This window comes from Lysinibacillus sp. NPDC056232, from assembly GCF_042267565.1.
Lineage (GTDB): Bacteria > Bacillota > Bacilli > Bacillales_A > Planococcaceae > Lysinibacillus.
The window spans coordinates 55,526-113,196 of sequence record NZ_JBHJTF010000003.1; the positions used below are offsets into that span (position 1 = coordinate 55,526).

The window sequence follows — 57,671 nt, forward strand, 5'->3', positions numbered from 1 at the left end:
CCCCTTCGCGACGGAGGAATACCCGCGCTTTGAGGAGAAATACCCGCGGAACGGAGCAAAATACCCGCGGAACGAGGCAGAATACCCGCGCTTTGAAGTGAAATACCCGCGGAACGAGTAGGAACACCCGCGAAGCAAGCAGCCCCCCTTCGCGACGGAGGAATACCCGCGCTTTGAGGAGAAATACCCGCGGAACGGAGCAAAATACCCGCGGAACGAGGCAGAATACCCGCGCTTTGGAGTGAAATACCAGCGGAACGAAGCAGAATACCCGCGCTTTGAGGGGAAAAACCCGCGGAACGAGTAGGAACACCCGCGAAGTAAATTCTGCCCCCGCGCTTCAACTATACATAAGGGAGGGAAAAGACTATGCCAGCAAAATCTATCATGATTCAAGGAACGGCTTCTGATGTAGGGAAAAGTATGATTTGTACTGCGCTGTGCCGTATTTTTTCTGATGATGGGATAAAGGTTGTACCGTTTAAATCACAAAATATGGCCCTTAACTCGTTTGTAACTCAAGATGGCGGAGAAATTGGCCGTGCACAGGGTGTACAAGCAGAGGCGGCACGTGTTGTCGCAACTACGGATATGAATCCGATATTGCTAAAACCAAAGCAGGATATGGTTTCGGAAGTGATTGTTCATGGTAAGCATTTTTTAAATATGGACGCCAAAAGTTATCGTAATCAATTCGTCCAAGAAGCGATGCCAATCGTTGAAAAGTCAGTGCGAACTTTACAAAATACATATGATGTCATTGTCCTTGAAGGGGCGGGAAGTCCGGCAGAAATTAATTTGAAAGACCGTGATATAGCCAATATGCGTATGGCTCATCTAGCAGATGCAGCGGTTGTGCTAGTCGCTGATATTGATCGAGGTGGAGTATTTGCATCGATTGTTGGAACGCTCGCATTACTTGACGATGCAGAACGCGCACGTGTAAAAGGGTTGGTAATTAATAAATTCAGAGGAATGCGTGAGTTACTTGATGATGGCATTGAATGGGTAGAGCGTGAAACGGGGATTCCTGTCCTTGGAGTTGTACCGTATGTAGAGGTCAATATTGAGGCTGAAGACTCACTAGCATTATCTTCATTACGCTTTAAAAAGCCAAAGCCTGGAGAGTTTGCTGTGGATGTGGCCATGATTCGCTTGCCGCGCATTTCAAACTTTACAGATGTTGATCCATTTTTTGATGAGCCAGAGGTTGGTGTCCGTTTAATTGGCAATGTCAATGAGCTTGGGACGCCCGATTTACTTATATTACCTGGAACAAAAAGTACTATAGATGATTTAGCTTGGTTAAAGGCGCAGGGCTTCGATCAAGCGATAGCTAATTTACGCGCACGAGGGACAAAAATTATTGGCATTTGCGGTGGCTTCCAAATGCTTGGCGAAACGTTATTAGACCCAGATGCTGTAGAAGGAAATGGCGATTCAGCGCAAGGTCTAGCATTATTGCCAATGGAAACTGTATTTGTTGGCGATAAAAAGACTGTTCAAATGACTGGAACAAGAGGGCAGGACACGTTTACTGGTTATGAAATTCATCTAGGACGTACAAAAATTTTACGTGATGAAGTATCACCATTTTTACAGCTTGCAGATGGGCGCGTAGATGGGGCAGTAAGTGCCGATGAACTAGTGATCGGAACATATTTCCATGGTTTATTCCATAATCGTACCTTTACACGACAGCTCATCAACGACATTCGCGTGAAAAAGGGCCTCGCTACTTTACCAAGTGATGTAAAAAGTGACGCAGAACGTAGAGAGGACGCTTACAATATGCTTGCAAAGCATGTGCGTGCGAATCTTGATATGAAAAAAGTATACGAAATTATGAATTTAGAGGTACAAGTATGACAAGAAAAGGACCGTTAGCCATTGATTATGAGGCGTTATGGCAGGAAGGTATGAAAGACTGGCATGGCCAAATGCCTGAAAGAATGGTCAATGATCAACTAGAGGAGCAGTTTTGGGCGCAGTCCATCGCCCGTAAAAGGACAGGACAAACAGATCCTTATGCAGCAAAAATTTTTCAAGAAATTAAAAAAAGTATCCAAACCGAGCACTCGGTATTGGAAATTGGTCCAGGCTGGGGCAATTATACATTTCCACTAGCTGATCATGTGCGAAAGCTAACTTGTGTAGATAGCTCAGAAAGTATTCTTAGCTATTTAGAAAATTGCATGGAAGACAAGCAACATGTTTCTTATCTTCATGCAAAATGGGAAAGCCTTGCTGAAGATGAGGTAAAAACGCACGATATAGTCATTGGTGTCAATTGTTTTTATCGTATGTATGACATCAAATCCGCCCTTTGCCATATGAATCGTCTAGCTAAAAAGCGTGCAATTATTGGTATGACGACAGGGCCGATACAACCCCATTATGAAATTTTATATGAAAAGTATGGCTACGATATTAAATTTCCACGAAGAGATTATATAGAATTTTTAAATTTACTCTATGAAATGGATATTTATGCAGAGTGCAAAATCATCCCTTTAGAGCGAGTGTATGAATATGACAGCTTTGAGCAACTTGTAACAACACAAAGTAAAAAAATATTAAACGATACTTTTAATAGAGCACATGTTGAGGAGTCGCTTTTGCCATTTATTGAGGAAAAGAACGGGCGTTATTATTATCGTCATGATTTCCATGCGGCACTTGTATCATGGGAGCCGAAATAATTATTAAACCTTTGGACAAAACTAGTGACCAAAGGTTTTTTTTATTGGGAGCGATAGGGTACAATAAAGCGATATAGATATAGAAGTGAGGTGGCATATGTGCAACTACATTTTTTAGGAACAGGCGCAGGAATGCCTTCAAAGGAAAGAAATACAAGTGCCCTAATGGTAAAGCTTTTAGATGAAGTGGGGGAAATGTGGCTTTTTGATTGTGGCGAGGCGACCCAACATCAAATTTTGCACACATCGTTAAAGCCACGTAAAGTAACGAAAATATTCATTACACATTTACATGGTGATCATATTTTCGGTTTACCTGGTTTTTTAAGCTCTCGTTCATTTCAAGGTGGAGATGAGCCATTAACGATATTTGGTCCACAAGGTTTACAGCAATGGATTGAGCAAACCTTAGCCTTGTCAAAAACGCATTTAACCTATCCATTACAATTTGTTGAAGTCAATGAAGGTATTATTTATGAGGATGAACATTTTACAGTGAGCGCAAGTGAATTGCGACATGTAGTTCCATGCTTCGGCTACCGTATTGAGCAAAAAGATTTGCCTGGTGAACTGTTAATAGAAAAAGCACAGGCTCTAGGTGTTCCTAAAGGCCCTAGCTTAGGACAATTAAAAGCTGGGAAAGATATTGAGCTTGCAGACGGCACTATAGTTTATGCAAAAGATGTCGTTGCTCCTCCGAAAAAAGGCTTTACGCTCACGATATTAGGCGATACAAAATACTGTCCGGAGGCTGTTTCCTTAGCTTATGGGGCAGATATCGTTATTCATGAAGCGACCTTTGATGGCACGACGACAGATTTAGCAGCCAGCTATGGACACTCTACAAATGTCGAAGCGGCAAAAGTGGCACAACAAGCAGGCGCGAACTATTTACTTCTGAACCATTTAAGTGCTCGCTTTTTACCACATGATTTACCGAAATTTTTAGCAGATGCACAGGAGATATTCCCACAAACTTTCCTGACATCCGATCAATCAGTATTTACATGGAATAACAATATACTAAATTAATCAAAAACGTAAAGTACCTTATAAATGAAGCATCATTTATAAGGTACTTTTATCTTAATTCAGCAAATGTTTTCTGTGCGAAAGCGAAGCGGCAGCAACAAATGTTTTCTGTGCGAAAGCGAAGCGGCAGCAACAAATGTTTTCTGTGCGAAAGCGAAGCGGTAGCCACGAATGTTAATGAGTTTATAAAGCTTGTTACAGCCAAAAAGTAACAAGCTTTTTTGCTCTTCATCAAAAGTTGGGGTTGAAAATTATTGGAGATACAGCCATCAGAAGAAATCACCCGTTTATCGATATAATTCAAGAATTTGATTTGCGATATATTCGGAGCTAAAATGAACCCCGTTTCTGAGCCACCACATGAGTATCCCAAGTATTGAAGAGGCGAGAATATCCATTGATAGAGTACTGTCAGCGCCTTCATTTTTACGTTGTATGACAATCAAGTCCTTTAATGTCATATGCATTTTTTTAATGAAACCAGGATGTTCAAATAGCACAGCTAAAATTTTTCTATGCTTATAAAAGTAATCTAAAAACGTAATTAATTGTTCTTGATTATTTAAATTATCAATTTGTAAAGTTGGAGACATTTCCGACAACAAGTCGTCGAACATATCGTAAACTACTTGCTTTAATAAATCATTAATATCTATAAAATGTAAATAAAAAGTTGCTCGATTTAGCTCTGCACGTTGGGCTATTTTTTGTACTGTAAGTTTCGAAATATCTGGGTTTTCGATTAATATATCTACGACAGCTTCTTTAAATACCCGTTTCGAGCGAATAGCTCGTGGGTCTTGTTTTTTGTGTGTAGTCAATTTAATTCTCCTTTATCTATTAAATGCAAATTTAATTAATACTATTTTTAATTTTGTTGTTTAATTGACACTTCTTGAAAAATTGTAAATAGGAATCAAAAAACAAACGTGTTATTATCTATTTTATTGACATAGTGTTAATAAAACAAGTGGAAAGAGGAAGAATGTAATGTCGGAATCGATAAATAAAAAAGTACTATTAACAGTTTTAATTTTCGGATGTTTTTTATCTACACTAAATCAAACGCTGTTAAACGTTGCATTAAGTAATTTAATGGACGTATTTTCCGTTTCTGCTACAACCGTTCAGTGGTTAGCTACTGGTTTTATGTTAGTTAACGGGGTGCTAGTCCCTATTACAGCATACTTAATGAAACGTTTTTCAACACGCCAATTATTTATAAGTTCAATGCTGTTTTTATTAGTAGGCTCTATTTTTTGTGCAGTAGCTCCGAACTTCACCACTTTACTAATTGGTCGTATGATTCAAGCAATAGGTGCAGGAATTATTATGCCGTTGCTAATGAGCATCGTAATGTTTATTTTCCCTCCTGAAAAAAGAGGCAGTATGATGGGGTTAATTGGGCTAGCTATGATTTTCGCTCCAGCCATTGCACCAACATTAGCAGGTTTTGTAATAGATTATTATTCATGGCGTTGGTTATTTATCGGTATCATTCCATTTGTCGTGATCGTTATATTCATGGCTATGAAATATTTAATTAATGTCTCAGAAACAGCAAAAGCAAAGTTAGATGTCGTGAGTGTTATTTTATCAACAATTGGCTTTGGTCTTATTTTGTATGGTTTTAGTAATGCAGGAAGCCATGGCTGGGATGATAAAGTTGTGATAAGTACTATACTTGTAGGGATACTGACTACGGCAATATTCTGTCTTCGTCAAATGAAATCTTCTGATCCACTTCTCAACTTATCTGTTTTTAAAAATAAATTATTTACACTAACGTCCATCATCAACATTATTGTCACAATGATGATGTATGCAGATATGATTTTATTACCAATGTACTTGCAAAATGGAAGAGGGTTTACGGCATTAGACGCTGGTTTATTATTATTACCGGGTGCTCTTGTAAATGCCTTTATGTCTCCAGTGACAGGAAAAATGTATGACCGCTTTGGTGCAAAACCGTTATTTATTATCGGTTTGATTTTTGTCATTCCTTCTATGTGGGTTGTAACAGATTTAACAGAAACAACAACCTATAGCTTTTTAATGATACGTACCATTTTTCTACGTATAGGGTTGAGTTTTATCACAATGCCATTGAACACAGCTGGTTTGAATGCCTTACCTAAGACACTTGTAACGCATGGTACAGCAGTGAATAATACATTACGTCAAATTGCAGGTGCAATAGGATCTGCTGTCGTTATTACAATTTTCACATCACAGACTACAAACCATGCGAAAACATTGCTAGCAGAATCACCAAATGCTACGGCTGAAGGTATTCGTACACTTGCTTCCATTTTAGGTTCAAGTGATGCTTATTATTTCATGACAATCTTAGCGATACTTGCATTTGTTTTAACTCTATTTGTTCCATCTAAAAAAAGATTAAACAATAGTTTGTGAATGTATAGACTTCAATAAACAACTTTGGATAGCCTTGCTACATTAATGTAGCAAGGCTATTATTTAACTTCTTTCAGCAAATGTCTTTTGTACCGAAAGCGAAGCGACAGCAACACGGTTTTATCTGTGGGAAAGCGAAGCGACAGCAACAACACATGACTGAGTGACCACATCACGCTGCTGACGCTACGCTTTCGCGCGAAAAACATCCGTTGGCCCAAAGCCTCCGGAGGATGTCACGGAATTATGCCGAGGCATGATTGATTTAAATTGTCCAAACTTATCAATTGAAAAATGACTATATACAATGTAGAAATTAATGTAATATGAAGATTTAGAATATTGGAGAAAAATAATGCACTAAATAGTAGATTTTCGTATAATTGACTAAAGGGGAGTGGTTTAATATGAATCAGCAAAAGATGCCACCAGCACTATTGCGATTAATTGTTATTTTTCCAAATGTGCTGAGCTATTTATTACTATTTGGACTTATCTTTTTTGTTATCTCAAATTATGACACGTTAAAAGCTACGGATAACTTAACGGTTTGGCTTATTTTTATTTTTGTGCTTGCGCCGGCTGCTGCCTACACGACATTTAGCATTATTAAGAAAATTCGTGCTGGACAAATGTAAGCTAAACAAAACACGTGTATTCTAATGGATACACGTGTTTTTGAATTCCATTTTGCCTCTTTTTTGTGTTTGTAAGATACCTCTTTTCATTAATACTACATTTTTGGAAACAATTTTTTAGAAAGATTGACATAATGAAATCCAAAACGAATAAAATAATTCCATCTAGAGAAACTAAAAAATAAATACATAATAAATTGGAAAAGCGGGGTGTTTTTTTGGATCCAACAAATTGCGATTTTTCACCAATGAAACAAACATTAAAGGAAGAGCTTTTGCAGGTCATTCATTCATTACAGCAAAGTGTAGAAGCTATGGATACTGATGCAAACTGTCTTCTTGGAAATTTCGAAAAAATTAAAGAGAAATTTGTAACGATTGAAATGAAAGCTGCAACATTTTATTTAAATTGCTATCTTTCCCCGTTTACTGAAAAATATCCTGAGCTTTCGCATTGCGTACAAAATATGTCTAAAAGAAGACACGGTGGACTAATTGTGATTGAACGGGAGGATTCGCTGACACCTCATATACAGCCTGGTATTCATATTGGCGCAGAAGTGACGCATTCCTTATTAGAATCTATTTTTTTTCCTGGAAATCCGCTGCATGATGGCGCAGTTTTAATAAGCCAAAATCTAATTAAATCAGCAGCAAATGTACTGCCACTTTCAGAGAGATATACGGGGGAAAAGAAATTAGGTACAAGACATCGAGCAGCATTAGGGTTAAGTGAAGTAAGTGATGCGCTTGTCATGGTAGTGTCAGAAGAAACAGGGAGAATTTCCTTTGCCTTTAAAGGAAACTTATATCCAATTACGACGCATGGCATTATATAAGTGTGAGCTTCACACTGGAAAATATCTCGAATTCAAGATATTTTCCTTGCTTATTTATCACTTGCGTTGTAAAGTGATGAATGAGAGGAGGAGGAAGCGATGCGAAAACACACGCTCGGATCACTGACATGGATTCGGATGATGCGCTTTACAAATCAAAGTAACCAGCTATCCAATGAGTTTTTAAAGCGCTTTGACTTAACGACTGCACAATTTGATGTCCTAATACAAATAAAGACATATGCACCGTTAACGCAATCACAGTTAGCAGAGAAAGTGACAGTGACGCAAGGTGGTATGTCTCGGATGCTTGCTCGTCTTGAAAAAGAGGAACTTATTGAACGTAAGCAAAATTGGAAGACCAAAACAATCTCGCTGACAGCTAAAGGCGAGCAGATGATTGATGAGGCAACACCAAGTCAGCTACAGTTTCAATCTTCATTTTTTGAAGAAATATTAACAGAAGAAGAAATGAAAACTTTAAATATACTCATGTCAAAATTAGAGAAGCATAGTCGTGAAAAAAAATTACCACCAGCGTGATTTTTTTTACAACATCACTTGCTTAGTCAAGTGAAAATGAGGAGGAAACATTCATGGACAAATTAAGTGGACATCATCATATATCAATGCTAACAAAAAACGGCAAACGTAATAATGATTTTTATACAAAAATTCTCGGCTTACGTCGTGTTAAGAAATCAGTAAACCAAGATTCGCCTTCCATGTATCACTTGTTTTATGGAGACTTAACAGGTGCTGCAGGTACAGAATTAACATTTTTTGAAATGCCTGTAGCAGGACGGACAGTTCGAGGAACAAATGCCATTACACGTATTGGACTACTAGTGCCAAGCTATGACAGTCTGCAATATTGGGAAAATCGTTTTCAAGAATTAAAGGTTGAACATAGTGAAATTACAACTTTTGCAGGAAAAGATGCATTGTTTTTTGAGGATCATGAAGGGTTACGAATGGTGCTTCTAAACAACCATGGTCACGAAACACCAGCTCATTGGCAACCGTGGGACGGCTCTGATATCCCGGCGGAACATCGCATTTTAGGGATGGGTACAATTGAAATTACAGTTCGTTACTTGCAACGGACAGTTAGCTTATTGAAAGAGCTATTTAATTACACAGCTGTAGCAGAAAGTGAAAAAGAAGCAGTCTTGCAATCCATTCCTGGTGAAGTGCTTGGAGAAATCGTCGTTCAAGAATTAGAAGGACCAAGTGAGAAACCTGGTCGTGGTAGTATTCATCATCTTGCACTACGCGTCGGAACAGTGGAGGAATTACAACAGTGGGATATCAAAATTAAGGAGCTAGGCTTTGATAGTACTGGCATTGTGGATCGTTATTATTTCCAAAGTCTTTACTTCAGAGATCGTAATGGAATTTTATTTGAAATGGCGACAGATGGACCAGGGTTTACCGTTGATTCGGCAGTAGAGGATCTTGGAAAAGAACTTGATCTTCCACCATTTTTAGAAGAAAGACGTGCAGAAATCGAAGCTATTTTAGAACCACTAGATTAAGGAGAGGTTTAATCATGGAAAAATACCGCATTGATCAATCGAAAGGCATCGAATTTGGCCTCTATTCATTAGGGGATCATATTCCAAATCCATTAACAGGTGGACGAATTTCAGCTCAGCAACGAATCCAAGAGCTAGTTGAAGCAAGTCAGCTTGCAGAACAAGCAGGTATTGATGTGTTTGGTGTGGGAGAAAGTCACCAATCGTACTTTACTACACAGGCACACACGGTTGTTTTAGGAGCGATCGCACAAGCTACATCAAAAATTAAATTAACAAGCTCCGCGACAGTACTAAGTGTTTCTGATCCGGTACGTGTATATGAAGATTTTGCAACGATTGATTTAATTTCAGATGGACGTGCAGAAATAGTCGCAGGGCGTGGCTCTCGAGTTGGTGCATATCAATTACTAGGCGTTGATTTAAAGGATTACGAAGACATTTTTGAAGAAAAATTAGAGTTACTGAAAAAAATAAATGACAACGAACTGGTCACTTGGGAAGGACAATTCCGTGCACCACTTCATAATGCGCAAATTTTGCCACAACCTAAAAATGGCTCGTTACCAATTTGGCGAGCTGTCGGCGGACCACCTGCAAGTGCCATTAAAGCAGGTTATATGGGCATTCCGATGATGCTAACGACATTAGGTGGTCCTGCAGTTAACTTTAAGCCATCAGTAGATGCCTACAGAGAAGCAGCAGAGAGAAGTGGCTTTGATCCGCAAGAGTTACCGATTGCTACAGCAAGCCTATTTTATGTTGCTGATACGACACAAGAGGCACTAGAAGGGATGTACCCACATTTAAATGGTGGATTCCAAGCAATTCGTGGCGCCGGTTATCCAAAGCAACAATTGGCGCAAGCGCCGGATACACGAGACGCCTTAATGGTCGGAAGTAAGGAGCAAATTATTGAAAAATTACTATATCAATACGAGCTCTATGGCATGCAACGATTTATGGCACAAATTGATTTTGGTGGTGTGCCGTTCGATAAATTAATGAAGAACATAGAAATTATAGGGAACGATATTCTACCTGCGATCAAAAAATATACCGCGAAATAAGGAGAGTAACAGATAGAAGATAGCCCGACGCCCCCAATAAAGCGCCCAGCCGGAACGGAGATCAACCCCTCGTTTTGTCGGAGGGTCATACTTTATGACGCTGCATGAGATTAAATCTTATGCAGCGTTTTTGTTAATGTTTAGTTTTGGTTGGACCACTTGAACCATCGAGCATGACCATCAGGGCGTTCCATTATTCGTATAGATTCTATTTCCCCTTGATCAATAAAATCTTGATGTAGTTGCATATCAAATAAATTGTTATAACAATGGTAAAGAGATCGTTCCATACTGATCTCTTTTAATTGCTCCATTAATTCAAGGCGTAACTCCATTGGGATTTGATTGGCCACATGTGTATGGTAAACAACTAATATCGCATCTTCATTAATATCTCTACTAATCTCTTTTATAAGTTTAATGGCATCTCCTTTTATCAGTTGTAAATCGAGCTCTTTTAAAATAGGGAGCGCTTGATTTAACAAAAGTCTTCGTTCTTGATGCTCTGGCCAAATTAATGCTTGGAGCCATTGGAGCTCTTCCTCATTATGAATATCAATAGGATTTAAATCGATGCCCACTCGCTGACAAACAACGGGAGCATTTGTAATGGAAGCTGGGAGCGGTTGTCCTTGATTTTCTGAGGACAAAACAAAATCGCTATTAGAATTGTTTATATGAAGCTGTTGATTATAACAGTAATTGTATTGATCCATTCCAAGTTGAAGCCCTGCACTTGCTCCGATTTCAATGAAGGCTAATGGTTTTTGGTGGCGTTTATAAATTTCTGTCATCATCGGATAAAGGTAAGAACAACGGCGAATTTCATTAGTCTGAACAAGTTTTTCTTGAAATAAAGTCTTCAATTCTTCTAAATGGGATAAGACGAATGCTTTAAAAACTGGGTACACTTCATTTAATGCTTTGGGTGTTGACGTTAAAGATGGATAAAAATGAACTAAATCGTCCTTTGATGATGACAGCAAATACTGAACACCAGCTAATAATAAATTAGGTGCAGGTTGTCCTTGAGGTATAAATGTCGCAACTTTTAATAGTTCATCATCATTGGCAATCTTATTCGCTAAATGTTCATACAGTGGACTTGAGTTTGCACATTCATCTTTTGCAAAAGTACGAAATTGCTTACTTAATTTAGCTAACATACGATTCTCCCCTTTGTATAAAAGTAATCGATCTACTTTTAAGTTTATTATTATTGGATAATTTAGTAAATTAAATATAGTTAATGAAGTTGATTAAGAACATTAATGAAAGAGGTGACATTTTGGATTATAAATGGATACAGTCTTTTGTAGTAGCCGCAAAATCTTGTAATTTTCGAGTAGCCGCAGAAGAATTACATTTATCGCAGCCAAGTATTACAGTTCATATTCATCAGTTAGAACAATTTTTAAATGTCAAATTATTCAAACGTGAAAAGAATCGTGTGCAATTAACGGAGGCAGGGCACCTTTTTCTCATAGAAGCTCAGCAAATCATCCATCAATGGGATAAAAGTATTGAACGTTTCCAGTTAGCAACAAAGGGAATTGAAGAAAAGCTAATTATTGCAATGACCCCGTTAATGGTGGAAACAATATTGCCCCATGTTATCTATCAGTTTATCAATGAAAATCCTACCATTGAAATATCGATTCTAGTGGAGGAGTCAGCAAAAATTGAAGATTTAATAAATAGTGATAAGGCTCATATTGGTATTTCCTTATTGCCAACCCGTTATCGACATTGGCATCAAGAGCTTCTTGTAGAGAGTCCTTTAGAATTGGTTATTCCACTGGATGCTTTCGATGATGAGACAGGGGCTTATATTGATTATGAGGAATTATTTCAAACCTACACTTTATTTACACACCATCATCCAACTATTTGGGAGGATTTATTACATAAACTACAGGAAAAATATGTAGTGACCAAGCAAGTGTCCATATCCCAATCCTATGTGGTAAAGCGCTTGATAAAAGATGGATTAGGGATGTCATTTTTGCCACGGATGATTGTGAGAAGAGAGCGGATGGAAGGGCGGTTTAACATTGTTCCCTTCGAAGAAATAGCATTACCAAGTGTTCCTGTATATCTTTTTTATAAGGATTCAGTAGAAATTCCAGAAGAGTTACTATGTTTATTTCAGACGAGGGATTATTTGTAAAATTATTGTCATCTATTTCAACACAATTACTTATCGATCTCATAACTTTATTAATGTGGTCATATCAAAAGTAGGGAAGTCGTTAGTAAAACTTATGCTATGTAAGTTGATTGGAGTGAAGACTGAACGCCCCCTTGGGGATTAGCAATAGAGGAACGAAGGCTAAAAGCATCACGTCCTGTGATAACGCCTTCGTGACCAACATCGATGCGGCTCATCGGACGCCCCCAGGAAAGCGCCCAGTCGGAGTGGAAATCAACCCATGTTATGATGATAGCTATTAAAATTAATTAATGTTGAACGACATAAAGTTTTATATAATATTAATAGGAATATTTTAACAAAGGTGTGATTGTATTGAGAATTTTAATGGCTGAGGATCATGAAGATGTAAATGCAATGTTAACAGAATTGTTTGAGCAAGCAGATTATCAGGTGACAAGTGTGATGGATGGTATAGAAGGTCACCGGGCATTTCTGCAAAATGAGTTTGATATAGTGCTTCTTGATATTATGCTTCCCTATAAAAGTGGGGATGAATTACTAAAAGAAATTCGCGCTATTTCGGATGTACCTGTTGTTATGATTTCAGCAAAAGATTTAGTGTCGACAAAAATTGATTTGCTTCGTTTAGGAGCGGACGATTATATTACGAAACCTTTTGACCTTGGTGAGGTTCTTGCCCGTATTGAATCCATATTACGTCGTGTTAAAAAACAAGCTACACCAATGAAGCAGCTACAATACAAGGATATAGTACTGGATGATGTCGCTAAGCGAGTTACAGTGAGTGGTGAAGAGGTCTTGCTAACTGCAAAGGAATATTTACTGTTTGAACTGTTTATGACAAACCAAGAGAAAGTATTCACGAAAGCAAATTTATATGAATCCATTTGGCAGGAAGAATATTTAGGGGATGAACATATTATTAAAATCCATATTAGTAATCTTCGACATAAATTAAAGACAAAAAATCCACAAGCGGATTATATCGAGACGCTTCGAGGACTTGGATATCGTTTACGTCCATAAATTATCCGTAATCTATACGCCATCTTTACTTTATCTATACCTTTCATGAGTAATCTATGAATATGAAAGGGAGGTGCTTACTATGGGTGAAACCATATTAAAAACGAATCAATTAACAAAAACATATAAAAAGCAAACAGTGCTTCACGACGTATCAATCGAATTAAAAGAAGGACGTATTTATGGGCTTATTGGTGAAAATGGTGCGGGAAAATCAACCTTAATGAAGATTATTTCAGGGATTAGTTTTCAAACAGAAGGTTCATTTGAGTTATTTGGAAAATCATCTGGAAAGGAAATACAGCAGCAACGAAAACGTATTGCCAGCATGATTGAACAACCAGCGATTAGTCCTGATATGACTGCAAAAGGTAACCTTAAATATCATCGTTTAATGCGAGGGATTCCGAATGAGGAGCTTGAGGATGAGATATTGCAATTGGTTGGATTGACGAGTACAAACCATAAGAAAGCTAAGCATTTTTCACTAGGGATGAAACAACGTTTAGGCATTGCCATTGCGTTATTAACTAACCCAGAGCTATTGATTTTAGATGAGCCAGTGAATGGGTTAGATCCTATAGGTGTTGTAGAAATTCGTGAGCTTTTAACACGTCTTTGTGAAGAGCGACAGATGACGATTTTAATTTCGAGTCATAATTTACCAGAACTTTATCAAACAACAACTGATTATATCATTATTCATAAAGGGAAAATTATGAAACAAATGACTCAACAACAGCTCGACGAAGAATGTAGACATTATATTCGCATTGGTTGTACAGCTCCCGAACAATGTGCACATGTATTAGAGACAATTCTTAAAACACAAAACTTTCAAGTCATGCCAAATAAAACGATTAAATTGTACGATTTCTTAGAAGATCTTGGAGATGTATCAACCGCATTATTTGAAAATGGGGTAACACTTACGGAATTTAGTATACAAGGAGATACATTAGAGAACTACTTCCTTACGTTAATTGGAGGTGAGCGACTTGTTTAATTTAGTACGTGCTTACCTCTATAAAACAACTAAATCCAAAATATTTTGGGTCTTACTGGCTCTTACAACATGTTCTGCAATAGCAATGTTTAGTATTGCCTATGGGATCGGCAATAACTCACTAAATGAAAGCATCAGTAACGTTGGATTTTTATTATCTGATATGAATACGATGTCAATAGTAGGCGCAGTACTTGCCACTACACTTATTTGTTCAGACTTTGACACAAAAAATATCCATCATCCTATTATAAGCGGGTTTGCAAGAATCCAAATTGTCATAAGTAAAGCGATTGTTTTCTGGATATTACTTATTGTTCTTGTAAGTCCGTATATCATCGTGACTATAATTGGTTTATCAACGGGCAGCACGTTTAGCATGGGTGGGAAAGCAGCAGGTTTTTTAAGCATTCTAACTTTGCCTACTAGTGGTACCTTTGGCGAATATTTAACAATAATGAGCGCAATGACAATGGTCTATCTTGCCCAGTTAACGACCTGTATTTTACTTGCTTTTGCCTTAAGAAAATCGGTGCTTGTAGTAGCTGCGTATTACATGATGTCCATGTTCTTTGGGCAGGTAGCGAGTTTCCAAGATTCATTTGAGATTATAGATAAAGTATTATCCTTCACACCATATTCAGCGGAGTATATTACGCTTAATTTAAGCATGAGTAAAGGTGATATAATTTCGGCCGTTTCCATTTGTGTCATCTTTATAGTAGTAATTATATATTTAACATTCATGATATTTAGAAAAGCAGAAATCAGGTAAGGGGATGTAGGGAATGTGGGTTGTGGCAATTGTAGTCATTGTAGGATTACTGTTTTATATTTTTTATATACAAAGGCAACTACGATTGATGAACGTACAATTGTCACAACGTCTACATGAGCAATATACGCAACCAATTAGCGTAGAGCTATTAAACAAAGAAATAAATCAACTAGTGGCAAATATAAATCGCATATTAATAGAATCACAAAAATCAAAGTCGTATATTAAACGGGAAGAAAAATACTACAAGGAAATGATTTCAAACATTTCTCATGATTTTCGTACGCCGCTAACTGCGATAAAGGGCTATCAACAAATGCTTTTAAAAGAATCCTTAACAGAAAAGCAGCTTGCAAAGCTTGAAGTCGCACAACAACATGTTGGAAGACTAGAGCAATTATTAGAAACATTTTTTGAATATTCCTATTTGCATAGTAATGAAGATCAACCCAAAAAAGATCGTATTAATATATCAAATATAGTATTTGAAGAGATTGCTGGTGCCTTTGCACAATTTGAACAAAAAGGAATAGCCGTCAACTTGCCTAATTTTGAGCCGCTCATTATTAACTCTGACGAAGAAATGCTTTTACGCATTGTGCAAAACTTAGTACGAAATAGTATCATGCATGCGCAAGGTGATGTAACTATAAAGATGTGGCTAGAAGAGGAACATGCATATATCTATTTTCAAAATCCGATTGACGAAAATATTCAACTAAATCCTAACCAGCTTTTTGATCGATTTTATACAACAGACAATTCCAGGCGTAATAACACAGGTCTAGGGCTAGCTATCGTCAAGCTGTTAGCTGAAAAATTAGGTGGAAGTGCAACGGCCAAAATAGAAGATGGAATGATTGAGTTTTTAGTGTGTTTAAAAAAGAATTTGTAATATTAGTAGCCAAGAAGGTTATTGTATCTTGGCTATAACAATACATAAAACGTTTACATCGAACATCTAAAATATTTATGCTTTAGGGAACTTGGATATGGCCTAAACTTAGTGAAAAAAAACAAGGTGACTACAATTTAGTCACCCTTGTTTTTAACATATTAGTAGATTAAATTGTAAGCTTTCTCAAAGAAACAATCGAATTCTCGTAAATTATCGTTAATACCAATGTCTGCGTAATCGGTATGACTAGCAACTTCTCTTGAAGCAGCTAAAGCAATTTTTCCAGCAAGTGTAGTACCAATAATTATTTGAACGACTTTGTTATTAATCACTGTATCTAATACTTCAGGTGTTTATTTTTAGTTAATTCCCTTGACTATAACGCTACGTCATAGTGCATAATTTTAACTATATTAAATAAGGGAGTGAAAGAAATGAATATAAAATCCTTGCGGTCAGATAAAATATATCGAAAAATTTTACAAGCTCCAAAAGCGGAAAGGGTTGAGTTATACAGACAAGAAATGTTGGCCCCGTTTATGGGGAAATGGGAAATTCAACATGTTCCTTTTAAAGCTGAGGAGCCAAATGGTTTTGATGTTATTACATTGAATAATATAATGAGCATTTCTCCTAATCAGATTTCAAATGAGATTACACCTGAATTAGAATTGATTTCTTCTGATTCTTTTTGGTCTGAGTGTAAAGAAGCTGTTAGGAAAAGCCTTCATTTATTTAGAGAGCATGATGTGAACCCTCGTGTAGCCGATTACTTATTTACGATTCTATTAGGGGATCCAAATAGCCCTTCATTAATGTTAAATGAAGGATATAGTGGTGATGGAGGTATCCCTGGCTATATATTGTGTACACTTGTGCCAAATGAGTACACAATACCTCGAATGAAAGCTGCTTTAGCACATGAATGTAATCATAATGTTCGATATCAATTTATTCAGTGGGACCATACTGTTACTTTGGGTGAATTAATTGTTAGTGAAGGGTTAGCAGAAAACTTTGCTACTTCTATTTTTGGGGAAGATCTACTTGGTCCTTGGGTATCGAAAACAACTATGGAAATGCTTAATAGACATATTAAACCTGTGCTAAAGGAACTATTACAATTAACAGGATTTGATAAAATTGCACCGTATCTTTATGGTGACGAATTAGCAAAACTTCAAAACTATATGCCAGTCAATATGTCTTATGCTGCTGGTTATGCCTGTGGATACTATTTAATTAAATACTATTTAGAAAAAACAGGTAAAAATATCTTTGAAGCTACAATAACTCCTGCCAATCTAATATTAGATGAAATAAAAGGATTTTGGGATGAAGAAACAATTATTAACGGTTAAAGATATTGTCCAAATTACAGGCATAACAAAAAGAACCTTACAATATTATGATAAAATAAATTTATTAAAGCCAATTTACTTAACAGATAATGGTTATCGACTATATGATAGTAACAGTTTAGCAAAGCTTCAAACCATTCTATTTTTTAAGGAAATGGAATTTTCTCTAAAGGAAATTGCGGATGTTTTGAAACTTACGAGAGAAGAAAAGCAACAATTATTAAAGAAGCATAACCAAACTTTATTGTTAAAAAAACAACGTTTAGAAACAGTTATTATTGCGGTGGATGAGTATGTATCAGGAAAGGATATCTACAATTTAAATATTTTTAATAATTCATCCATTTTACCATTACAAGAACAATATGCTCATGAAGCGAAATTCATCTATGGAGAAACAGAAAAATACAAAAAATTTGAGGGGAAACTGAAAAAACTCTCTCCTAGTGAAAAAGCAAACTTATCTCATGAATTCGAACAAAAAATGGAAAGAGTATTTAGAAAAATTGCTTCCTATATTAATCAATCACCTACTTCCGATGAAGTACAGCAATTAATTGTAGAGTGGAAAAGTTATCTCGAACAATCTATTGTATGTGACTCTGAAATGTTGACATGTATTGCAAATACGTATAAATTTGATAATCGATTCAAAAATTATATAAATCAATTTAGTAATGAAGACTTAGCTGAATTTTTATATAACGCTATTATTCATTATATCAATCAACATAAGCATTAATTTCATACTTTTTAATACAACATATAAATAAAAGATGGTGTTAATTGAAATTTCACACCATCTTTTTAAATAACTTTATTTGCTTTTAAACAACTTTATTGTGGATGAGCTTAGAGTCGCTTCCTCTGCTAATGTTATTGCTGTCGCTCGTTTTCGCACAGATAAAACGTTGTTGCTGAAGTCATTTAATATGACACTGACACTTTAATATCATTGACTTAATAGAACAATATGAAAACAGCTTGTTAAAATAAATCAACAAGCTGTTTTTACATGTTGGTGAATAGCCACTATCCCGTTATTTTTACCAGCCTCGTACGTATTGCACTGGTGGTTGAACTTCTTCTCCTAACTCCTTGGCCGCATGAAGTGGCCAATAGGGTTCGCGAAGAAGAACACGTGCTAGCAAAATTAAGTCAGCACGGTTATTTTGTAAAATTTCCTCTGCTTGAATGGCTGTCGTAATAAGGCCGACCGCTCCAGTTGGAATATCAGCACCATGCTTAATCTCTTCAGCATGAGGCACTTGGTAGCCTGGAAAAACATTTATATGAGCTTGCACGACACCACCTGTAGAAACATCCACTAAATCGACACTCTGTGATTTCATCCAGCGACTGAAGACGATAAAGTCATCCATTGTTGTACCATCTTCTGCATAGTCTTCAGCGGAAACACGCACAAGCAAAGGACCTTCCCAAACACTACGAATAGCATCGATGACCTGGCGTAATAATCGATAACGATTTTCTTGAGAGCCACCGTATTGGTCATTGCGTTTATTCGTTGCTGGTGATAAAAATTCACTAATTAAATAGCCGTGTGCTCCATGGATTTCTAGAACGTCAAAGCCTGCTTTAGTTGCTCGAATAGCTGCTTGCTTAAATGCTTCTACAACATATTCAATGTCTTCTAATGTCATCTCTGTTGGTGTTTTATAAGCATCGCTAAATGCAATGGCTGATGGAGCAAATATTTCTCCATCTACAGTTGCTTTACGCCCAGCGTGTGCAAGCTGTATGCCGGTTTTTGCTCCGTATGCCTTCATTCCTTGAACTAATTGGCTTAAACCTTCTATATGAGCGTCATCCCAAATTCCGAGATCGTTACTAGATATACGACCTTCTGGTACAACACCAGTAGCTTCGACGATGATTAAACCAACTTGACCAGCAGCCCGTGTTGCATAATGTACTTGGTGGAAAGGTGTGACAAGTCCATCATCCTGCGCCGAGTACATACACATCGGTGCCATCACAACACGATTTTTTAAAGAGATAGTTTGTAATTGATAAGGTTCAAATAATTTAGTCAACAGAAAGCCCCCTAATCCCTAGTGATATACTCTATCCCGCATTAACGGGCAGTAATACTCCCACCTCAAAATTTTGGCAAAAGCAAAGAAGTTAGATGGGAGATAAACTGCCCGTAAAAGCCCGATTCGTTCAACTAATAATCAGTGGGGGATGAAGAAAACCCCCACTGATTAAAGTTTCACTTTATTTTGCACCCATTATTTACTATTTGCAAGTGAACGGGATCGAGCTTCTGCTTCTTTAATACATGCTTCTATAGCTTCATTAAATTGATATTGTTCAAGGGCCTTTATTCCAGCTTCTGTTGTACCGCCAGGGCTTGTTACTTTACGGCGTAATACATCAGGCTCTTCGACGGTTTGCTTTAGCATTTCCGCAGTACCAGCTAGTGTTTGCGTCATTAATAGTCGTACTGTTTCCTTTGAGAGACCGACCTTTGTACCTACCCGTTCAAATGCCTCCATTAAATAATAAATATAAGCTGGGCCACTCCCTGAAAGTGCAGTTACAGCATGTAATTGATCCTCATCCACCTCAATTACTGAACCAACCGCCTCTAATAGCTGTAAGAAAATGGAGCGCTGTTCTGCAGTCACTTTGTCATTAAAGGCAATTCCACTTGCAGACATCCCAATAGTAGCAGAAGTGTTAGGCATAACGCGTGCGACTGGGCGAGCACCTAAATGTTCTATAATAGTAGTAATAGCGATACCGGCTAAAATAGAAAGAACGGCTGAGTGCTCTGCAATTTTAGGCTTTAACTCACGCATCGCTGTAACGGCATCTTTAGGCTTCATCGCTAAAATGATTAAATCAGCGTGCTGATAAATATCATGGTCAATATTGCAATTTACACCATATGTGTCGTGTAAAAAATGTAAGCGGTCTTTGTCTGAGCGGTTGGTGACGTAAATTTCTTGCGCTGTAAATACTTTTTCTTTAATCCATCCCTGAATCAATGCCTCTGCCATAGAGCCTGCACCAATAAATAGTATTTTTTTCATGATAAAACCTCCAGTTCAAAATCAATTTCGCCTTGGCGTAATTGCGTCCGGATTTTGAATTGTGCTAGCACAATTCATTCCTTTGAAAATCCGTGACATCCGCCGGAGGCTTTATCTTCATTCAGCTGTCGCTACGCTTTCGCTACTAAAACATTTGCTGAATGAAGATAAAAAAGCGCTCTCGTCCTTATAAAGAAGGACGAAAACGCTGTAGTTTCCGCGGTACCACCTTTGTTTGCCAATTGGCACAACTCATAGCCCTTTTATCGCAAGGGAAACGGTTATGTTTTCATAACTGCTCAGAAGTAGGTTCGGTAATGGGAGTGGGTGATGTTACTTTCAGCAAATGTAACACTCTCTATGACACCTTCACCAACTACGTACTTGGCTTCATCAACGCATAAAAATAATTAGATTATTCAAAATTATATTGATAATACGTCAACCTGTCAACTGGAGGGTGACGAAAAGAAGAAAAACTTGTAAAATAGAATGAATCGGTATTCACTAGTTGCATAAAAGGGGGAAACAGCTTTTGTCTATATACAAAATAGAAATACCAACACCCTATGACGTAGGAGATGTAAATGCATTTGTTGTCAAAGGCGATGCGTTGACAATTTTTGATGTTGGTCCTAAAACAACGGAAGCCTATGACGCGCTAAAATGGGGTATTCGCGCAGCGGGCTTTGATATGAGAGATATTGAACAGGTTGTATTAACCCATCATCACCCAGATCATGCAGGTTGGGTGGATGCCTTTCCAAACGCAGAAATTTTAGGGCATGCCTATAACGATAAATGGCTTCGTCATGACGAGGATTTTTTACGTTACCATGTGCAGTTTTACAGTGAACGTTTATTTGAGCACGGTGTTCCTCAAGAATATATCCAGCCGAGTGTACATGTCCGCCGTGAAATAGAGCTTGTAGGCGAACGACCATTAACACAAATTCTTAACGATGGGGATGAAGTGCCAGGACATCCTGGATTAAAGGCTATTGAAACATTAGGACACGCACAAAGTCACTTAATCTTCTGGGATGAAAAAACTCATCATGTTATCGGTGGAGATTTATTGCTTGAAAAAATAACGCCAAACCCGTTAATTGAGCCACCACTAGACCGTGCATTAGGACGTACGAAATCGTTACTACAATATAATGAATCGCTAGAAATATTACGACGATTACCAGTTAAAACAATGTATACAGGACATGGTGCAGAGTTGCAGAATATTCCTGATTTAATTAATAAACGATTACAACGCCAGCATCAGCAAGCTTTGAAGGTTTGCGAATTATTTGGTGATGAATCATTAACTGCTGTACAAGTAACGAAGCGTTTTTACCCAGCAGTTTTTCAACGTCAGCTTGGTCTGACACTGTCTAAAACGCTCGGTTATTTAGATTACTTAGAGGCCAACAATTTGATTACATCTACAAAAACGGAAGAAGGTATTTTTTTATTTCATAGAAAGTAGGTGTAAACATGAGCGTGAATAAAAAGACTATCTTCGTGACAGGTGCAACAAGTGGTGTTGGACTGAAAATTACAGAATTATTAGTAGCACAAGGTCATACGGTTTATGCGACAGGACGCAATACAGTCGCATTGAAAGCATTAGAGCGCGTGGGCGCAAATGTGATCCAAGCAGATTTAGCGAATGTAGCTACAATAGATGAAGTATGTGCTCAGCTACCGCCTCTTGATGTAGCTATTCTATCTGCCGGGGTAGGTAAATTTGGTATGGCACCTGACTTATCAGATGAAGCTATTAGACAAATGGTTGAGTTAAATGTCAATGTACCGATATATTTAGCAAAACGTTTAGCAGCGCCTATGATACAACGTCAACAAGGTCAGCTCATCTTTATCGGCTCACAGGCAGGAAAGGTAGCGACACCGAAGGCAAGTGTTTATGCTGCTACAAAGCACGCAATTGTCGGTTTTACGAATGGACTTCGCATGGAACTGGCTCCGTATAATGTGAAAGTCACTGCGATACATCCAGGTCCAATTGATACACCATTTCTAGACAAGGCGAGTGATGAAAGTGGCTATCGCGAGTCTTTAGGAAGATTTTTATTAACAGCTGAAGAAGTGGCACAAGCTACGATAAATACAATCGAGCGTCCTGTCCGAGAGGTTAATTTACCACGGATCATGGGGTTAACAAGCAAGCTATATGCAATGGCACCTGCAACCGTTGAGTTTTTAGGCAAATCATTTTTTAATAAAAAATAGGTAATCAACTGTAAATATACTCGAGTAAAAATCGAGTGTGTTTACAGTTTTTTTATGTTAGGAATGATATCTGTTAAAACGCTTGTCATTTGCTCATCGGACGCCCCCAGGAAAGCGCCCATCAGACTCCTTGTCTTGTAGAAGAGCCATTTACTATCCTAAAATTTATACTATATACATTCATGTAGCGAGTAAAAAATCGTTTTTTCGAGTAAAAATATTCATAGTTTGTACAAGCGCTTAAAGTGTTAGAATGACACACTTTTTACAATAAACATAAAAGTCTATTAATTTATAAAAATACACTTGTTTTTATTTTTATAACATGATACTATTCGTGTATAAACTTTTAGTTGAATGTATAAACATACATATCTTATAGATTAATTGGAGGCGCATTTTTTATGGCAAATAAAAAAGTAGTATTAGCATATTCAGGAGGTCTTGATACTTCTGTAGCAATTCCGTGGTTAAAAGAACAAGGTTGGGACGTTATTGCAGTGTGCCTTGACGTTGGTGAAGGTAAGGACCTTGAATTCGTAAAAAATAAAGCTCTTCAAGTAGGAGCAATTGAATCATATATGGTAGATGCGAAGGATGAGTTTGCGGAAGAATATGCATTAATCTCATTACAAGCTCATACTTGGTACGAACAAAAATATCCATTAGTATCTGCGCTTTCTCGTCCATTAATTTCAAAAAAATTAGTGGAAATTGCAAATCAAGTAAGTGCGGACGCAGTAGCTCATGGTTGCACAGGTAAAGGGAATGACCAAGTTCGTTTCGAAGTTTCCATCAAAGCTTTAAATCCAGATTTAGAGGTATTAGCGCCTGTACGTGAGTGGGGCTGGAGCCGTGATGAGGAAATCGAATATGCCATGAAACATGATGTACCGATTCCTGCAACATTAGATTCACCATTCTCTATCGACCAAAACTTATGGGGCCGTGCAAATGAAGCGGGCGTAATGGAAGATCCATGGGTATCTCCACCAGAAGAAGCATATGGTTTAACAGTTTCTGTGGAAAACGCTCCAGACGAAGCGGAATACGTAGAACTTGAATTCGTTGCTGGTAAGCCAGTAGCTTTAAACGGAAAAGAAATGAAGCTTGCTGATTTAATCCAAGAGCTAAATGCAGTAGCTGGTGCACACGGTGTTGGTCGTATCGATCACGTAGAAAACCGATTAGTTGGTATTAAATCCCGTGAAGTATATGAAATTCCAGGAGCAAAAGTGTTATTAACAGCACATAAAGAGCTAGAAGACTTAACGCTTGTAAAAGAGTTAGCACACTTCAAGCCAGTCATTGAGAAAAAATTATCTGAATTAATTTATGATGGTTTATGGTTCTCACCATTACGTGTAGCACTGGAATCATTCCTTGCTGAATCACAAAAATTTGTGAACGGAACTGTACGTGTGAAGCTTTACAAAGGTCATGCAATTGTGGAAGGACGTAAATCTCCAAATTCACTTTATAGTGAAAAGCTTGCAACTTACTCTAAAGAAGACCAATTCAACCATGCTTCAGCAGTAGGCTTCATCGAATTATGGGGTCTGCCAACAGTGGTTAACTCTTCAGTAAATAAATAAAAACTAATTTTGACAAACAAGGTGTAGGATAGCTTTGTGCTATGCTGCACCTTTTCAAAAAGAAATGAAGGAAAAGGTGAGCTGTTATGACAAAACTTTGGGGCGGACGTTTCCAAAAATCAGCAGAAGCATGGGTGGACGAGTTCGGCGCATCGATTGGCTTTGACCAACAGCTTGTTCTAGAAGACCTTGAAGGTAGCGTAGCACATGTTACGATGCTTGGCGCAACAGGAATTTTACCAGCAGCTGACGTAGAGGCAATTCTCGGTGGACTTGCACAATTACAAGAAAAAGCAATTGCAGGGGAGCTTGAATTTACAGTTGCTAATGAAGATATTCACTTGAATTTGGAAAAAATGCTCATTGATTTAATTGGTCCTGTCGGTGGTAAGCTTCACACAGGCCGTAGCCGAAATGACCAAGTAGCAACGGATATGCATATTTTCTTGAAAAAACGTGTGAAGGAAGCAATCGGTTTAATAGAGACATTCCAAAAGACATTGCTAGAAAAAGCTGAGGAGCATGTGGAAACAATTGCACCAGGCTATACACATTTGCAACGTGCACAACCAATCTCATTTGCGCATCACTTAATGGCTTATTTCTGGATGTTAGAGCGTGATAAACAACGCTTTACGGAGTCACTTAAACGTATCGATATTTTGCCTTTAGGTGCAGGTGCCATGGCGGGGACAACTTTTCCAATCGACCGCTTAAAATCCGCGGAGCTTCTAGGCTTTAGCGAGATTTATGCAAACTCTATGGATGCAGTAAGTGATCGTGATTTTATCGTTGAATTTTTAAGTAATTCATCATTATTAATGGCGCATCTATCTCGCTTTGCCGAGGAAATTATTTTGTGGTCGACAGATGAATTCAAATTTATCGAACTAGATGATGCCTTCTCAACAGGTTCTTCTATTATGCCACAAAAGAAAAACCCTGATATGGCGGAGTTAATCCGTGGAAAAACGGGACGTGTTTATGGTAACTTAATGGGCTTATTAACAGTTCTTAAAGGAACACCGTTAACATACAACAAAGATATGCAGGAAGATAAGGAAGGTATGTTCGATACAGTCCATACAATTCTTGGTTCTCTAAAAATCTTTGAAGGTATGATTCGCACAATGACTGTCAATACAGAGCGTTTGCACCAGGCAGTACACTCTGACTTCTCCAACGCTACGGAGCTTGCAGATTATCTAGCAACAAAAGGTATGCCTTTCCGTGAAGCACATGAAGTGACAGGAAAACTTGTATTCACATGTATTCAAAAGGGCATCTACTTATTAGATTTACCGCTTGAAGACATGAAAAAAGAAAGTGAGCTTATCGAAGCAGATATTTACGATGTATTAGCACCTGAAGCTGCCGTTCGTCGTCGTCATTCATTAGGTGGAACAGGATTTGATCAAGTAATCATCCAAATCGAAAAGGCAAAATCTTGTCTTGCGTAACAATTATTTTAGCGTGCATGTCCTTGTGACTTTGCATAGATATTCATTAAAGCTGTCCAGTGAGGCACTATGATAAAACATTTCCTTTTTCGTTAGAGCCAGAGGGTGAAATGAAAAAGAGCCCCTTACATAGGTGAAGGACAATCCCCAATTCTGGAGACGCGGAATTGGGGTTTTTGTGTAATGAAATAATAATGGGAGGGATTTTCAATGAATGAGCGTTTTACAAAGGGGATCGAAACAATAAAGCAGTATGTGACAAAGGAAGAAGCGGCAAGAATGATTGAGGCGGATGCACTAGCTGACATCGCACCAGATTTACGCAAAATGATTATTGAATTTGCCTATGGTGATGTTTATTCACGACCAGGGCTAGAGGCAAAAAGCCGTGCACTTGTTGTCATTACAGCAGTAGTAACGCAAGGTGCTGCCCCACAAACAAAAACACATATTAAACGTGGTTTACATGCAGGTTTGACTCAAACAGAAATTGTGGAAGCACTATTGCAATTAGTGCCATACATCGGTTTTCCGCGTGTGCAAAATGCTTTAACTATAGCGCAACAGGTTTTTAATGAAGAAGCGTAAAATTTCCTTGGCGTTTCAAGCTATATGAAGGCACTTTAATAAAAATGAGCACCACATGAATAAACATTTATGAAACGGTTCATATTAAGAACGGAACCACTTATTAATCTAATGTGATTAGGAGGATGTAGAATGAGTAGTCAAACACCCAAAGACCAGGAATCTCAGGAAAGTCCGCCACAACTGTATAGGGTGAGCTTTTAAAATCTTAAGGAATAGGTAAGGCAGAGGATATTCTGTTTTGCTGTATCTTAAGAAGAAGCAAAAACCGATACAGATACAATCAAATAGAAATAAGTGTTCTTGGGTCCAGAATTTTTCTGGATCCTTTTTTTATTTTGTATTCATTGACCTAAAGCCCGATTGGTGAATACAATCAGCAGGGAAAGAAACCCCGCTGATTAAGTTTTACTTTATCCCGCATTAACGGGCAGTAGAACTCCCACTTTAAAGTTCAACGCAAGAAAAGAAGTAAGGTATGAGATTAACTGCCCATAAAAGCCCGATTGGTGAAGACTAATAATCAGTGGGGGAAAGAAACCCCACTGATTAAATTTCACTTTATAGAAAAAATTGACTCTTTCAGAAAACTGTATTACTCTGTGTATGACAGATTTCTGTTTGGTGATAAGCGGTACAGATGGGAGGGGTAAGATGAATATTCATTTAGACCCAAGCAGTGAATTACAGCTCTACAAACAGTTAGCAAATCAGTTAATTGAGTTAATTGCTAAGGGAGAGCTGAAAAATGGTGATACATTACCCTCAGTTCGTTCAATGGCTACGGATTTAGGTATTAATGTCAGTACGGTAAGTAAAAGCTATCATGAACTTGAAGAAAAAGGGTTAATCGAATTAAAGCCGAAAGCAAAGGCTATCATTATCGGTGGTCAAAAAAAAGAGCTGGAAGAGACGGAAGTTGAAAAAGTAGAACATGCTTTAAAGCCAATTATGGCTGAGGCATTTGCACGTGGTCTCGAAAAAGATCAGATGACAAGTTTGTTTCATCGAATTTTAAAACAATGGAAGTAGGGGGAATATGCTTATTATAGTAAGCATTTTTATCTTCGTAGGAGTACTGGAAACAATAACACCATATTTAACGAGAAAAACATCAGTGTTTGGCGTTTCAATTCCGGAGCCCTATGTGCAGCATCAGCAATTACGAATATTTAAAAAGCATTACAGTATGTTGGTAGGGAGCATAGCAGCTGCATTTCTTTTAGGCCAAATTTTACTACTATTGACGTCCATTCAAGAAGAGCAATTTGTTTTATTATCCTTTATCTTGCTATATGTCGTGCTTCTTATATCAGCTGGACTTTATATGTATTATCATATAAAAACAAAAAAATTAAAAAAGCAAGAAAATTGGGAAGCACATGTAAAAACCGTTTATGTGATGGATTTATCTATACGAGATCGAGATGAAGTACTTTCACCTACATTTTTTGCATTACCAATTATTATCACTTTAGCATTGATTACTTTTACCTATATGAATTACAATTCCATCCCAGATGTATTTGCTACCCATTGGAATGCAGCAGGTGAGGTAGACGGTTGGACTGAAAAAACATGGCTATCAGTTATTGTAATGCCGCTTATTTTACTAGGGACACAAATTAGCTTTTTCATCATAAGTATAGGTATGAAAAGTGCCAAAATACAATTGAGCGCACAGGCGAAAACAGCTTCGGCCAATAGAGAGCTTACACAGCGTAAATATGGCAGCTGGTACTTAGCGGCGATTAATTATAGTATGACCATTCTTCTTGTTGTTTTACATTACACGACAGTGATATAAAAAAATCAAACAGCTTCTTCCCTCTTTTTATCGTTTTTATGATCGTCTCTTTAGGGGGACTTATCCTCTTCATTTGGAAGTTAAGTAAAAATAATGAGCGCTTTGATGATTTACATACAAACGAAACAGCTGCAGCCGATGATCGATACTGGAAATGGGGTATTGTTTACATCAATAAAAATGATCCTTCACTAATAGTGCAAAAGAAATACGGCGTTGGTTGGACTGTGAATTTAGCGAATAAATGGAGCTATATCATTTTACTTGTCATATTTTTACCAATCTTGTTAGTCATTTTCATGTAGAGGGAGAGATTTTGTGAAAAAACTATTATTTTTATGCTGTGCACTCTTATTATTAGCAGCATGCGCTCAAAAGGAAGACAATACAAAAGGTAAAGAGACAAAGGAGGACAATAAAATGAATGAACAGCTAGTAGGAAAATGGGAAGGAAATATTGAAACGCCAAACGGAGCACTTCCAATTATCGTTGATTTGCAGAAAGATAGTGGGACATTATCAGTACCGGCACAAGGATTATCCAATTATCCATTCAAAAGCATTAAATATGATGGTGATCAAGTGAATGTTTCAATCAATTTAAATGGCTCGGCAGTTGAAATTAACGGAACATTAAAAGATGGGCAAATTGAAGCAACGTTTCAACAAAATGGTGGCAAATTCCCACTTGTCTTAAAACCATTCAAAGAACAACCAGAACAACCAGTTACGTATGAAACGTTAAAGATTCCCGTTAAAGATGGTGAGTTAACAGTGGCTCTTCAAAAGGCTAGTAAGGAGCCATCTCCAGTTACACTTATTATAGCAGGCTCTGGCCCAACTGATAAGAATGGAAATTCAGCTATAGCTGGTAAAAATGACAGCTTAAAAATGATTGCGGAAGGGTTAGCAAAAGACGGTATTGCAACTGTTCGCTATGATAAACGTGGACTTGGCGATAATCAATCCCTTTTAACAAAGGAAGAGGATATCACGATTGACCAATACGTAGATGACGCAGTTCAAGTAATTAATACCCTATTAGCCAATAAAGCGTATTCAAGCGTTCATATTATTGGACATAGCGAAGGCTCACTAATTGGTTTACTAGCAGCACAAAAAGCAAATGTAGAGTCCTTTGTTTCTATCGCAGGTGCTGGAAGACCGGCAGATGAAATTTTGTTAGAGCAATTAAAAGGTCAATTATCTCCAGAGCTTCTAAAAGAATCAACAGATGCACTTGCATCCTTGAAAAAAGGAGAGCTAGTGAAGAACGTTTCTCCAGATTTACAATCACTCTTCCGTTCTTCCGTTCAACCGTATATGATTTCATGGTTAAAATATAACCCTGCAAGTGAGTTAGCAAAAGTGAATAGCCGAGTTTTAATTCTTCAAGGAACAACCGACTTACAAGTAGTTGCAACGGATGCGGAAGCGTTAAAGAAAGGCAAACCAGATGCCAAGCTGGAATATATGGAAGGAATGAATCATGTGTTAAAAAATGCTCCAGCAGATCGCGCGGAAAATTTAGCGACGTATTCAGACCCATCACTACCACTTCATAAAGAATTGCTGCCAGCCATTCAGCAATTTATTCTAAATGAAAAATAGAGACTAATCATCATGTATGCCATTGTTGGGTTCATCATAATGATTCCGTTCCTAATATTTGCAATTGTTTTATCACAAGGAAAAGGTGCATTTTTACTCGCGGGCTATAATACGATGTCCGACAGTGAGAAAGAAAAATATAACGAAAAAGCACTCGCGAAATTTGTGGGCAAAGTGATGTACGGCTACTGTTTTTGCTTACTATTATGGGCGCTGAATGAGCTATTCAAAACCGAATGGCTATTTATCATCGGGCTCGTCTCTTTATAGTTCTTACAATTTTTGTAGTTGTCTATCCAATACACGTAATCGCTTTAAAAAATAAAATTCTATATGGGTAAATTCATTGCCCACTTATTAGCAAGGCGAACCGAGCGAAATAGGCAGATACCCGCGCGAAATGGGAGAATACCCGCGGAAGCAGGGAGAATACCCGCGGAAGCAGGGAAAATACTCGCGGAAGCAGGGAAAATACCCGCGGAAGCAGGGAAAATACCCGCGGAAGCAGGGAAAATACCCGCGGAAGCAGAGTAAATACCCGCGGAAGCAAGGCGAATACCCGCGGAAGCAGGGGAAATATCCGCGGAAGCAAGGAAAATACCCGCGAAAGCAAGGTAAATACCCGCGGAAGCAGGGTAAATACTCGCGGAAGCAAGGCGAATACCCGCGAAAGAGGCAAATACCCGCGGAAGCAAGGTAAATACCCGCGGAAGCAGAAGAAATACCCGCGCGAAGAGGGAAAATACCCGCGGAAGCAAGGTATACCCGCGCGAAGAGGGAAAATACCCGCGAAAGCAAGGTAAATATCCGCGGAAGCAGAAGAAATACCCGCGCGAAGAGGGAAAATACCCGCGGAAGCAGGGGAAATACCCGCGGAAGCAGAGTAAATACCCGCGGAAGCAAGGTAAATACCCGCGGAAGCAGAAGAAATACCCGCGCGAAGAGGGAAAATACCCTCGGAAGCAGGGTAAATACTCGCGGAAGCAAGGCGAATACCCGCGGAAGCAGAAGAAATACCCGCGCGAAGAGGGAAAATACCCGCGGAAGCAGGGGAAATATCCGCGGAAGCAAGGTAAATACCCACGGGAACAAGTTAATGCTCATACGAAACAAATTAGTATATAATCAAAAGAAGTATGCTCAAATCAAAAAATGATGAGCATACTCTTTTGGTTTTTAGGCGTCCTTTCGCCTTTTGTATTTGGGCAAGTTGTCGTTGATATTTGTTAAAACGTATATCATGTTTATATGTTGATTAGAGTGAAAGCTAATTGTTGTGACATAGAGCAAGACGATTCATCGGACGCCTAAATCAACCTCACGTTATAGTGAAGCGCATTATATTGAAACAATTACTACAACTTTATCGTACAATAACTAAGCAAGGAGAGGTTTATTTTAATTCATTCAAAATGGAAGATATAGCATGATGAATCGAAATCAACTAAATTAAAAAGAAGGTGTCTTATGTATAGCATTGGGAAATTTTCGAACCTGTGTAATGTTCCTGTAAAAACTATTCGTTACTATAGCGATATTGGATTACTCGAACCATCTTTTATAGATGAAGTGACCGGCTATCGTTATTTTGATTACGATAAAATGAAAGAGCTAAATAAGATTCAGGTACTAAAAAATTGTCATTTTTCATTAAAAGAGATTGAACAGATAATGAAAGGAAAAAATGATCGGCAAGATTTAGAGCTAAGATTACATAAAAAAGTTCAGGAATTAGAGCATCAACAAGAAATAATTGCTGAACAAATTCAAAATATTGTCCAAGTGAAAAATTCTATTCAGAACGCTCAGACATTTAATCTAAAGCCAACATTATCAAGTTGTTATATAGAGGAACGACCAAAAATACAGGTGCTTGCCATCCGTGAAAAGATCAATATTATTGAAATGGATAGGCTAGTACGAAAATTATTTGAACGAATCTATGCATATCAATTAGAGATAGAAGGGAAGCTTACTGCAATTTTTCATCAACAGGACAGGAAGCAAAATATAGCGGATGTTGAACTACTGTTGCCAGTAAAAGCAACTCAACTGGCAGAGTATATTAAAGTAATACCAGAAGGCAGGTATGCTTGTATAAATATAAAGGGACCATATTCAGAGTTGAATTTTGGCTATAGTCGTTTGCAGGAATGGCTGACTGAACAATCCCTTCATGTAGAAGGATTGTTTATGGAGCAATACATAAAGGGGTTAATCCCAACTGAAGTAGCAAATCCAATTAATATTAGACCCAATATTGAGCTACATCCTAATGATTTTTTGACAAAAGTGTTTGTGAAAATAAGAAACTAGCTAAACTCTCCAGTAGATGGAGACTTTATTCTATATGTAGCAAGGGTAGAAATGTCTTGCAAGTACTATATGGAATGGAGTATATCAATGAAAACAAATACAGGACAGTTTGCATTTCTTCAAGGTAGTTCATACGAGATAGGACAACAACAAGCTCGGGAATTTCAAAAAAATCCTTTTGCGAAATCGCTATTCTTTACGGAAAAATTAACTTCGGACAACGCTTATTTTCAAATGAAGGCACAAATAGAGCAGTACTGTCCAGGTTTAAATAAAGAATTAGATGGTTTTGCGGAAGGCTTTGGCTATGAGCCCGAACAACTAAATTTTTATCAAAATGCGTGGTTAATTCCTGGAGGGTGTAGTTTAGGGGCTATTTTGCCAGGAAAAATGGCGGATGGTAAAACCTATGTCATAAGAAATTATGATCTTTCACCTAACATTTCAGATATGCGCTTATGTACAACAGTCGTCGAAGGGAAATATTCTCATACAGGATTTTCTGTTTCTACATTCGGTCGGAGCGAAGGCTTAAATGAGAAGGGGCTATGTGTTGCCTATGCATCGTGTGGCATGCCCATTGGCAAATATCCTGGTATGAGACCACCAGTAGTACCTGGATTACAGTTTATGGTTATTGTCAGAGCTCTATTAGAAAATTGTAAAAATGTAGAAGAGGCTATTTATATGGTTAATAATATGCCTGTAGGAACGAATATGAATCTACTTATAGCTGATGCAAATGGCGACGCAGCTATAATTGGAACATATGACGGAATAAAAGAAGTGAAACGTGCAGAATTAGATTATCTTATTGCCACTAACCATGGTCTATTTTCTACAATACAAAAAATGGAGCCTGGCAAGCTCGAGCATTCTCAAGTAAGATATGATATTTTAGAGGGGAAATTGATGGAAAGTGGCAAAAGATCTGTTAATGAAATACAAGAGCTTCTTTTAACAGAGTTTCCTAAAGGATTATCCGTCCATAATTACAATGAAAGCTTTGGAACAGTGCATTCAATTTTGTTTAACCTTACTGATTTGCAACTGGAATTTTCATTTGGCTCACCATTACAAAATGAAGTAAATAAGATAGACGTTGGCGAGAATTTTGTAAAAATACAAACACCTGTTGAATTTTATAATAAAAGCTATGGAACAGAATTTTGGAAAATAATAAAATCCTAAATATCAAAAAGACCTCTCACAGTGAGAGGTCTTTTGCATGTACCCGAAAGCCTCGGTGTTGCCAGTTACTAAAGCGTAATTAAATAGGAAAAATATATAGTGGTCATTTTTTTATAGTGAATTTTTTTAAGACATACTTGTTTAATAACTTAATTCGTTCGTTACTACTTGGATAAATTCATCTCGATGTTGTGATTCAAAAATAGTAACCCCTTTTTCTCTAGAAAGTTGTAGTAACTTTTGAATCTTAGCTTCATCTTTTTCCATAAAGGCTTTTTCTACATATTTTAAATCTTGCAAGATATGATGTATAAATGTATCCCCTTCTCTTTTAATATCTATAGCAATAAAGTCGAAAGATAATTTTGTTTTAGGTGGAGTAATAATTGTATCAAACAAATAGTTTAAAGCTTTAAAGGGGACATAAGGGATACCTTTTTTATATTCATATTTCTCAATAATTGGTAAAACCCTATCAATAAATTTTTGTATTTTATCAATATTGTAAAGCTTTGTATTTTCTAAATTATTCTTCTTAATAATTTGTTGTATTTTTTCATATTGATTTTGTTCTAACAGTTGTTTCATATATAAAAGTTCTTTTTTGAAGTTGGATCGTTCTTTTTTACTTAATTGTCGATGTTCAATAACAGCGTATTCGATTAGCTCCCATCCTATCTTTAAACCAAAATGAGGTTCTAAAAAATACTTAAGTTCTTCAAAATCGCGCACTTAGGTAACTCCCTTTAAATTAATATTATTTATCGTGCAGGAAAACAAGATAAAAATTTTTTGCCCTAACCGTTCATCAGACATCTTTAGTCAGAGCCATATTAAAATGGTATTCCTTTATCCTTACTAAATTTCCAACAATTATTTATTTTACATAAAAAATCATTATATAGAAACATATAATTTTATTTCATTTTTTTAAAAATAAAATGAACCTTTTCCAATTGCCGTTTGTATAGTCAGTGAACATAAAAATTAGGAGGGTTTATTTTGGAGCTTATTGTGAAGGATATTGTGAAAAAATATAATGGTGTGAACGTTTTGGATGGTGTGTCGGCCACATTTAAAATGGGGTATTGTTATTTATTATTAGGTCAGAATGGAGCGGGTAAATCTACTTTGTCAAAATGTATAGCTGGAGATGTAAAACCTGATGGAGGTACCATTGTATTCAATGAGACGTCTCAACATGTACAAGAGCAAGTTGCATTGCAGTACCAATTTTTTTCGAGTTATCAGCATCTTAAAATTCGTGAAGTAATGGCTCTTTTTACTACATTGACGAAAAATAAGGTTGATTTGGGAGAGCTATATGAAATATTAGGGTTACCGACTTATGACCACATCTTATTGAAAAATGCTTCAGGCGGTCAGAGAAAAGCAGTATCAATCTATCTATCTTTTTTATTAAATAAACCAATCATCATTTTAGATGAGCCGTTTGCTGATTTAGATTTAACGAAGAAAAAGCAATTGATGTTTTACTTACAAGATGAAATTCGTCAACGTAACAAAATGATTATCATTATTAGTCATGAAGTGGCAGGATTAGAGCCGTTATTTGATTATGTAGTGATCTTAAAAGACGGGAAACTCATTGAAAATAGCACACAGGATGAGCTCTATCAAAAATACACAGAGGCAAAATTACCAGGAATTGAAGGTCTCTACTATGAAGTGACAGGTCAAATTTTAGGAGGGAAAGCAGGATGATGAAGCAAATTGCACGCATGTATATGTTAGAAAATATTCGTAATCCAGGAATGGTTTTTGGAAATGTACTAACAGCCTTTATGTTAATGATTAGCTCAGTTATTTGTAAAAACATGACGAACGCAGAAGGAATGGATTTTGTGATTAAAGGTCAGTTTTTACCAATTTCAATTTTAATGTTAATTTTCTCATTTGCATTTTCTAGCGCTACTATATATTTGGCAGATATGAAGGCTAATAAAACGTTCCAATGGGTACAACGAACAGGCGTTAAGCCACACACTTACTATATTGGTATGGGAATAGGTGTCTTTACATTATTAAATGTATTTTTAGTGTTACTTCTCATTGGCTATTCCTTCATCATTGACATTTCACTTTCATCTTATTTTATGATTATTCTGATTAGTAATTTTGTTTTGCTGGCATTATATCCATTGAGTTTTATATTAGCAGGTCTATTTAAAAACGAGAAAGTAGCTCAAAGCATGCTAGTGCCGATTATGTTACTATTTATGTTTTCAATACAGATGACATCGTTGTTTTTAACGCTTGCGGAAAAAAATCCACAAGATTATTTTATTTTCCTAATCTGGAATCCGATGTTATATTTATTTGATAGCTTGCAAGTGTCTTTAAATGTATTGGACGAAACATGGCTCCCACAATATCAGTATTTTATGATTTTAACAGTTCTTAGCTTGGTGTTAGCAGCCATCGCTAAAAAAGTATATAACAGTAAGTAGGTGATTTTATGGGAATCGGATGGATTGTATCTTTTTTTATAGCTGGCTTTTGGATTATTATTACTTCCGTAATTACAATTCAGATGAATAAAAAATACATTGTTCGCGAAAATGGAAAAATTAATTATAAAAAAACAACAATTTATTTACGTTGGAATGTATTTGATACTTTAACGCTTGTTTTAGCCATATATACAATACTTTGTATGCAGGCACTCAACATGCTTTTGTCTTTCTCACAAACAATCGAAAATCCATATGTGCAGTTTTTTACAAATCAATCGCAAGCGTTTGTCATTGTAATAGTCGTCAACTTAGTTTCACGTGTGTCCATGACATTGAAGTCCATTAAGGCTCATTGGGGGGATGAGCTAGATGATAAGCAATGAGGAGTGGATGGAGGCCTATAAAAACGGCGAAGTCGAGGGCTTTGAACAGCTCTATAGTCGTTTGTATGAGCCATTGTACTGCTTTTTATTTCGTTATACTCGGGAAGATCAGCTAAGCATTGATATTGTGCAAGATACCTTTGAGCGTTTACAATATATAAAAGAAGATTTTGATGAGCAAAAGGGAACGGTGAAAGCTTTTTTATTTCAAATCGCTTATCGCTTAATGATTAATAAATTGAATCGGCGAAAAAAATGGCGCACGCTGTTCCCGTTTTTAGTACCGACGTCCAGTCATCGTATGTCTGCTGACGAGAAATTAACAATACAAGAGGCGATACTTCAATTACCCGAAAAGCAACGAGCGGTTATTTTGCTTGTTTACTATCATGATTTGCCGCAGGAGGAAATTGCACAAATTTTGTCCATTCCACTTGGCACTGTTAAATCAAGGCTACATAATGCGATAAGGACTTTAAAGGAAGAGCTAAAGGAGGATTTCGATGCTTAAGGATGAATTTCAAAAGGAACAATGGTTAAAAGACAGCTTAGATCAAGATAAAGTGGAGATTCCTAAGCAGCTAATGACATACAAGAAAAGTCGCTGGCAACGTTTTCTTCAATATTTAGCGTCACCAACGAAGGATCCGTTAGAGCCAATTTGTACATCTTCAGTAGGTTACACCTCTTTGAAAGTAGTTCCTATTGTTGCGGCATTATTTATTACAATTCTCCAAATTTTATTGCAATAAATTTTTTCAACTAATCTGACGCTTTGCTTTCGCTACCCAAACATATGTAACTGCCGTTTCACATACGTTACATAAAACAACAATTGCTGAAAGAAGTTAAATTTCTCACTGCCACAATCATTCGGTTGTGGTATTTTTAATGAATAAAATACTATTTATTGCCCATTTTAAGGAAAGATTTAGATTTTGGAGGTTAGTGCTTTGAGGGTTTTTAAAAAATTTCCACGACCAAACACGATAAAAGGTCAGCTTCATCGAGCGCTTGTTTGGATTACTTTTATTATTGGTCTATGTATTTTTATTCCAACGCTTTATATCGAATATCGGCAAACCATTCAGCATCAGAATGAAGAGATGACGCAATATTTAGATGCTCAAACATATTTTTTTGAAAGCTGGTTATCAGAACGATCCAGTGATATACATACAATAGCTAATTTAGATTTTGTAAAGGACTATAATTTTGAAAAATCGCAAACTTTTTTTCGGAATTTTAAAGAAAAAACAAATTTTACAGACTTAATATTTGTCAATAAAGAGGGCATCGTACAATTTGATACAGTTACTGAATATAGTACAGCTGGTGTTGGAATGGATGTAAAGGATCGAAAGTATTTTCAGGTTGCTAAAAAAACGAAACAACCATATATAACAGATATTTTAATGAGTAAAGTTACTAAGAAGCCTATTATTGCATTTGCTTCACCGATTCTAAATGCACAACAACAATTCAATGGTGTAGTTTTTGGCGCAGTAAATTTAGATACGATCGATCAACTGCTACATGAATCAAGAGTCGGCTTTTTAGGTCAAGCTTACATTATCGATCAGGAAGGTACTATGCTCACTGAATTTAATAATAAACAACAACGGTCTTCTAGCAATTATTTAGTGGATGAGCATATCCTGAACGCAGCTAAAAAAAATAAAACAAGTGACCTAGAGGTTTATAAAGACGCGAATAATAAGCGGGTTCTTGCTAAAAGTAAGCCTATAAATGAAGGGAAATGGTTTATCATATCAGAAATGGGTCTGTTGGAGGCGTATAAACCATTCATCATTAGAATTTTATCAATAACCTTTTGTTTAGTAGTAGGTTCATTTTTTACGATTAAAATGATGTTACATCTTTCTAAAAAAATTGAAGAACCAATCCAGCAGCTTCTTACAGGTGTTAGAAAGGTAGAACAAGGTTTTTATGATTATCAAATAGATGAACAACAGCTGGCACCTTATGCGCATGAATTTCAGGAGCTTTGTGCGTCCTTCAACGAAATGAGCGCTAAGGTGAGAAAAGATACCATCTTACTGAAAGAATTATCGGTTACTTGTCAGCTGACGAAGCTGTACAATCGTCGTTATTTGATTGAGCAGGGGGAGCTTGTTTTTCAGAAATGTTTAGAAGAACAAAACTATTGTTCATGTATAGCGATTGATATTGATTTTTTCAAAAAGGTCAATGACACATATGGACATTTAATCGGTGATGAAGTTCTAAAGCACGTCGCAAATATCATTACAAATTCTGTGCGGAAAATCGACATTATTACAAGGTATGGGGGAGAGGAGTTTGTCATTTTATCCCCAAATACTACGTTAGAGAGCGCAGTAAAGATAGCGGAAAGAGTTCGAAAGCATGTTGAACATTATCCTTATTATGCGGATGATGTTGAGATCAATGTGACAGTGAGTATTGGCATCGCAGGGTACGGTCATTCTAAAAACATTTCAACATTTTACGAGCTACTTGACAGGGCGGATCAAGCACTTTATATTGCAAAGGAAAGCGGTCGAAACCAACTAAGAGTATGTAATCATACAGGTATAGTTGATACAAACCAGACGCTTTAAAAGACTAAATTTGGAAAGTGGTATTTACATGAAGGAAATTATACGAAATAAATTAAAAGAAATTGAAAAAGAGTATCATGTGAAAATTTTATATGCTGTAGAATCGGGTAGTCGTGCTTGGGGATTTCCTTCCAAGGATAGTGATTATGATGTTCGTTTCATTTATATTCATCAACCACAGTGGTATCTTTCAATCGATCCTCAAGGAATTGGTGCGAAGAGGGATGTTATTGAAGTGCCTATTAATGATTTGTTGGATATTAGTGGTTGGGAAATAACAAAAGCATTAAGGCTATTTCGCAAAAGTAATCCACCTCTATTAGAATGGTTACGAAGCAATATTGTGTACGATCAACAATATTCATTTATTGACAATGTACGGTTACTGGAAAGAGAAGTTTTTTATCCAAATGCAAGTTTGTATCACTATTTAAATATGGCTAAAAACAATTATCGAGAGTATTTACAGGGCTCAGAAGTGAAAATAAAAAAATATTTCTATGTCCTCAGACCAGTTTTAGCATGTAAATGGATAGAGATAAACAATACGGTTCCACCAATTGATTTTCAGGAATTGTTAAATGCAATTATTTCTGAGGGGCCTTTAAAAACCGAAATTCAGCAACTTTTACAGAGAAAAATGGCTGGTGACGAACTAAATCTGGAGCCACGAATTGAACGTATTAATGAGTATTTAGATAAAGAAATAGAGCATGTTGAGACATACTGTAAAAATCTCAACGTTAAAGTCGATGATCCTACACAAAGATTAGATGCGTTATTTAGAAATACATTGCAAGAAGTGTGGGGATAATAGTGATAGAAAACTGAATAATTTTTAATCGCAAGGTCATACTAAAAAAGGTTTCACTTATGAAATCTATATTGATGAGGAGGATGGCACGAATGAGTAGGTTCGAACAACTAGACCCAAAATCTCAAAAAATCCACCGCAACTGGTCAAGGATTAAGCGTTCAAAATCTCAAGTAAATGGTGAAACGGAGATTACTCTCCATAACCGTATCTTGAGAAGCGAAGCAAAAGCCCGACAGTTTTAATCATGCTAGAAAAGTAAGTGTCATCAAGCCCAGAACATATTCTGGGTTTTTTTATTTTCTTAAAATTGGACAGTTTCGATGGAATAAACAATATGGCTTATCAACATGGGATGATTTCAGTTCTGGCTGAGCACCTTCCTGGGGGCATGTGAGCCGCTTCGAAGCACTGCAAGGTCTCATCTGTGACGCTAATCTCCTAGCAAATATCATCCCTAATTTTTGATGATGAATCAAATGAAAAATATCGAACCCATTTATTGATTTATATTCAATTATTTGTAATTAATCTGATATAGTCTTTAACACAAATTAAAGAGGGAGACAATTTTATAATGAAGATAACGTTCTATACTAATACGGTAAATTATCTTTAATCTAGGAATGCTCTCAAACTAATGATTAATCATAAAGGAGACTTAATGAATTTATGAAAGGTGAGGAGAATTTGACAGAAAAAATCAAAATTAGAGTTCCTTATCAAGAAGATGCTGAAGCTTTGTTGGAAATCCAGCAAGAAGTTTTAGCAGAAGAAGATTATTTAATTACTACAATAGATGAATTTCAGCGAACGATTGATGAGCAAAGAGAATGGATACAAGCGAAAATAACAAATGAACGAGAAACAATTTTTATCGCACAATATCAAGAAGAAATAGTTGGCTGGCTTGTATTTCAATCGCCACAAAGAAAACGATTAGCACATACAGGTACCTTTGGCTTCATTTTTTGTATGAACCATATAATCTTCGATGGAAAACCTTCATTTGTGGTTAATCATAATTACTTGAAAGAATACTTTGTAAATGCTACTAAACTAATTGCTAGATATGACGAAGAATTATTCCCGTTAGTCGAACATGTATGCCAGGAAATATCAAGTTTTCCTGTTAAGGAGGCAGTAAATGCTAAAGAGACTGAAGCTTTCAATTCCGATAATAATGGCGCTTCTAATGTTGTCTGGTTGCATCGAAGCAGGCGAAAATTTAAAAGATAAAGCTGCTGAAGTAGACGATAACTATCAAAATAGTATTACTTCACAATTAAAAAATGTTGCGCTAGATGTTGTTGAAAATAATGAAATAAATGATACTAGCTTAATAGATGTAATCAACTTAATAACGAGTCCCTCCCATGATACCAAGCCATCTTTAGATGATTTGAAGATCCTTACAAAGCCTTTTAAATCGCCTTCATCAAATAGCATTCAAACTGGTGAAGTCATTTACAAAGCAAAGTATCTAACTAATTACGACGGTGATACGATGACCTTTCTGATTGACTCTGCCTACGAACGAATTGACGACAATACGTTAAAAGAGATCAAAATATCTCAGACAGCGTTGGCTGGGAACGCACATAAGGTTACAGTAAGGGCTCTTTTAGTAGATGCCCCCGAGATTGTTAACAAAAAGACTGGTAAAGCAGATGAGTACGCATTAGAGAGTAAACAGTTTACTCAGAAGCAATTAGAAAGTGCCAGCACCATTTGGCTACAACATGATTTAGGCGATAAACAGGATAAATACAGCCGTGAATTAATGCATATATGGGTAGATCAAGACCTTCTAAGTGTACGTTTATTAAAAGCCGGACTTGCAAAAATTGCTTATATACATGAACCGAATACTACATACCTAGAGGAATACAAACAGGCCGAAATGAAAGCAAAAGAAAAAGGGGAAGGTATTTGGAGTAATAAGTAGATAGAAAGAAAAGAATAAAAATGATAAAAACGGGAAACCCGCTTCATGAAGACTAACCTCAAAATAGTCGTCTTGGAGCGTTTTTTTCTTTTAAAGAGTCAAACCTGTTAGAGATATTTATGATAAGAAAAATAATAATGCGGTACTTGCTGTTTATAGCTGCGGAAATTGGGTGGGAGAAGTAGATAAGGCAGCAGAAATATAAAATAGGTATAATTGTTGCTTTTGGAAGTTAGAAAAGAAAGAATTGTCCGAAAAAACTTTTGATATTATTGTAGTATGATGTATAATAAACAAGAAGTGTAAAATATTAGAAATTGAGGGTTATTATGTTTTTTGCAAAAAAATAGTTAGTAAATTCTACGCATCTCTTATTCTTCTATTTGTTTTGTTTTTCTCGATGAATTTTAGCGTAGATGCAAAAAGTACGGACTCAGTAGATTCTAACGTAGAGGCTTTCCTAGAATTAAAGAAAGGGCAATTCAATATCACTAATGGTGAGTCATATGAATTGGTTCACATTCGTGAATTGTTTGGTTTGGATGATTCTGTAATTGCACATTATTACAATGTTTATGTTAACGATGAATTGAATGGTTATGTTTTAGCTGCCAATGATGGAAGATTAGACTCAATACTGGAATATGGCAGATTTGATGATAATATTGATTCAAAATATGGAGAAATTTTAGCGGAGAACGTTAATCAAAAGGCTTTCTATTTAGGGCTTGATGAAATTGAATTTAGTGATTCTGGAACGTTACTGGAAATTGAATTGAATAATAGACTGGAACAAAGGATAGAAGAAGCTCAAAATGCTAATGATTTTGAGGGAATTAAGCAACTTCAAAACTTCGAATTTGGTCTTGAATATAATGGAAATCAATCTTTAGAAAATAAAGATATTTCATTAACGCAAAATGAGTTTGAAGTTATGCCATTAGGGGTTCCCGGACCAGTAGAATTACCGATTACTAGAGTATGGCAGAGATTAACTAATGTTGCTAACCCAGATTCGTCATGTGGGCCAGCTACTGGTGCAATGATTACAAATTATTATAAAACTCGAAACTTTAATGTTAGAGATTATAGTTATTACGGGAATTTAAATGCAAATTTAATAAATCATTTGTATTTTGATATGAATTCTTACGCTTTAGGTACTAATGCGTATTCTTTCGCAAATGGTCTAAAATTACACTTAAATCATGACATGTCTGGATGGAACTATAACGCAAGTGATGCACCATCATTTGGAAATATACAAACAGCAATTAATGGTAAAAATCCTGTTGGTGCTGTTTGGTTAGCATTCAGTGGTGAAAGTTACCATTGGCGAGTGATTAATGGTTATGACACTGATGGTGGTAATTTCGTAGGTTATAAAGATCCAGACGGTGGACAAAATAATACAGCTACGAATTACGTAAGTTGGTCAACTGTATCGGGTAAAATTAATACTGTTTATATGTCGAAATAACTCGATTGTGGGGGAAGAGAGTGAGTAAACTATCATTGTTTCTATATTCTATAAGTTATATCATGACTGCTATCATTTTTTGTTTAATTAATTTTTTGACTGCACCGATTGTGATAGGAAGTTCAAAGAATAGTATAAGTAATGGTAATCCAGGGCTCTTCCCCATAATATTTATAACACCACTTACAATAATCATCTATTCAACTAATGGAGGGCGTTTATCCAACAAGGATTTACGCTTTTTTTTGAATTTTATATACTAAAGGGGTAGTTTTGTTGAGGAGGAGTTATAATGCGTTTTCTTTTTTTGCTAAGTGTTGTTGTCTCAGGAATTGTAAGTGTTGTCTGTTTTGCATTCACTAATATGACTACTACATCATTCGACCCCACAGGTGTCAATTTTGTTGGAGGGAATGGAAACCCAGGCTTAATGTTTGTTATGTTTCCGATGTTAATTATTCTTTATTTTTTCTTTGCAATGATGTTTGTTTTTGAAAAGTTCCATGGGCGTTTTTTAGTGAAAAGGAAACTATTTCAAGCCTGCTATGCAGGGATGTTTGTGCTGATTTCGGGAATGACGATTTACAGAATCGTTTCATTTCGAAATGAAATCAATCCGTATTTTGAATACGAAATATCCTATTTAAATCCTTTTTCTAATCATTTATTTTTTAATTTCTGGACATTTATAGCCTGTCTTTGTGTTTCAGGATTTTGCTCATTTTATTTAAAGAAAAGAATATGAAGAAATGTACTAAAAGCTTTAGTTGATGTTTTAATGTACAGGATGGTAGAAAAAATTTGAAGGGGAATATGCTGATATGAAAAAATATAATTTCACACAAGAATTGGCTAATCAAATTAATAATTATCAATCAATAGATGCTTTTTATACGAAAATCATGAAAACAGCGGAACCTGCCAATATTGGCTTCATTTATATAGAGCCTGGTGGTGTTGTTGGGATGCATGAGGCGCCTGTCCCACAGTTATTTATTGTGATTCAAGGGGAAGGATGGGTTTGCGGTGAGAATCAAGAAAAAGTAATGATAAAGACTGGGGAAGGTGTTCTTTGGCAAACAGGAGAGGTACATGAATCTGGGAGTCATTCAGGATTAACAGCACTTGTCATCCAATCCGAGCAAATCCATTCTTGCATAGATTACATATAAAATGTGTAACGGAGTGAGTTTTTACTCCGTTATACTAAGCAGTTAGTGTTAAGCCAAGTTTAACAGTTTTCAATAAATGACCATCAAATAACTCATCAAACTCCTCCAATTTCTTGAAGCCCTTCGCTTGATAAAAGTTCATGCCAATCGTATTTTCCTTTTCTACACAAACTAAAATTGATGTTAAATCTGGAAGCATTTTGATTCCTTCTTGTAATAGGGCTGTACCAATACCTTTGCCCTGAGTTTCAGGAAGTAAATATATTGAGAATAGTTCTGCCTCTCCATCTACAACATTTGAAAAATTTGCAAAGCCTACGATCGATTCTTCAAGTATAGCAACTAAAAATAGACTTTTTTCCAAACGACCTAGTAATCGATCATTATTATAAGCAACTTGTAAAAAACGATCTTGAATCTCATTTGGGATAATCCCTTCGTATGTTTGATGCCAACTTTTTTTGGCAATTTTCTTGCACAAAAATGATGTCATTCTTTTGCATATGTCGTATAATTGAACTCAATACTTTTCACCTACAATTCCAATTTTTCCGTTTATTGTAACATTAAATCACGAGAAAGGGGATGACTTCATGCAAGTTGTTGAAAAAGCATTTGGCTATATTATGAGAGAGCATGAGGGTCAGTTACAAGTGCTAGTATTTGAGCAAAATACAGAAGGAGCAGGGATTCAAATTCCTAAAGGCACGGTAGAGGAAGGGGAAACACCGCTAGAAGCTGTAACACGGGAGATGTTTGAGGAGACAGGGTTAGCCTATTTAGTAGTGAAGGGGTTAATTGCCCAAGATTATTTTAATCATCATTCAGGGGTATTACAAAAGCGCTATTTCTATCATTTAACGACAAATGAAAAAAGAGATTCATGGAAGCATTGTCCGACAGGTGTAAACGAGGCAGGCTTAGAATTTTCATTTTACTGGATAACAGATGAACAAGAAGTAACACTAGCAAAGGGACATGAAGATTATTTATATCGAGTACTAGCTCGTGTGAACAACTGATTGTTAAACATTTAAAATTGTACATTTAATAAAGAATTGACTATGACATAAATATAGTTCAAAGCAAAAATTCTATATCAAAAAAGCGCAAGAAATCAACGTTTCTAAAATTGATTTCTTGCGCTTTTTAAGATTTTGACCTATTATGTCTATCTTTAAATAACCTTTACGGCAACCTCTAATGCCTGAGCGAAATCTGCAATCAGATCGTCAACATGCTCAAGCCCTACTGAGAAACGTAATAAACCATCAGTAATACCACGTTTTGCACGCTCCTCGGGCTCCATTGCTGCATGACTCATTTTTGCAGGGTAGGATAAAATCGATTCAACGCCACCTAGAGAGACAGCGAACACTGGAATTTTCATCGCTTCCACAAGTGCCTTTGCAGCTTCATAATTTGGTAGGCGGAAGGATAGTACTGCACCTGCACTCGTAGTCTGACTTTGATGAATCTCATAACCAGGATGTGATGTAAGCCCAGGGTAGTATACTTGCTCGACAAGATCATTTGTGTCTAAAAAAGCTGCAATCTTTTGTGCCGATTCAGCAGATCGACTAAAACGCACATCTGTTGTTTTCATATTTTGCAATAAAGTAAAGCAGTCCTGTACACCTAATATATTGCCGAATGAATTTTGGATAAAGTAAAGATCCTGACCAATCTTTTCGTCAGCAGTTACTGTTAATCCTGCGATAATATCAGAGTGCCCAGATAAAAACTTTGTAGCACTATGAATAACAACATCAACACCTAGCTCAAGTGGACGTTGGTGTAAAGGTGTCATAAAAGTATTGTCTAAAAACGTTAAGCAATTATGCTGCTTGGCAAGTGCTACTACTCCGCGAATATCTGTGATGCCAAGTGTTGGATTCGACGGTGTTTCCATATATAGTAGTTTTGTAGCTGGTGTAATGGCTGCTTCTACCGCCGCTAAATCTGTGAAATCAACGAAAGTATGGGAAATACCGAAGCGTGGTAAGACTTTTGAAACGAAGCGGTATGTTCCTCCATAAACATCCTCTGTAATGACTATATGATCACCTTGAGATAATAACATTAATGCTGCAGATACCGCGGCAATTCCAGAAGAATATGCATGCGCTCGTACACCACCTTCAAGCTCTGCTACTGCTTTTTCTAATGCATCACGCGTAGGGTTGCCAGAACGTGCATAATCATATTCACCGAATTCATCGATACTCTCCTGATGGAAAGTTGATGATACATACATAGGCACATTGACTGCACCTTTTTTATTTTCATAACCGTCACGAACACCTGCGTGAATTAAGCTTGTTTCAATATGCTGCTTCATCATTAAGCCTCTTTTCTAAGGATATCGAATACTTGTTTTAAATCCGCAATTAAATCTTCTGCCTCTTCAACTCCAATAGAGAAGCGGAGTAATCGATCACATACACCACGTTCAATGCGCTCTTCATAAGGCATATCCGCATGTGTTTGAGTAGCAGGATACGTAATAAAGCTTTCAACACCACCAAGACTTTCAGCGAAGGTAATTAACTTCAAGTTTCGAAGGAATGGGTCAATCCACTCGGCCTTTTTCAAGCGGAATGAAAGCATACCACCTTTTCCTGTGTAGAGCACGTCTGTTACAAGCTCTTCTACCTCTAAATAGGCAGCAATTGCTTTCGCGTTCGCATCATGTTGCTTTAATCGAAGATGCAATGTTTTTAATCCGCGAATAAGTAACCAGGAATCCATCGGACCTAACACCATACCGCTGCCATTATGAATAAAGCCAATACGTTCTGCTAATTCAGCACCTTTGGCGACAACTAAACCAGCTAACACATCATTATGTCCGCCAATATATTTAGTCGCCGAATGAATAACAATGTCTGCACCTAATTCGATCGGACGTTGGAAATATGGTGTATAGAACGTGTTATCGACAATTAACCATGCCCCATGCTTGTGAGCTAATTCCCCATATGCTTGCAAATCAAATTCCTGCATAAGTGGATTTGTCGGCGTTTCAATGAATAGAGCACGCGTATTGTCGTTGATTAATGCTTCTACCTGTTCAACCGATTCAAATTTTGAGTAGACAGGCTTAATATTATATGTTTCTTCAAAGAAATTAAAAAGTCGATATGTACCACCATATAAATCATCAGGCACCACTAATTCATCACCAGGTTTAAACAATGATAGAACTAGTTGAATGGCCGCCATACCAGAGCTACAGGCAAAGCCCATATCTCCGCCCTCTAAATCAGCAATTCCGGCTTCTAATAGGGCACGAGTTGGATTTTTTGTACGTGTATAATCAAAACCAGTGGATTCACCGATACCTGTATGTTTGTAAGCTGTCGATAAATGGATTGGTGGGCTGACAGCACCTGTTATAGGATCACTTAAATTCCCAAGTTGTACGAGTTTTGTTTCAATACTTCTGTTGTTTGTCATGTCGTCACTCTTTTCTTTATCATAATAACGGGGAGTCAAAATATCTAAAAGACTAGTACTTCTTTTCCCTATATTCTCAATAATAGTTACCAATTTAACATGTATACTTAAGAAGAACAAGATAATTTCAGAAAATTAGAGAGATTGTTTATATTAAATCGTCTAGGAATAGTAGGAGATAAGGAAGGAGAGAAAATTAAATGAAAAATTGGCTAGTAATAGGTGGAACAGGAATGCTAAAGGGTGTTTCTGTATGGCTTATACAGCAAGATAATCATGTAACCGTTATCGGGAGACAACAAAAGAAAATGCAAAATTTGATAAATGAAGCTAAAAATGATTCGAAATTGTCACCTTTATTAGTTGATTATACGAATTACAATAGCTTTAAATCGGTATTAATAGAGTCCCAAAAAACTAATGGATCATTTGATTGTATAATTGCTTGGATTCATGGCTCGGATAAAAGAATTTGGGAGTCACTTTTTGAAGCAATTTCTACTACGAAAAATTTGATTATATACCATATAAAAGGAAGTAGCTCTTATGTAAATAATGACCGTACAAAAAATTATTTACCTTCTAATATAGTTTATCGGGAGGTGAAGCTTGGATTCATCATAGAAGACAATAATTCTTCGAGATGGCTAACAAATGGTGAAATTGCACAAGGAATTATTGATGCAATAAAATTGGAAATACCGGAAACACATGTCGGCGTATTTGAACCATGGAATTTGCGTCCATAAAAAATAAATCTCTTCAATAAAAAAGAATCTGCCTCTTACCGCGGCTTATTATCCGTGGTAAGAGGCAGATTCTTTTTGAATATGATTTAAGCTTGCTCTTTTTTTAATAAATCTCGAATTTCTTTTAGAAGCTCTTCTTTAGAATCCAATTCGGGTGTTGGTTCTTCCACAACAGCCTCTTCTTTTTTACGAGATAGTTTGGTCATAATTTGTAATGCCATGAAAATTGCAAAGGCGATAATGAAAAAGTCAAGAATAGACTGTAAAAATACACCTAATTTTATTTGTGCATCACCTGAACCATAAGCAAAGCTTTTTGTTAAATCAACACCACCAGTTAAGACACCGACTAATGGCATAATGATATTTTCAACTAAGGAGGTAACAATTTTACCGAAAGCACCACCGATTACTACTGCCACTGCTAGATCGACAATATTGCCTTTCATAGCAAACTCTTTAAAGTCTTTCCACAAAACAAATTCCTCCTATAATTATCCCTATAAATTAATCGAATTATATTTTACTATATTTTTCCCTTTCTTTTCAACTGTTAAAGTAGTGGTAATTATATTCGGAAAAATCTACTACATAAAACGGTAATTTTGGTAAAATAGAAATAGTATAAGAGAGATTAGGTGTGACATATGGCGAAAAAAAAGAAGACAAAACCGATGCTATCGCCTTCCGTTCAATTAGGCATGATAGCTTTACTAATACCAATAGCGATAACTGTGTGCGTTTTCGCCTTTTTTGCATGGAAGGAGCTGCAAACATTAACTATATTTGAAAAATTAGCAAAGCAAAAAGAGCTAGAAGAAATCCAACAAAATTTCGATATGAACATTCCTGAGCAATATATTCCCATCTATGTAGCAGCGGAAGAGAAATACGGTGTGCCTTGGACGTTGCTTGCCGCCCATCATCGAATTGAAACACGCTTCTCTACAATGAAATCGCTCGTTTCATCAGCTGGGGCTGAAGGTCCGATGCAATTTATGCCTTGTACATTTGTCGGCTGGAAACATCCTTCCTGCTCGGGATTAGGAAAAGGGGATATATCGAAGGCAGAATTAATGAATTTAGAAACCATAAAAAAATATGGTGGATATGGCGTAGATGCTAATGGAGACGGCATTGCAGATCCTTATGATATTGAGGACGCTATATTTAGTGCTGCGAATTATTTATCGAAAAATGGTGCAGCAGATGATCATATTCAGCAAGCGGTCTATACATACAATCACAGTGATGAATATGTTAAAAAGGTATTACATTATTTCCATTTGTATAATGATTATCATGATGAGCTAAAGGAAGTAGTCCTTTATAAAGAAAAGTAAAGAGCCAGGAAAGCGCCCAGTCGGAACGGAAATCAACCACTCGTTTTGCCGAAGAGCCATTTTATTTTTATGGACACAATTTTTTTAGAACAAGTAAAGAGCCATCAAAAATGATGGCTCTTTATTACATATTTAGGTTGCTTTACGCATACCCTTTAAAATAATGCTTACGATGAAGATCAGCACGACAGCACCGATTAATGCGGGGAATACGTAAAAATTACTAACTCGCCAACCCCAGTTGCCAAGAACCATACTACCGATCCACGAACCGACAACCCCTGCAACAATATTCCCAATGATGCCGCCGGGTACATTTTTACCTAAAATGACGCCAGCTAACCAACCTAATACTCCGCCGATGATTAAATACCAAATGAAGCTAATCATTTTTTTCATCTCCTTAAACTAAGATATAATGGCGATTATTTAGTTATGCCCTGAATGGAGTATATTACGCGTCTTGCTTCTTAGTAATTATTACAAATTCTCAATAAGGTTTTTATCTTCATTCAGCTTATGCTAACGCTTCGATTTTGCATAGACAAAAGTCATTTTTTGACGCTTCATTTTTGCGCAAAAAATAGCTGTAAGTATTTTTTTCTGTAGCAAAGAAACTACAATGACGCCAAGGCAAATTGATTAATTAACAAACTGTTGCACCTAGTGTATGTTCAATATGAAGCAATGCCTATTCATGACCTGCAGCGTCAAAACTTGCAACACCATCTGCATAAACAACCGTTGAAATGCTCAAATTATAAGCATCAACGGCTGTATGTAAAATACAAATATCAGTACAAACGCCAACTAAATGAATTTCTTTGATTCCTCGCTCATTCAATAAAATCGATAAATTGGTTCCGGCAAATGCGCTATAACGCGTTTTATCGAGCCACATCACTTTATCTTTGTGAAGGTTATACATTTTACCAACTTGTCCGTATAAGTGACGTCCTTTAGTGTCGCGAATATTAGGAGGAGGAAATAGCTTGGTTTCAGGATGGAATGGATCATCTTCCTCATGTAGATCATTCGCAAAAACAACAAACTCTTTTTCAGCAATAAATTTTTGAATTAAGGATGAAATTTTTTTAACTTCATTCAGCAGAGTCATCCATTTCTATAGGTGTGAGTTGAATGCAGTTACTTTTGTGGATATCCAAATATCAATTGAATGAAGATAAAGCCTCCGGCGGATGTCACGGATTTTGAAAGGAATGAATTGTGCGTACACAATTCAAAATCCGGACGCAATTACGCCAAGGCGAAATTGATCTAATAATACTTGACCGGGCTCCCCGCATGTTAGTTTTCCATCAGAAGCGACAAAATCATACGTATAATCAATTACTAATAAAGCCTTTTTCAACTTTTTCACTATCCCTATAGGTATAATTTCACTTTTATCATGCCATATTTGGGCCTGTTTGTCAGAAAAATGAATCATATTTAATATTACGAATAGTTTGAAAATTGATTTTTCTGAGCGTATAATGTGAAAAAAGGAGAGTGGTCTATATGAATATGACAGCTATGAAACGATTAAATCGCCAAGGAATTCTTATTGCGGGTTTACATCTGCTAGTTTTGTTGAATTTAGCAGCGGATTTTATATTCTCCTCGTAATCTCTAAAAAATAGAAAGGTGAGTTAAATGCTTGTCCATTATTAAAACAACCGTGAAGACAAATTTGATTACATGTCCACGGTTGTTTTTTATTTGTCCTGATAGAATTTGCATAGAAAAACCTTACTAAAAGGAATTTCTAAGGTAAATGTCAAAGACAAAGTACAAACAAAGGAGTGATAGGATGACCACTAGATTTGATCGAGCGTTCCATGAACTAGAGCGTCCATTTGCTTGGTTGGACTTTGATGCACTGGATCACAATATTGCTACTGTACACGACTCTTGTGGGCAGAAAAATATACGTATTGCTACGAAATCGATTCGTTCTGTAGAGATATTACGCTATTTACAAAGTAATCTCTCCAATGTGAAAGGATTTATGACATTTACAGCGGCAGAAACACTATTTTTACTGCAACAGCATTTTGATGATTTACTGCTAGGATATCCGGTGATGGAAGAAGCTTCTGTTCGTCAGTTATTGCACTTTGTAAAAGCGGGGAAAACTATCACTTTTATGGTGGATAAGCAGGAGCATGTCAAATTTTTGGCGGAGCTAGGGCAAGAGCTAGATGTTCGTGTGCAGGTATGTATTGATATTAATGTATCCAATGATTTTAAGCTGCTTTATTTTGGTACAAAACGCTCTTCGCTTCATTCACAGGAGTCACTAACACCATTCCTCGAATATATTAAAAATCAAGCATTTATTGAAGTGGTTGGAGCGATGGGCTACGAGGCTCAAATTGCAGGAGTCGGTAATCGTCCAGCAAATGCTGTGAAAGGAAAACTTATTGAAGTAATGCAGTTGCAAGCTAAAAAGCAAGTTACCCAGTTTCGTAGATTAGCCATTGCACATATAAAAGCATATTTTCCAAGCTTGCACTTTGTAAATGGTGGAGGTTCAGGAAGTATGGCATACACGGCACAACAGAAGGAGGTAACAGAAATAACGGTTGGCTCTGCATTTTATGCACCAGCTTTGTTTGATCAATTTACGCATTTACAGCTGGAAAAGGCAGCTGGATTTGCTTTAAGTGTAACAAGAAAGCCAGAAAAAAATATTGTTGTTTGCCATGGTGGAGGTTATACGGCATCTGGAGCAATTAGTGCTGATCGATTACCGGTATTCTATGAACCAACCTTTTTTTCATATCTTAACCTAGAAGGAGCAGGAGAAGTTCAGACACCCGTTAAGGTAAAACATAAAAAAGTCAATGTAGGGGACACGCTATATTTCCGACATGCGAAGGCTGGAGAACTTTGTGAAAGATTTCAAGAACTACATGGGATTAGAGGGGACAAGCATGTAGGAGCTTATTCAACCTATAGGGGGGATGGTCAATGTTTTCTATAGATAAGTGGAAAAATGGTCAGAAGTGGACAAACTGGGCTGGTAATGTCATCTCGTATCCGTCTGAGATGTACTTACCTCAATCTATTGAAGAGGTGACAAATATCGTGAGGCATGCACGTGAATTAGGAAAAACGATTCGTGTCACAGGTGCAGCTCACTCCTTTAGCGCTGTTGCGATGCCTGAGCATTTAGCACTTTCTTTACATAATATGCGTGGGCTTATAGCTGTGAATGAAGAGAAACAAGAAGCGACTCTTTCGGCTGGAACGTATTTATATGAAATAGGCCCATTACTTGCGAAGCATGGCTTTGCCCTAATAAATATGGGCGATATTCAGGAGCAAACGATTGCAGGAGCAGTGTCAACGGGTACCCATGGAACGGGTGTAAAACTCGGGTCGTTATCCTCAGCTGTAACAAGATGGGGTTTTGTAGATGGTACTGGTACTTATAGGGAGCATATGAGAGGAATGGATGATTTATCTGAAGCTTTGCATGTTTCACTAGGTATGCTAGGTGTACTTGTGAAAGTAACGATTAAGGTGATACCTCTATATAGCTTACATTATGTGAGCACAAGAGATACTTTAGAAAACGGGATGGCGATTTTTGCTGAAGATATTCGACAGAATCGACATGTAGAGTGGTTTTATTTCCCGGGTAGCGAAACAATTCAAGTGAAGCGTATGAACGCTGTAGAGCCTGTTTATCAAAGTGATTGGAGTAAGAGGATAGAAACATTGAAACTGCAAATAGTAGAGAACGGTGCTTTTTTTGCTATGTCTGAGCTTTGCAAATGGAAGCCTTCATTAAGTGGTGCTATGAGTAAATTAGCAGCAGCCAATGTTGTCGAAGGGGAGAAAACAGGGATTAGCTATGAAATTTATCCTTCTCCTCGTAGCGTAAAGTTCCAAGAAAGTGAATATGCTATTCCATTAACGCAATTTGAGTCATGTATGGAGGAGATCCACGCAACCTTTAAAAGTGGAATTTTTAATGTGCATTTTCCGTTAGAATGTCGGACGACAGCAGGTGAAGCAGGTTTTTTAAGTCCTACCCAAGGGCAAGAATCAGCGTTTATTGCTTTTCATATGTATAAAGGAATGCAGGAAGGGCCTTATTTTGAATGGGTCCAGACGATGATGAAGAAATATAAGGGACGACCACATTGGGGCAAACTAAGTCATTTAACTGCTAATTATGTATATGAGCTATACCCAGATGTTGAAAAATTTTTAGCGATTCGAAGTCAATATGATCCTGATAATGTGTTTTTGACAGGGTACTTAAGAAAGTTATTTACATTATAAGCGCAATCTCCTTAATTGCCGTTCATCGCTTTTGAAGGATTTGGTAAAAATATTGATAGATTATTAAAAAAATTAAAATTTGAACGAAATGTCAAAATATTCACTAAAGCGAGATAAAAACGATAATTAATCAGCATGAAAACGATTTCAAATTTTGAAGATTATTTAAATTGTTTGGACAATTCAAAAAATACTGTTGACGAGACCTTTTTTTCGTACTATGATTACAACAATTTAACACGTTCGTTACAGCAGTTAGTCGTCTTCTAGGCGATTGACATATACGTAAAAACGGAATAGACAGAACATTTTGTATATAGCAACGAACATAGCAATAAATGAGGGGCGTTTAAAATGAGAAGTGACATGATTAAAGTAGGCGTAGATCGTGCGCCACATCGAAGTCTTTTATATGCAACAGGCAAAGTAAAAGCGAAAGATTTAGGCAAGCCATTTATCGGGGTTTGTAATTCTTATATCGACATTATACCAGGTCACGTTCATTTACGAACATTTGCTGATGTAGTCAAAGAGGCCATTATTGAAGCGGGTGGAATTCCATTCGAATTTAATACAATCGGTGTAGATGATGGTATTGCAATGGGGCATATTGGTATGCGTTACTCGTTACCAAGCCGTGAAATTATCGCAGACTCTGCTGAAACAGTTATTAATGCACACTGGTTCGATGGCGTGTTCTATATTCCTAACTGTGACAAAATCACACCGGGGATGTTAATGGCAGCAGTTCGTACCAATGTACCATCAATCTTCGTATCGGGTGGTCCAATGGAGGCAGGTACTTCTGCTAGTGGCAAGCAGCTTTCATTAACTTCAGTTTTTGAAGGTGTAGGAGCTCTTAAATCAGGCAAAATGTCATCTGAAGAGCTGTTAGATATTGAAAACAATGCATGTCCAACATGTGGTTCATGTTCAGGAATGTTTACTGCAAACTCTATGAACTGCTTAATGGAAATGCTAGGAGTAGCTTTACCTGGTAATGGAACAATCGTAGCTACTTCTGAAGAGCGCCATAAGCTTATTAAAGAAGCTGCTAAACAATTAGTCCGTATGATTAAAGAGGACATCAAGCCTCGTGACATTATTACTAAAGAAGCAATTGATGATGCATTTGCACTTGATATGGCGATGGGTGGTTCGACTAATACAGTTCTCCATACATTAGCAATCGCCAATGAAGCTGAAATCGATTATAACATTGAAGATATTAATAAAGTAGCAGAGCGTGTTCCATATCTAGCGAAAATTATGCCTGCTTCAGATATTTCAATGGATGATATAAATAAAGCAGGTGGCGTTAGTGCCATTATTAATGAATTAACATCTATTCCAGGTGCTATTCACCCAGATCGACCGACAGTTGCAGGAGTAACAATGGGTGAGCTTGTAAAGGATTATCATATTATAAATGATGAAGTTATTCGTACGAAAGACAATCCGTATAGCCCAGTTGGTGGATTATCGGTGTTATTTGGTAATATCGCGCCAGAGGGTTCTGTTATTAAAGTAGGCGCTGTAGACCCTTCTATTAAAGTATTCAGGGGCGAAGCAGTCGTCTTTGATTCACAAGAAGCAGCACAGGAAAATATCGATAACGGGACGGTAAAAGAGGGCCATGTAGTCGTCATTCGCTACGAAGGACCAAAAGGTGGCCCAGGGATGCCTGAAATGCTTGCACCAACGTCTGCGATTCAAGGACGTGGACTTGGTACAAAGGTTGCGTTAATCACAGATGGACGTTTCTCAGGTGCATCTCGTGGTATTTCAATCGGACATATTTCACCAGAGGCAGCAGAAGGCGGTCCAATCGCTTTAGTAGAGAACGGAGACATGATCACAATTGATCTACCAAATCGTACGATCAATTTAGAAGTTTCAGATGAAGTATTAGCTGAACGCCGTGCAAAACTACCGGTATTTGAACCGAAAATTAAGCGCGGTTGGCTAGCAAGATATTCAAAACTAGTAACAAACGCCTCTACAGGTGGCGTTATGAAAATTTAAATAGTTAAAGCGTTGATGAGGTTAAAGGTTCTAGAGCCTTGTATCTACCAGAGAGCCGGTCGTGCTGGAAGCCGGCGATACAACTAGATCCGACATCCCCTCGGAGCGAGCTATTAAAAGCGTGTTCGCCATTAGATAGCTCCGGGCATAATCGAAAGTGCTCGTTATTAATGAATAAATAATTTATGACACCATATTGGATGCGAATGATCTCGCATTGGTGCATAAATGCTTATATTTATTCACGAGGTAGCAATTATTTGCTATAAAAAAGGGTGGTACCATGGAAAGTCTTTTTCATCCCTACGTAAGGTAATTCTTTGCGTGTGGAGAAAAGGGCTTTTTATCTTTTTTCGAAGTTAGAAAGAGTCTGTCATCTCTTTTCAAGGAGATAACCAGCTTGTAATACTTCAATGATGCGCATTACTGATGTGAAATTGAATGATAAGAAGGAGGCATATTTGATGAGTACGAATGTTTCTATCGATGAAAAAGAAGAATTAGCAACAACAGCAAAAGCTGAACAAACCTATCAAGCGAAAGATGGTGCTGACGTATTAGTGCAAGCACTACATGAACAAGGTGTTGAAATTGTTTTTGGTTACCCTGGTGGAGCGGTACTACCAATTTATGATGCCATGTATAAAAATCCGGTTCGTCATATTTTAACTAGACATGAACAAGGTGCAATCCATGCAGCGGAAGGTTATGCACGTGTTTCCAATAAACCTGGTGTTGTTATTGCAACAAGCGGTCCGGGGGCAACAAACTTAGTAACTGGTATTGCCGATGCGATGATTGATTCCATTCCATTAGTTGTATTCACAGGTCAAGTTTCAACATCTGTGATTGGTACGGATGCTTTCCAAGAAGCGGACATTATGGGCATTACGACACCAATTACGAAGCACAATTATCAGGTGCAGGATGTTAATGATATCCCGCGTATTGTTAAAGAGGCTTTCCATATTGCAAGCACTGGTCGAAAGGGACCTGTTGTAGTAGATTTCCCGAAAAACGTATCTCAAATGTTGTTTGATGTGGAGAACCCACCACAGGCTCCTGAAGAAATATATTTACCGGGTTATCAACCAACGTACAAACCAAATTATTTACAAATTCAAAAGGCTATACAGGCGATTTCATTGGCCAAAAATCCAGTCATTTTAGCTGGAGCTGGTGTCCTTTTTGCAGATGCCAAAGAAGAGTTAACAGCATTCGCTGAAAAATACCAAATTCCAGTTGCAAACACTTTACTAGGACTTGGTTCAATCCATGGAGAGCATGAATTATTCATCGGTATGGCAGGAATGCATGGAACTGTAACAGCGAATACAGCTATTACAAAATCAGACTTATTGTTGAATATCGGAGCTCGCTTCGATGACCGTTTAACTGGTAATTTGGCTACATTTGCTCCAAATGCAACAATCGTACACATCGATATTGATCCAGCGGAAATTGGAAAAAATGTTCCGACAGATATTCCGATCGTTGCAGATGCTAAAGAAGCATTAAAAGCATTATTGAAAAAAGACTTCGATGGTCCAGATACAA

General features: G+C 37.0%; 62 protein-coding genes and 1 pseudogene (1 of these 63 cut by a window edge). 49 read left to right on the forward strand and 14 right to left on the reverse strand.

All coding sequences use genetic code 11. From position 1 onward, the window contains the following. Positions 1–369: 369 nt before the first annotated feature. The 3 genes from ACFCYJ_RS03525 to rnz all read left to right on the forward strand — a co-directional run bounded on the left by ACFCYJ_RS03525 (position 370) and on the right by rnz (position 3,734). Complete coding sequence (locus ACFCYJ_RS03525; protein WP_376070759.1) at positions 370–1,869, forward strand: cobyric acid synthase; 1,500 nt, start codon at positions 370–372, stop codon at positions 1,867–1,869. Beyond that, positions 1,866–2,702 (forward strand): class I SAM-dependent methyltransferase, encoded by an 837-nt coding sequence (locus tag ACFCYJ_RS03530; protein WP_376070762.1) that lies wholly within the window; start codon positions 1,866–1,868, stop codon positions 2,700–2,702. Before ACFCYJ_RS03525 ends, ACFCYJ_RS03530 begins: the two co-directional genes overlap by 4 nt. A 99-nt stretch (positions 2,703–2,801) precedes the next feature. Next, a complete protein-coding gene (gene rnz, locus ACFCYJ_RS03535) occupies positions 2,802–3,734 on the forward strand; it encodes a ribonuclease Z (protein ID WP_376070764.1) in 933 nt (310 codons plus the stop codon). A 287-nt stretch (positions 3,735–4,021) separates the two neighbouring features. On the opposite strand, the gene ACFCYJ_RS03540 is transcribed toward rnz, so the two are convergent. Further along, on the reverse strand, positions 4,022–4,555 hold the full coding sequence (locus tag ACFCYJ_RS03540; protein ID WP_376070767.1) for a TetR/AcrR family transcriptional regulator: 534 nt from the start codon (positions 4,553–4,555) through the stop codon (positions 4,022–4,024). Positions 4,556–4,724: 169 nt separating this feature from the next. On the opposite strand from ACFCYJ_RS03540, the gene ACFCYJ_RS03545 reads away from it, so the two are divergent. From ACFCYJ_RS03545 to ACFCYJ_RS03570, 6 genes are all read left to right on the forward strand, one after another. After that, positions 4,725–6,155, forward strand: a complete 1,431-nt coding sequence (locus ACFCYJ_RS03545; RefSeq protein WP_376070770.1) for a DHA2 family efflux MFS transporter permease subunit — start codon at positions 4,725–4,727, stop codon at positions 6,153–6,155. A 407-nt stretch (positions 6,156–6,562) separates the two neighbouring features. Further along, positions 6,563–6,793: an acyl-phosphate glycerol 3-phosphate acyltransferase gene (locus ACFCYJ_RS03550; protein WP_349661459.1), complete on the forward strand. Its 231-nt coding sequence runs from the start codon at positions 6,563–6,565 to the stop codon at positions 6,791–6,793. Between the two features lie 218 nt (positions 6,794–7,011). Further along, positions 7,012–7,632, forward strand: a complete 621-nt coding sequence (cdaS, locus tag ACFCYJ_RS03555; protein ID WP_376070773.1) for a sporulation-specific diadenylate cyclase CdaS — start codon at positions 7,012–7,014, stop codon at positions 7,630–7,632. Between the two features lie 99 nt (positions 7,633–7,731). Beyond that, positions 7,732–8,175, forward strand: coding sequence for a MarR family winged helix-turn-helix transcriptional regulator (locus ACFCYJ_RS03560; protein WP_376070775.1), 444 nt, complete (start codon positions 7,732–7,734; stop codon positions 8,173–8,175). Positions 8,176–8,228: 53 nt separating this feature from the next. Continuing rightward, positions 8,229–9,170, forward strand: coding sequence for a ring-cleaving dioxygenase (locus ACFCYJ_RS03565; RefSeq protein WP_376070776.1), 942 nt, complete (start codon positions 8,229–8,231; stop codon positions 9,168–9,170). Between the two features lie 14 nt (positions 9,171–9,184). Beyond that, positions 9,185–10,240: an LLM class flavin-dependent oxidoreductase gene (locus ACFCYJ_RS03570; RefSeq protein ID WP_376070777.1), complete on the forward strand. Its 1,056-nt coding sequence runs from the start codon at positions 9,185–9,187 to the stop codon at positions 10,238–10,240. Between the two features lie 140 nt (positions 10,241–10,380). On the opposite strand, the gene ACFCYJ_RS03575 is transcribed toward ACFCYJ_RS03570, so the two are convergent. Further along, entirely contained in the window at positions 10,381–11,406 is a 1,026-nt protein-coding gene (locus tag ACFCYJ_RS03575; protein WP_376070779.1) for a DUF2332 domain-containing protein, read from the reverse strand. A gap of 122 nt (positions 11,407–11,528) precedes the next feature. Between ACFCYJ_RS03575 and ACFCYJ_RS03580 the strand changes: the two genes are divergently transcribed. Next, on the forward strand, positions 11,529–12,410 hold the full coding sequence (locus ACFCYJ_RS03580) for a LysR family transcriptional regulator (protein ID WP_376070782.1): 882 nt from the start codon (positions 11,529–11,531) through the stop codon (positions 12,408–12,410). 92 nt (positions 12,411–12,502) lie between these two features. Here ACFCYJ_RS03580 and ACFCYJ_RS03585 read toward each other — a convergent pair whose 3' ends face one another. Continuing rightward, positions 12,503–12,628, reverse strand: a complete 126-nt coding sequence (locus ACFCYJ_RS03585) for a hypothetical protein (RefSeq protein ID WP_376070785.1) — start codon at positions 12,626–12,628, stop codon at positions 12,503–12,505. 139 nt (positions 12,629–12,767) lie between these two features. Here ACFCYJ_RS03585 and ACFCYJ_RS03590 point away from each other — a divergent pair, with 139 nt between their 5' ends. The 4 genes from ACFCYJ_RS03590 (at position 12,768) to ACFCYJ_RS03605 (ending at position 16,121) form a co-directional block, all read left to right on the forward strand. Further along, positions 12,768–13,442: a response regulator transcription factor gene (locus ACFCYJ_RS03590; RefSeq protein WP_376070787.1), complete on the forward strand. Its 675-nt coding sequence runs from the start codon at positions 12,768–12,770 to the stop codon at positions 13,440–13,442. 82 nt (positions 13,443–13,524) lie between these two features. Then, positions 13,525–14,448, forward strand: a complete 924-nt coding sequence (locus ACFCYJ_RS03595) for an ATP-binding cassette domain-containing protein (RefSeq protein ID WP_376070790.1) — start codon at positions 13,525–13,527, stop codon at positions 14,446–14,448. Beyond that, complete coding sequence (locus ACFCYJ_RS03600; protein ID WP_376070792.1) at positions 14,441–15,223, forward strand: hypothetical protein; 783 nt, start codon at positions 14,441–14,443, stop codon at positions 15,221–15,223. The genes ACFCYJ_RS03595 and ACFCYJ_RS03600 overlap by 8 nt, the downstream gene beginning before the upstream one ends. 13 nt (positions 15,224–15,236) lie before the next feature. Beyond that, positions 15,237–16,121, forward strand: coding sequence for a sensor histidine kinase (locus ACFCYJ_RS03605; RefSeq protein WP_376070794.1), 885 nt, complete (start codon positions 15,237–15,239; stop codon positions 16,119–16,121). A gap of 161 nt (positions 16,122–16,282) precedes the next feature. On the opposite strand, the gene ACFCYJ_RS03610 is transcribed toward ACFCYJ_RS03605, so the two are convergent. Continuing rightward, on the reverse strand, positions 16,283–16,456 hold the full coding sequence (locus tag ACFCYJ_RS03610) for a hypothetical protein (protein WP_376070797.1): 174 nt from the start codon (positions 16,454–16,456) through the stop codon (positions 16,283–16,285). A 102-nt stretch (positions 16,457–16,558) separates the two neighbouring features. Between ACFCYJ_RS03610 and ACFCYJ_RS03615 the strand changes: the two genes are divergently transcribed. Together ACFCYJ_RS03615 and ACFCYJ_RS03620 are read left to right on the forward strand one after the other, a co-directional pair. After that, the gene (locus ACFCYJ_RS03615) at positions 16,559–17,485 is read left to right on the forward strand and encodes a DUF2268 domain-containing putative Zn-dependent protease (protein WP_376071215.1); all 927 of its coding nucleotides are present in this window, start codon (positions 16,559–16,561) and stop codon (positions 17,483–17,485) included. Next, positions 17,460–18,227 carry a MerR family transcriptional regulator gene (locus ACFCYJ_RS03620; protein ID WP_376070800.1) on the forward strand — a complete coding sequence of 256 codons (768 nt, stop codon included), beginning with the start codon at positions 17,460–17,462 and terminating at the stop codon, positions 18,225–18,227. The genes ACFCYJ_RS03615 and ACFCYJ_RS03620 overlap by 26 nt, the downstream gene beginning before the upstream one ends. 304 nt (positions 18,228–18,531) lie before the next feature. On the opposite strand, the gene namA is transcribed toward ACFCYJ_RS03620, so the two are convergent. After that, positions 18,532–19,542 carry an NADPH dehydrogenase NamA gene (namA, locus tag ACFCYJ_RS03625; protein WP_376070802.1) on the reverse strand — a complete coding sequence of 337 codons (1,011 nt, stop codon included), beginning with the start codon at positions 19,540–19,542 and terminating at the stop codon, positions 18,532–18,534. Positions 19,543–19,740: 198 nt separating this feature from the next. Beyond that, positions 19,741–20,547 (reverse strand): pyrroline-5-carboxylate reductase, encoded by an 807-nt coding sequence (proC, locus tag ACFCYJ_RS03630; RefSeq protein ID WP_376070804.1) that lies wholly within the window; start codon positions 20,545–20,547, stop codon positions 19,741–19,743. A 535-nt stretch (positions 20,548–21,082) separates the two neighbouring features. Here proC and ACFCYJ_RS03635 point away from each other — a divergent pair. From ACFCYJ_RS03635 to ACFCYJ_RS03695, 13 genes are all read left to right on the forward strand, one after another. Continuing rightward, positions 21,083–22,030 carry an MBL fold metallo-hydrolase gene (locus tag ACFCYJ_RS03635; RefSeq protein ID WP_376070807.1) on the forward strand — a complete coding sequence of 316 codons (948 nt, stop codon included), beginning with the start codon at positions 21,083–21,085 and terminating at the stop codon, positions 22,028–22,030. Between the two features lie 8 nt (positions 22,031–22,038). Continuing rightward, the gene (locus ACFCYJ_RS03640) at positions 22,039–22,794 is read left to right on the forward strand and encodes an SDR family NAD(P)-dependent oxidoreductase (RefSeq protein ID WP_376070809.1); all 756 of its coding nucleotides are present in this window, start codon (positions 22,039–22,041) and stop codon (positions 22,792–22,794) included. A 404-nt stretch (positions 22,795–23,198) separates the two neighbouring features. Then, positions 23,199–24,389, forward strand: a complete 1,191-nt coding sequence (locus ACFCYJ_RS03645) for an argininosuccinate synthase (RefSeq protein ID WP_376070812.1) — start codon at positions 23,199–23,201, stop codon at positions 24,387–24,389. A gap of 86 nt (positions 24,390–24,475) precedes the next feature. Further along, entirely contained in the window at positions 24,476–25,849 is a 1,374-nt protein-coding gene (gene argH / locus ACFCYJ_RS03650) for an argininosuccinate lyase (RefSeq protein ID WP_376070815.1), read from the forward strand. 210 nt (positions 25,850–26,059) lie between these two features. Then, on the forward strand, positions 26,060–26,437 hold the full coding sequence (locus tag ACFCYJ_RS03655) for a carboxymuconolactone decarboxylase family protein (protein ID WP_376070817.1): 378 nt from the start codon (positions 26,060–26,062) through the stop codon (positions 26,435–26,437). A 654-nt stretch (positions 26,438–27,091) separates the two neighbouring features. Then, positions 27,092–27,469, forward strand: coding sequence for a GntR family transcriptional regulator (locus tag ACFCYJ_RS03660; protein WP_376070820.1), 378 nt, complete (start codon positions 27,092–27,094; stop codon positions 27,467–27,469). Between the two features lie 7 nt (positions 27,470–27,476). Then, positions 27,477–28,244 carry a DUF1648 domain-containing protein gene (locus ACFCYJ_RS03665; protein WP_376070823.1) on the forward strand — a complete coding sequence of 256 codons (768 nt, stop codon included), beginning with the start codon at positions 27,477–27,479 and terminating at the stop codon, positions 28,242–28,244. 38 nt (positions 28,245–28,282) lie between these two features. Next, entirely contained in the window at positions 28,283–28,549 is a 267-nt protein-coding gene (locus tag ACFCYJ_RS03670; protein WP_376070825.1) for a DUF5808 domain-containing protein, read from the forward strand. 13 nt (positions 28,550–28,562) lie between these two features. Next, positions 28,563–29,855, forward strand: coding sequence for an alpha/beta hydrolase (locus ACFCYJ_RS03675; protein WP_376070828.1), 1,293 nt, complete (start codon positions 28,563–28,565; stop codon positions 29,853–29,855). A gap of 12 nt (positions 29,856–29,867) precedes the next feature. Continuing rightward, on the forward strand, positions 29,868–30,125 hold the full coding sequence (locus tag ACFCYJ_RS03680) for a DUF3784 domain-containing protein (protein WP_376070830.1): 258 nt from the start codon (positions 29,868–29,870) through the stop codon (positions 30,123–30,125). Between the two features lie 130 nt (positions 30,126–30,255). Beyond that, the gene (locus tag ACFCYJ_RS03685) at positions 30,256–30,555 is read left to right on the forward strand and encodes a hypothetical protein (protein ID WP_376070833.1); all 300 of its coding nucleotides are present in this window, start codon (positions 30,256–30,258) and stop codon (positions 30,553–30,555) included. Positions 30,556–31,322: 767 nt separating this feature from the next. After that, positions 31,323–32,171: a MerR family transcriptional regulator gene (locus ACFCYJ_RS03690; protein ID WP_376070836.1), complete on the forward strand. Its 849-nt coding sequence runs from the start codon at positions 31,323–31,325 to the stop codon at positions 32,169–32,171. A gap of 87 nt (positions 32,172–32,258) precedes the next feature. Beyond that, complete coding sequence (locus tag ACFCYJ_RS03695) at positions 32,259–33,362, forward strand: C45 family autoproteolytic acyltransferase/hydrolase (RefSeq protein WP_376070838.1); 1,104 nt, start codon at positions 32,259–32,261, stop codon at positions 33,360–33,362. A gap of 141 nt (positions 33,363–33,503) precedes the next feature. Here ACFCYJ_RS03695 and ACFCYJ_RS03700 read toward each other — a convergent pair whose 3' ends face one another. Next, the gene (locus ACFCYJ_RS03700) at positions 33,504–34,094 is read right to left on the reverse strand and encodes a hypothetical protein (protein ID WP_376070841.1); all 591 of its coding nucleotides are present in this window, start codon (positions 34,092–34,094) and stop codon (positions 33,504–33,506) included. A 270-nt stretch (positions 34,095–34,364) separates the two neighbouring features. On the opposite strand from ACFCYJ_RS03700, the gene ACFCYJ_RS03705 reads away from it, so the two are divergent. From ACFCYJ_RS03705 to ACFCYJ_RS03765, 13 genes are all read left to right on the forward strand, one after another. Then, positions 34,365–35,087, forward strand: a complete 723-nt coding sequence (locus ACFCYJ_RS03705) for an ATP-binding cassette domain-containing protein (RefSeq protein WP_376070844.1) — start codon at positions 34,365–34,367, stop codon at positions 35,085–35,087. Beyond that, on the forward strand, positions 35,084–35,833 hold the full coding sequence (locus ACFCYJ_RS03710) for an ABC transporter permease (protein WP_376070847.1): 750 nt from the start codon (positions 35,084–35,086) through the stop codon (positions 35,831–35,833). The genes ACFCYJ_RS03705 and ACFCYJ_RS03710 overlap by 4 nt, the downstream gene beginning before the upstream one ends. An 8-nt stretch (positions 35,834–35,841) precedes the next feature. Then, positions 35,842–36,222 (forward strand): group-specific protein, encoded by a 381-nt coding sequence (locus ACFCYJ_RS03715; protein ID WP_376070850.1) that lies wholly within the window; start codon positions 35,842–35,844, stop codon positions 36,220–36,222. Between the two features lie 7 nt (positions 36,223–36,229). Continuing rightward, complete coding sequence (locus tag ACFCYJ_RS03720; RefSeq protein WP_376071218.1) at positions 36,230–36,733, forward strand: RNA polymerase sigma factor; 504 nt, start codon at positions 36,230–36,232, stop codon at positions 36,731–36,733. After that, positions 36,726–36,974: a hypothetical protein gene (locus ACFCYJ_RS03725; protein WP_376070853.1), complete on the forward strand. Its 249-nt coding sequence runs from the start codon at positions 36,726–36,728 to the stop codon at positions 36,972–36,974. Before ACFCYJ_RS03720 ends, ACFCYJ_RS03725 begins: the two co-directional genes overlap by 8 nt. Positions 36,975–37,175: 201 nt before the next feature. Next, positions 37,176–38,825, forward strand: coding sequence for a sensor domain-containing diguanylate cyclase (locus tag ACFCYJ_RS03730; RefSeq protein WP_376070855.1), 1,650 nt, complete (start codon positions 37,176–37,178; stop codon positions 38,823–38,825). A 28-nt stretch (positions 38,826–38,853) separates the two neighbouring features. Continuing rightward, the gene (locus ACFCYJ_RS03735; protein ID WP_376070858.1) at positions 38,854–39,639 is read left to right on the forward strand and encodes a nucleotidyltransferase domain-containing protein; all 786 of its coding nucleotides are present in this window, start codon (positions 38,854–38,856) and stop codon (positions 39,637–39,639) included. A 92-nt stretch (positions 39,640–39,731) separates the two neighbouring features. Continuing rightward, positions 39,732–39,884 (forward strand): YpzG family protein, encoded by a 153-nt coding sequence (locus ACFCYJ_RS03740; RefSeq protein WP_082172689.1) that lies wholly within the window; start codon positions 39,732–39,734, stop codon positions 39,882–39,884. A gap of 427 nt (positions 39,885–40,311) precedes the next feature. Further along, positions 40,312–40,878, forward strand: coding sequence for a GNAT family N-acetyltransferase (locus ACFCYJ_RS03745; RefSeq protein ID WP_376070860.1), 567 nt, complete (start codon positions 40,312–40,314; stop codon positions 40,876–40,878). Further along, entirely contained in the window at positions 40,787–41,587 is an 801-nt protein-coding gene (locus ACFCYJ_RS03750) for a thermonuclease family protein (RefSeq protein WP_376070862.1), read from the forward strand. The genes ACFCYJ_RS03745 and ACFCYJ_RS03750 overlap by 92 nt, the downstream gene beginning before the upstream one ends. A 400-nt stretch (positions 41,588–41,987) precedes the next feature. Then, positions 41,988–43,067 (forward strand): cysteine peptidase family C39 domain-containing protein, encoded by a 1,080-nt coding sequence (locus ACFCYJ_RS03755; RefSeq protein WP_376070865.1) that lies wholly within the window; start codon positions 41,988–41,990, stop codon positions 43,065–43,067. Positions 43,068–43,359: 292 nt separating this feature from the next. Next, positions 43,360–43,812, forward strand: a complete 453-nt coding sequence (locus ACFCYJ_RS03760; RefSeq protein WP_376070868.1) for a hypothetical protein — start codon at positions 43,360–43,362, stop codon at positions 43,810–43,812. Positions 43,813–43,888: 76 nt separating this feature from the next. Then, positions 43,889–44,239, forward strand: coding sequence for a cupin domain-containing protein (locus ACFCYJ_RS03765; RefSeq protein ID WP_376070870.1), 351 nt, complete (start codon positions 43,889–43,891; stop codon positions 44,237–44,239). A 34-nt stretch (positions 44,240–44,273) separates the two neighbouring features. Here the strand turns inward: ACFCYJ_RS03765 and ACFCYJ_RS03770 are convergent. Then, a pseudogene (locus ACFCYJ_RS03770) lies at positions 44,274–44,742 on the reverse strand (N-acetyltransferase family protein). A gap of 90 nt (positions 44,743–44,832) precedes the next feature. On the opposite strand from ACFCYJ_RS03770, the gene ACFCYJ_RS03775 reads away from it, so the two are divergent. After that, positions 44,833–45,261, forward strand: a complete 429-nt coding sequence (locus ACFCYJ_RS03775) for an NUDIX hydrolase (RefSeq protein ID WP_376070873.1) — start codon at positions 44,833–44,835, stop codon at positions 45,259–45,261. A 155-nt stretch (positions 45,262–45,416) separates the two neighbouring features. Here ACFCYJ_RS03775 and ACFCYJ_RS03780 read toward each other — a convergent pair whose 3' ends face one another. Both ACFCYJ_RS03780 and ACFCYJ_RS03785 read right to left on the reverse strand, forming a co-directional pair. Next, positions 45,417–46,580 carry an aminotransferase class I/II-fold pyridoxal phosphate-dependent enzyme gene (locus ACFCYJ_RS03780; protein WP_376071221.1) on the reverse strand — a complete coding sequence of 388 codons (1,164 nt, stop codon included), beginning with the start codon at positions 46,578–46,580 and terminating at the stop codon, positions 45,417–45,419. Between the two features lie 2 nt (positions 46,581–46,582). Then, on the reverse strand, positions 46,583–47,698 hold the full coding sequence (locus ACFCYJ_RS03785) for a methionine biosynthesis PLP-dependent protein (RefSeq protein WP_376070875.1): 1,116 nt from the start codon (positions 47,696–47,698) through the stop codon (positions 46,583–46,585). A 200-nt stretch (positions 47,699–47,898) separates the two neighbouring features. Between ACFCYJ_RS03785 and ACFCYJ_RS03790 the strand changes: the two genes are divergently transcribed. Further along, on the forward strand, positions 47,899–48,447 hold the full coding sequence (locus ACFCYJ_RS03790; protein WP_376070878.1) for a Rossmann-fold NAD(P)-binding domain-containing protein: 549 nt from the start codon (positions 47,899–47,901) through the stop codon (positions 48,445–48,447). An 86-nt stretch (positions 48,448–48,533) separates the two neighbouring features. Here the strand turns inward: ACFCYJ_RS03790 and mscL are convergent, their stop codons facing one another. After that, a complete protein-coding gene (gene mscL / locus ACFCYJ_RS03795) occupies positions 48,534–48,923 on the reverse strand; it encodes a large conductance mechanosensitive channel protein MscL (protein ID WP_376070881.1) in 390 nt (129 codons plus the stop codon). Between the two features lie 171 nt (positions 48,924–49,094). Between mscL and ACFCYJ_RS03800 the strand changes: the two genes are divergently transcribed. Then, positions 49,095–49,790, forward strand: coding sequence for a lytic transglycosylase domain-containing protein (locus tag ACFCYJ_RS03800; RefSeq protein WP_376070883.1), 696 nt, complete (start codon positions 49,095–49,097; stop codon positions 49,788–49,790). A gap of 132 nt (positions 49,791–49,922) precedes the next feature. Here ACFCYJ_RS03800 and ACFCYJ_RS03805 read toward each other — a convergent pair whose 3' ends face one another. The 3 genes from ACFCYJ_RS03805 to ACFCYJ_RS03815 form a co-directional block, all read right to left on the reverse strand. Beyond that, positions 49,923–50,180, reverse strand: a complete 258-nt coding sequence (locus tag ACFCYJ_RS03805; protein WP_370080445.1) for a GlsB/YeaQ/YmgE family stress response membrane protein — start codon at positions 50,178–50,180, stop codon at positions 49,923–49,925. Positions 50,181–50,481: 301 nt separating this feature from the next. Further along, positions 50,482–50,907, reverse strand: a complete 426-nt coding sequence (locus ACFCYJ_RS03810) for a cysteine hydrolase family protein (protein ID WP_376070886.1) — start codon at positions 50,905–50,907, stop codon at positions 50,482–50,484. A gap of 123 nt (positions 50,908–51,030) precedes the next feature. Further along, positions 51,031–51,171, reverse strand: a complete 141-nt coding sequence (locus ACFCYJ_RS03815) for a hypothetical protein (protein ID WP_376070889.1) — start codon at positions 51,169–51,171, stop codon at positions 51,031–51,033. 432 nt (positions 51,172–51,603) lie between these two features. Between ACFCYJ_RS03815 and ACFCYJ_RS03820 the strand changes: the two genes are divergently transcribed. The 4 genes from ACFCYJ_RS03820 to ilvB form a co-directional block, all read left to right on the forward strand. Further along, the gene (locus ACFCYJ_RS03820) at positions 51,604–52,779 is read left to right on the forward strand and encodes an amino acid deaminase/aldolase (protein ID WP_376070891.1); all 1,176 of its coding nucleotides are present in this window, start codon (positions 51,604–51,606) and stop codon (positions 52,777–52,779) included. After that, positions 52,767–54,089: a D-arabinono-1,4-lactone oxidase gene (locus tag ACFCYJ_RS03825; protein WP_376070894.1), complete on the forward strand. Its 1,323-nt coding sequence runs from the start codon at positions 52,767–52,769 to the stop codon at positions 54,087–54,089. Before ACFCYJ_RS03820 ends, ACFCYJ_RS03825 begins: the two co-directional genes overlap by 13 nt. Positions 54,090–54,443: 354 nt before the next feature. Next, positions 54,444–56,114, forward strand: a complete 1,671-nt coding sequence (gene ilvD, locus ACFCYJ_RS03830) for a dihydroxy-acid dehydratase (protein ID WP_376070896.1) — start codon at positions 54,444–54,446, stop codon at positions 56,112–56,114. A 464-nt stretch (positions 56,115–56,578) separates the two neighbouring features. Then, positions 56,579–57,671: the 5' portion of a biosynthetic-type acetolactate synthase large subunit gene (ilvB, locus tag ACFCYJ_RS03835; protein ID WP_376070899.1), read on the forward strand. It continues 674 nt past the right edge of the window; the window shows 1,093 of its 1,767 coding nt (coding positions 1–1,093); it begins with the start codon at positions 56,579–56,581; its stop codon lies beyond the right edge, outside the window.

Coding starts and splice junctions, on each gene's coding strand:
- ACFCYJ_RS03525 (WP_376070759.1), top strand. CDS start 370: ATGCCAGCAAAATCTATCATGATTCAAGGAACGGCTTCTGATGTAGGG.
- ACFCYJ_RS03530 (WP_376070762.1), top strand. CDS start 1,866: ATGACAAGAAAAGGACCGTTAGCCATTGATTATGAGGCGTTATGGCAG.
- ACFCYJ_RS03545 (WP_376070770.1), top strand. CDS start 4,725: ATGTCGGAATCGATAAATAAAAAAGTACTATTAACAGTTTTAATTTTC.
- ACFCYJ_RS03550 (WP_349661459.1), top strand. CDS start 6,563: ATGAATCAGCAAAAGATGCCACCAGCACTATTGCGATTAATTGTTATT.
- ACFCYJ_RS03560 (WP_376070775.1), top strand. CDS start 7,732: ATGCGAAAACACACGCTCGGATCACTGACATGGATTCGGATGATGCGC.
- ACFCYJ_RS03565 (WP_376070776.1), top strand. CDS start 8,229: ATGGACAAATTAAGTGGACATCATCATATATCAATGCTAACAAAAAAC.
- ACFCYJ_RS03570 (WP_376070777.1), top strand. CDS start 9,185: ATGGAAAAATACCGCATTGATCAATCGAAAGGCATCGAATTTGGCCTC.
- ACFCYJ_RS03575 (WP_376070779.1), bottom strand. CDS start 11,406: ATGTTAGCTAAATTAAGTAAGCAATTTCGTACTTTTGCAAAAGATGAA.
- ACFCYJ_RS03585 (WP_376070785.1), bottom strand. CDS start 12,628: ATGAGCCGCATCGATGTTGGTCACGAAGGCGTTATCACAGGACGTGAT.
- ACFCYJ_RS03595 (WP_376070790.1), top strand. CDS start 13,525: ATGGGTGAAACCATATTAAAAACGAATCAATTAACAAAAACATATAAA.
- ACFCYJ_RS03605 (WP_376070794.1), top strand. CDS start 15,237: ATGTGGGTTGTGGCAATTGTAGTCATTGTAGGATTACTGTTTTATATT.
- ACFCYJ_RS03615 (WP_376071215.1), top strand. CDS start 16,559: ATGAATATAAAATCCTTGCGGTCAGATAAAATATATCGAAAAATTTTA.
- ACFCYJ_RS03620 (WP_376070800.1), top strand. CDS start 17,460: ATGAAGAAACAATTATTAACGGTTAAAGATATTGTCCAAATTACAGGC.
- proC (WP_376070804.1), bottom strand. CDS start 20,547: ATGAAAAAAATACTATTTATTGGTGCAGGCTCTATGGCAGAGGCATTG.
- ACFCYJ_RS03640 (WP_376070809.1), top strand. CDS start 22,039: ATGAGCGTGAATAAAAAGACTATCTTCGTGACAGGTGCAACAAGTGGT.
- ACFCYJ_RS03645 (WP_376070812.1), top strand. CDS start 23,199: ATGGCAAATAAAAAAGTAGTATTAGCATATTCAGGAGGTCTTGATACT.
- argH (WP_376070815.1), top strand. CDS start 24,476: ATGACAAAACTTTGGGGCGGACGTTTCCAAAAATCAGCAGAAGCATGG.
- ACFCYJ_RS03655 (WP_376070817.1), top strand. CDS start 26,060: ATGAATGAGCGTTTTACAAAGGGGATCGAAACAATAAAGCAGTATGTG.
- ACFCYJ_RS03660 (WP_376070820.1), top strand. CDS start 27,092: ATGAATATTCATTTAGACCCAAGCAGTGAATTACAGCTCTACAAACAG.
- ACFCYJ_RS03665 (WP_376070823.1), top strand. CDS start 27,477: ATGCTTATTATAGTAAGCATTTTTATCTTCGTAGGAGTACTGGAAACA.
- ACFCYJ_RS03670 (WP_376070825.1), top strand. CDS start 28,283: ATGATCGTCTCTTTAGGGGGACTTATCCTCTTCATTTGGAAGTTAAGT.
- ACFCYJ_RS03680 (WP_376070830.1), top strand. CDS start 29,868: ATGTATGCCATTGTTGGGTTCATCATAATGATTCCGTTCCTAATATTT.
- ACFCYJ_RS03685 (WP_376070833.1), top strand. CDS start 30,256: ATGGGAGAATACCCGCGGAAGCAGGGAGAATACCCGCGGAAGCAGGGA.
- ACFCYJ_RS03690 (WP_376070836.1), top strand. CDS start 31,323: ATGTATAGCATTGGGAAATTTTCGAACCTGTGTAATGTTCCTGTAAAA.
- ACFCYJ_RS03695 (WP_376070838.1), top strand. CDS start 32,259: ATGAAAACAAATACAGGACAGTTTGCATTTCTTCAAGGTAGTTCATAC.
- ACFCYJ_RS03710 (WP_376070847.1), top strand. CDS start 35,084: ATGATGAAGCAAATTGCACGCATGTATATGTTAGAAAATATTCGTAAT.
- ACFCYJ_RS03715 (WP_376070850.1), top strand. CDS start 35,842: ATGGGAATCGGATGGATTGTATCTTTTTTTATAGCTGGCTTTTGGATT.
- ACFCYJ_RS03720 (WP_376071218.1), top strand. CDS start 36,230: ATGGAGGCCTATAAAAACGGCGAAGTCGAGGGCTTTGAACAGCTCTAT.
- ACFCYJ_RS03725 (WP_376070853.1), top strand. CDS start 36,726: ATGCTTAAGGATGAATTTCAAAAGGAACAATGGTTAAAAGACAGCTTA.
- ACFCYJ_RS03735 (WP_376070858.1), top strand. CDS start 38,854: ATGAAGGAAATTATACGAAATAAATTAAAAGAAATTGAAAAAGAGTAT.
- ACFCYJ_RS03740 (WP_082172689.1), top strand. CDS start 39,732: ATGAGTAGGTTCGAACAACTAGACCCAAAATCTCAAAAAATCCACCGC.
- ACFCYJ_RS03745 (WP_376070860.1), top strand. CDS start 40,312: ATGAAAGGTGAGGAGAATTTGACAGAAAAAATCAAAATTAGAGTTCCT.
- ACFCYJ_RS03750 (WP_376070862.1), top strand. CDS start 40,787: ATGCTAAAGAGACTGAAGCTTTCAATTCCGATAATAATGGCGCTTCTA.
- ACFCYJ_RS03755 (WP_376070865.1), top strand. CDS start 41,988: ATGAATTTTAGCGTAGATGCAAAAAGTACGGACTCAGTAGATTCTAAC.
- ACFCYJ_RS03760 (WP_376070868.1), top strand. CDS start 43,360: ATGCGTTTTCTTTTTTTGCTAAGTGTTGTTGTCTCAGGAATTGTAAGT.
- ACFCYJ_RS03765 (WP_376070870.1), top strand. CDS start 43,889: ATGAAAAAATATAATTTCACACAAGAATTGGCTAATCAAATTAATAAT.
- ACFCYJ_RS03775 (WP_376070873.1), top strand. CDS start 44,833: ATGCAAGTTGTTGAAAAAGCATTTGGCTATATTATGAGAGAGCATGAG.
- ACFCYJ_RS03780 (WP_376071221.1), bottom strand. CDS start 46,580: ATGAAGCAGCATATTGAAACAAGCTTAATTCACGCAGGTGTTCGTGAC.
- ACFCYJ_RS03785 (WP_376070875.1), bottom strand. CDS start 47,698: ATGACAAACAACAGAAGTATTGAAACAAAACTCGTACAACTTGGGAAT.
- ACFCYJ_RS03790 (WP_376070878.1), top strand. CDS start 47,899: ATGAAAAATTGGCTAGTAATAGGTGGAACAGGAATGCTAAAGGGTGTT.
- ACFCYJ_RS03800 (WP_376070883.1), top strand. CDS start 49,095: ATGGCGAAAAAAAAGAAGACAAAACCGATGCTATCGCCTTCCGTTCAA.
- ACFCYJ_RS03805 (WP_370080445.1), bottom strand. CDS start 50,180: ATGATTAGCTTCATTTGGTATTTAATCATCGGCGGAGTATTAGGTTGG.
- ACFCYJ_RS03810 (WP_376070886.1), bottom strand. CDS start 50,907: ATGACTCTGCTGAATGAAGTTAAAAAAATTTCATCCTTAATTCAAAAA.
- ACFCYJ_RS03820 (WP_376070891.1), top strand. CDS start 51,604: ATGACCACTAGATTTGATCGAGCGTTCCATGAACTAGAGCGTCCATTT.
- ACFCYJ_RS03825 (WP_376070894.1), top strand. CDS start 52,767: ATGTTTTCTATAGATAAGTGGAAAAATGGTCAGAAGTGGACAAACTGG.
- ilvD (WP_376070896.1), top strand. CDS start 54,444: ATGAGAAGTGACATGATTAAAGTAGGCGTAGATCGTGCGCCACATCGA.